43 protein-coding genes, 1 tRNA gene and 3 pseudogenes (1 of these 47 only partly in view) are annotated in these 57,671 nt (G+C 70.7%); 38 read left to right on the top strand and 9 right to left on the bottom strand.

The window, feature by feature from the left end:
* Positions 1-411 carry the start of a long-chain fatty acid--CoA ligase gene (locus KKZ08_RS00840; RefSeq protein WP_223772563.1) on the bottom strand. It extends 1,128 nt beyond the left edge of the window, so 411 of the gene's 1,539 nt are visible here — the first part of the coding sequence; the start codon lies at positions 409-411; its stop codon lies beyond the left edge, outside the window.
* Between the two features lie 351 nt (positions 412-762).
* Between KKZ08_RS00840 and KKZ08_RS00835 the strand changes: the two genes are divergently transcribed.
* The 10 genes from KKZ08_RS00835 (at position 763) to fabI (ending at position 11,200) form a co-directional block, all read left to right on the top strand.
* The gene (locus tag KKZ08_RS00835; RefSeq protein WP_223772562.1) at positions 763-2,592 is read left to right on the top strand and encodes an AMP-binding protein; all 1,830 of its coding nucleotides are present in this window, start codon (positions 763-765) and stop codon (positions 2,590-2,592) included.
* Positions 2,589-3,728 carry a beta-ketoacyl synthase N-terminal-like domain-containing protein gene (locus tag KKZ08_RS00830; RefSeq protein WP_223772561.1) on the top strand — a complete coding sequence of 380 codons (1,140 nt, stop codon included), beginning with the start codon at positions 2,589-2,591 and terminating at the stop codon, positions 3,726-3,728. The genes KKZ08_RS00835 and KKZ08_RS00830 overlap by 4 nt, the downstream gene beginning before the upstream one ends.
* Positions 3,725-4,684 carry a beta-ketoacyl synthase N-terminal-like domain-containing protein gene (locus tag KKZ08_RS00825; protein WP_223772560.1) on the top strand — a complete coding sequence of 320 codons (960 nt, stop codon included), beginning with the start codon at positions 3,725-3,727 and terminating at the stop codon, positions 4,682-4,684. Before KKZ08_RS00830 ends, KKZ08_RS00825 begins: the two co-directional genes overlap by 4 nt.
* A 68-nt stretch (positions 4,685-4,752) precedes the next feature.
* Positions 4,753-5,013: an acyl carrier protein gene (locus tag KKZ08_RS00820; RefSeq protein WP_223772559.1), complete on the top strand. Its 261-nt coding sequence runs from the start codon at positions 4,753-4,755 to the stop codon at positions 5,011-5,013.
* Positions 5,010-5,771, top strand: coding sequence for a 3-oxoacyl-[acyl-carrier-protein] reductase (gene fabG, locus KKZ08_RS00815; RefSeq protein ID WP_223772558.1), 762 nt, complete (start codon positions 5,010-5,012; stop codon positions 5,769-5,771). The genes KKZ08_RS00820 and fabG overlap by 4 nt, the downstream gene beginning before the upstream one ends.
* A gap of 50 nt (positions 5,772-5,821) precedes the next feature.
* Positions 5,822-7,000 carry a 3-deoxy-7-phosphoheptulonate synthase gene (locus tag KKZ08_RS00810; protein ID WP_223778864.1) on the top strand — a complete coding sequence of 393 codons (1,179 nt, stop codon included), beginning with the start codon at positions 5,822-5,824 and terminating at the stop codon, positions 6,998-7,000.
* A gap of 17 nt (positions 7,001-7,017) precedes the next feature.
* Positions 7,018-7,788, top strand: a complete 771-nt coding sequence (locus tag KKZ08_RS00805; RefSeq protein WP_223772557.1) for a 2,3-dihydro-2,3-dihydroxybenzoate dehydrogenase — start codon at positions 7,018-7,020, stop codon at positions 7,786-7,788.
* Positions 7,789-7,836: 48 nt separating this feature from the next.
* A complete protein-coding gene (locus tag KKZ08_RS00800; RefSeq protein ID WP_223772556.1) occupies positions 7,837-8,460 on the top strand; it encodes an isochorismatase family protein in 624 nt (207 codons plus the stop codon).
* Entirely contained in the window at positions 8,457-10,424 is a 1,968-nt protein-coding gene (locus tag KKZ08_RS00795; protein ID WP_223772555.1) for an anthranilate synthase family protein, read from the top strand. Before KKZ08_RS00800 ends, KKZ08_RS00795 begins: the two co-directional genes overlap by 4 nt.
* Complete coding sequence (gene fabI, locus KKZ08_RS00790; RefSeq protein ID WP_223772554.1) at positions 10,421-11,200, top strand: enoyl-ACP reductase FabI; 780 nt, start codon at positions 10,421-10,423, stop codon at positions 11,198-11,200. The genes KKZ08_RS00795 and fabI overlap by 4 nt, the downstream gene beginning before the upstream one ends.
* A 53-nt stretch (positions 11,201-11,253) precedes the next feature.
* Here the strand turns inward: fabI and KKZ08_RS00785 are convergent, their stop codons facing one another.
* Complete coding sequence (locus KKZ08_RS00785) at positions 11,254-12,441, bottom strand: PLP-dependent aminotransferase family protein (protein ID WP_223772553.1); 1,188 nt, start codon at positions 12,439-12,441, stop codon at positions 11,254-11,256.
* Positions 12,442-12,691: 250 nt separating this feature from the next.
* Between KKZ08_RS00785 and KKZ08_RS00780 the strand changes: the two genes are divergently transcribed.
* The 14 genes from KKZ08_RS00780 to KKZ08_RS00715 all read left to right on the top strand — a co-directional run bounded on the left by KKZ08_RS00780 (position 12,692) and on the right by KKZ08_RS00715 (position 34,574).
* Positions 12,692-19,021, top strand: a complete 6,330-nt coding sequence (locus KKZ08_RS00780) for a non-ribosomal peptide synthetase/type I polyketide synthase (protein ID WP_223772552.1) — start codon at positions 12,692-12,694, stop codon at positions 19,019-19,021.
* Positions 19,018-19,752 (top strand): alpha/beta fold hydrolase, encoded by a 735-nt coding sequence (locus KKZ08_RS00775; RefSeq protein ID WP_223772551.1) that lies wholly within the window; start codon positions 19,018-19,020, stop codon positions 19,750-19,752. Before KKZ08_RS00780 ends, KKZ08_RS00775 begins: the two co-directional genes overlap by 4 nt.
* On the top strand, positions 19,743-21,416 hold the full coding sequence (locus KKZ08_RS00770; RefSeq protein ID WP_223772550.1) for an acyl-CoA dehydrogenase family protein: 1,674 nt from the start codon (positions 19,743-19,745) through the stop codon (positions 21,414-21,416). The genes KKZ08_RS00775 and KKZ08_RS00770 overlap by 10 nt, the downstream gene beginning before the upstream one ends.
* A gap of 38 nt (positions 21,417-21,454) precedes the next feature.
* Positions 21,455-22,792: a crotonyl-CoA carboxylase/reductase gene (ccrA, locus tag KKZ08_RS00765; protein ID WP_223772549.1), complete on the top strand. Its 1,338-nt coding sequence runs from the start codon at positions 21,455-21,457 to the stop codon at positions 22,790-22,792.
* Entirely contained in the window at positions 22,792-24,150 is a 1,359-nt protein-coding gene (gene ccrA / locus KKZ08_RS00760) for a crotonyl-CoA carboxylase/reductase (RefSeq protein WP_223772548.1), read from the top strand. The genes ccrA (KKZ08_RS00765) and ccrA (KKZ08_RS00760) overlap by 1 nt, the downstream gene beginning before the upstream one ends.
* Complete coding sequence (locus KKZ08_RS00755) at positions 24,147-25,418, top strand: LeuA family protein (RefSeq protein ID WP_223772547.1); 1,272 nt, start codon at positions 24,147-24,149, stop codon at positions 25,416-25,418. Before ccrA (KKZ08_RS00760) ends, KKZ08_RS00755 begins: the two co-directional genes overlap by 4 nt.
* Positions 25,402-27,396, top strand: a complete 1,995-nt coding sequence (locus KKZ08_RS00750; RefSeq protein WP_223772546.1) for an aconitase family protein — start codon at positions 25,402-25,404, stop codon at positions 27,394-27,396. Before KKZ08_RS00755 ends, KKZ08_RS00750 begins: the two co-directional genes overlap by 17 nt.
* On the top strand, positions 27,393-28,415 hold the full coding sequence (locus tag KKZ08_RS00745) for an isocitrate/isopropylmalate family dehydrogenase (protein ID WP_223772545.1): 1,023 nt from the start codon (positions 27,393-27,395) through the stop codon (positions 28,413-28,415). The genes KKZ08_RS00750 and KKZ08_RS00745 overlap by 4 nt, the downstream gene beginning before the upstream one ends.
* A 3-nt stretch (positions 28,416-28,418) precedes the next feature.
* Positions 28,419-30,209, top strand: coding sequence for a fatty acyl-AMP ligase (locus tag KKZ08_RS00740; protein WP_223772544.1), 1,791 nt, complete (start codon positions 28,419-28,421; stop codon positions 30,207-30,209).
* Positions 30,206-31,207 (top strand): beta-ketoacyl-ACP synthase III, encoded by a 1,002-nt coding sequence (locus KKZ08_RS00735; protein WP_223772543.1) that lies wholly within the window; start codon positions 30,206-30,208, stop codon positions 31,205-31,207. Before KKZ08_RS00740 ends, KKZ08_RS00735 begins: the two co-directional genes overlap by 4 nt.
* An 82-nt stretch (positions 31,208-31,289) precedes the next feature.
* Positions 31,290-32,846 carry a sodium:solute symporter gene (locus KKZ08_RS00730; RefSeq protein WP_223772542.1) on the top strand — a complete coding sequence of 519 codons (1,557 nt, stop codon included), beginning with the start codon at positions 31,290-31,292 and terminating at the stop codon, positions 32,844-32,846.
* 59 nt (positions 32,847-32,905) lie between these two features.
* Positions 32,906-33,559 carry a SigE family RNA polymerase sigma factor gene (locus tag KKZ08_RS00725; protein WP_223772541.1) on the top strand — a complete coding sequence of 218 codons (654 nt, stop codon included), beginning with the start codon at positions 32,906-32,908 and terminating at the stop codon, positions 33,557-33,559.
* Positions 33,556-33,846, top strand: a complete 291-nt coding sequence (locus tag KKZ08_RS00720) for a hypothetical protein (RefSeq protein ID WP_223772540.1) — start codon at positions 33,556-33,558, stop codon at positions 33,844-33,846. Before KKZ08_RS00725 ends, KKZ08_RS00720 begins: the two co-directional genes overlap by 4 nt.
* A 227-nt stretch (positions 33,847-34,073) precedes the next feature.
* Positions 34,074-34,574 carry a metallophosphoesterase gene (locus KKZ08_RS00715; RefSeq protein ID WP_223778863.1) on the top strand — a complete coding sequence of 167 codons (501 nt, stop codon included), beginning with the start codon at positions 34,074-34,076 and terminating at the stop codon, positions 34,572-34,574.
* A gap of 966 nt (positions 34,575-35,540) precedes the next feature.
* On the opposite strand, the gene KKZ08_RS00710 is transcribed toward KKZ08_RS00715, so the two are convergent.
* On the bottom strand, positions 35,541-35,948 hold the full coding sequence (locus KKZ08_RS00710) for a helix-turn-helix domain-containing protein (RefSeq protein ID WP_223772539.1): 408 nt from the start codon (positions 35,946-35,948) through the stop codon (positions 35,541-35,543).
* Positions 35,949-36,045: 97 nt separating this feature from the next.
* Between KKZ08_RS00710 and KKZ08_RS00705 the strand changes: the two genes are divergently transcribed.
* The gene (locus KKZ08_RS00705; protein ID WP_223772538.1) at positions 36,046-36,969 is read left to right on the top strand and encodes an alpha/beta hydrolase; all 924 of its coding nucleotides are present in this window, start codon (positions 36,046-36,048) and stop codon (positions 36,967-36,969) included.
* A 284-nt stretch (positions 36,970-37,253) separates the two neighbouring features.
* Here the strand turns inward: KKZ08_RS00705 and KKZ08_RS00700 are convergent, their stop codons facing one another.
* Complete coding sequence (locus KKZ08_RS00700; protein ID WP_223778862.1) at positions 37,254-38,777, bottom strand: non-reducing end alpha-L-arabinofuranosidase family hydrolase; 1,524 nt, start codon at positions 38,775-38,777, stop codon at positions 37,254-37,256.
* Positions 38,778-39,669: 892 nt separating this feature from the next.
* Here KKZ08_RS00700 and KKZ08_RS00695 point away from each other — a divergent pair.
* Complete coding sequence (locus KKZ08_RS00695) at positions 39,670-42,468, top strand: hypothetical protein (protein WP_223772537.1); 2,799 nt, start codon at positions 39,670-39,672, stop codon at positions 42,466-42,468.
* A 134-nt stretch (positions 42,469-42,602) separates the two neighbouring features.
* Here the strand turns inward: KKZ08_RS00695 and KKZ08_RS00690 are convergent.
* A pseudogene (locus KKZ08_RS00690) lies at positions 42,603-42,744 on the bottom strand (IS630 family transposase); the annotation flags it as partial.
* A 279-nt stretch (positions 42,745-43,023) separates the two neighbouring features.
* Here KKZ08_RS00690 and KKZ08_RS00685 point away from each other — a divergent pair.
* The 3 genes from KKZ08_RS00685 (at position 43,024) to KKZ08_RS00675 (ending at position 45,999) form a co-directional block, all read left to right on the top strand.
* Positions 43,024-43,935 carry a hypothetical protein gene (locus KKZ08_RS00685; RefSeq protein ID WP_223772536.1) on the top strand — a complete coding sequence of 304 codons (912 nt, stop codon included), beginning with the start codon at positions 43,024-43,026 and terminating at the stop codon, positions 43,933-43,935.
* 27 nt (positions 43,936-43,962) lie between these two features.
* Entirely contained in the window at positions 43,963-44,253 is a 291-nt protein-coding gene (locus tag KKZ08_RS00680) for a hypothetical protein (protein ID WP_223772535.1), read from the top strand.
* 864 nt (positions 44,254-45,117) lie between these two features.
* The gene (locus KKZ08_RS00675; protein WP_223772534.1) at positions 45,118-45,999 is read left to right on the top strand and encodes an RICIN domain-containing protein; all 882 of its coding nucleotides are present in this window, start codon (positions 45,118-45,120) and stop codon (positions 45,997-45,999) included.
* A 401-nt stretch (positions 46,000-46,400) separates the two neighbouring features.
* Here the strand turns inward: KKZ08_RS00675 and KKZ08_RS00670 are convergent.
* Positions 46,401-47,282: pseudogene (locus tag KKZ08_RS00670) on the bottom strand (sigma-70 family RNA polymerase sigma factor).
* On the opposite strand from KKZ08_RS00670, the gene KKZ08_RS00665 reads away from it, so the two are divergent.
* The gene (locus KKZ08_RS00665) at positions 47,264-47,689 is read left to right on the top strand and encodes a carboxymuconolactone decarboxylase family protein (protein ID WP_223772533.1); all 426 of its coding nucleotides are present in this window, start codon (positions 47,264-47,266) and stop codon (positions 47,687-47,689) included. The pseudogene KKZ08_RS00670 and the gene KKZ08_RS00665 sit on opposite strands and share 19 nt — an antisense overlap.
* Before the next feature lie 91 nt (positions 47,690-47,780).
* Here the strand turns inward: KKZ08_RS00665 and KKZ08_RS00660 are convergent.
* Positions 47,781-47,854: transfer RNA gene (locus tag KKZ08_RS00660), tRNA-Trp, on the bottom strand.
* A gap of 443 nt (positions 47,855-48,297) precedes the next feature.
* Here KKZ08_RS00660 and KKZ08_RS00655 point away from each other — a divergent pair.
* Positions 48,298-49,173: pseudogene (locus tag KKZ08_RS00655) on the top strand (IS5 family transposase); the annotation flags it as partial.
* A 40-nt stretch (positions 49,174-49,213) separates the two neighbouring features.
* On the opposite strand, the gene KKZ08_RS00650 reads toward KKZ08_RS00655, so the two are convergent.
* Positions 49,214-50,101 (bottom strand): alpha/beta hydrolase, encoded by an 888-nt coding sequence (locus KKZ08_RS00650; protein ID WP_223772532.1) that lies wholly within the window; start codon positions 50,099-50,101, stop codon positions 49,214-49,216.
* 147 nt (positions 50,102-50,248) lie between these two features.
* Here KKZ08_RS00650 and KKZ08_RS00645 point away from each other — a divergent pair, with 147 nt between their 5' ends.
* The 3 genes from KKZ08_RS00645 (at position 50,249) to KKZ08_RS00635 (ending at position 53,628) form a co-directional block, all read left to right on the top strand.
* On the top strand, positions 50,249-51,112 hold the full coding sequence (locus KKZ08_RS00645; protein WP_223772531.1) for a helix-turn-helix domain-containing protein: 864 nt from the start codon (positions 50,249-50,251) through the stop codon (positions 51,110-51,112).
* An 862-nt stretch (positions 51,113-51,974) separates the two neighbouring features.
* Positions 51,975-52,859, top strand: coding sequence for a DUF2268 domain-containing putative Zn-dependent protease (locus tag KKZ08_RS00640; RefSeq protein ID WP_223772530.1), 885 nt, complete (start codon positions 51,975-51,977; stop codon positions 52,857-52,859).
* 10 nt (positions 52,860-52,869) lie between these two features.
* The gene (locus KKZ08_RS00635; protein ID WP_223772529.1) at positions 52,870-53,628 is read left to right on the top strand and encodes a MerR family transcriptional regulator; all 759 of its coding nucleotides are present in this window, start codon (positions 52,870-52,872) and stop codon (positions 53,626-53,628) included.
* Between the two features lie 820 nt (positions 53,629-54,448).
* Here the strand turns inward: KKZ08_RS00635 and KKZ08_RS00630 are convergent.
* A complete protein-coding gene (locus tag KKZ08_RS00630) occupies positions 54,449-55,387 on the bottom strand; it encodes a helix-turn-helix domain-containing protein (RefSeq protein ID WP_223772528.1) in 939 nt (312 codons plus the stop codon).
* 197 nt (positions 55,388-55,584) lie between these two features.
* On the opposite strand from KKZ08_RS00630, the gene KKZ08_RS00625 reads away from it, so the two are divergent.
* The 4 genes from KKZ08_RS00625 to KKZ08_RS00610 all read left to right on the top strand — a co-directional run bounded on the left by KKZ08_RS00625 (position 55,585) and on the right by KKZ08_RS00610 (position 57,609).
* Positions 55,585-56,274 (top strand): DJ-1/PfpI family protein, encoded by a 690-nt coding sequence (locus KKZ08_RS00625; RefSeq protein ID WP_223772527.1) that lies wholly within the window; start codon positions 55,585-55,587, stop codon positions 56,272-56,274.
* 63 nt (positions 56,275-56,337) lie between these two features.
* Positions 56,338-56,661 (top strand): hypothetical protein, encoded by a 324-nt coding sequence (locus KKZ08_RS00620; RefSeq protein ID WP_223772526.1) that lies wholly within the window; start codon positions 56,338-56,340, stop codon positions 56,659-56,661.
* On the top strand, positions 56,658-56,969 hold the full coding sequence (locus tag KKZ08_RS38885; protein WP_320592371.1) for a hypothetical protein: 312 nt from the start codon (positions 56,658-56,660) through the stop codon (positions 56,967-56,969). Before KKZ08_RS00620 ends, KKZ08_RS38885 begins: the two co-directional genes overlap by 4 nt.
* A gap of 178 nt (positions 56,970-57,147) precedes the next feature.
* A complete protein-coding gene (locus KKZ08_RS00610; RefSeq protein WP_223772525.1) occupies positions 57,148-57,609 on the top strand; it encodes a DUF6010 family protein in 462 nt (153 codons plus the stop codon).
* Positions 57,610-57,671: the final 62 nt, after the last annotated feature.

The raw sequence follows: 57,671 nt of genomic DNA, 5'->3' as shown, positions 1-57,671 counted from the left end.
GACCGGGTCGTCGTCGCCGTGCCGGTACCGCGCCCCCGAGGGCAGCGTCCTGCGGCCCAGGCCGCGCGCGTCGTCGCCGGTGACCGTCCAGCGCAGGCCCGCGAGCTTGCCGTGGCGCCCGTCGAGCAGGGCGAGATGGGCGGCGTCCGTGTACAGGCCGACGGGATCGGTGCGTGCCATCAGACCGAGGGCGAGCTCGGGGTCCATGCGGCCGTTGATGAGCAGGGGGATGGCGCCGAGCCGGGCCAGCGCCGCCAACTGGAGCTGGTCGTCGAAGGAGTCCTCGATGTAGACCGCGACCCGGTCACGGGGGCGCACCCCCCGGTCCCGGTAGAACGACGCCCAGGATTCGGCGAGTTCGTCGAGCTGGCGCACATTGAATTCCGACTGCGGAATCCCGTCGAGGTTCATGACGGGCCGGTCGGCCACCAAGCACGTCAGTTCCGGATGCGGGCTGAGTTCGAGAGCCTTTCGCCACGCGTTCCCACCGCCTACGGACGCGTCTTCGTATATGCGTTGGCGGGCGTCCTGGTCGAGCATGGATTGCGTCGTGAGCGGCATGTTCACCTGGCCTTGATGGGTGGCGGAGCAATGCGCGCCGAGCGGCACGCCACGTCTGTGACGAGGCTAGACGCTGTTCCGTGGGCACCGAAACTACTCGAACGAGTAGGTGAGTCGGCGGAGCGCCTACTTGTTCGTGCGAGGTGCGCGCCCAGGCCGACGGGCTAACTTTTCGGCCACCGGCAGAAAGGGAATCCACCAGTGACCACGCGAAGAGACCTCGCAGGCGAGAAGGTGCGCGAGATCGTGGCAACGGTTCTGGAATTGGAACCGTCCGAAGTGGGCGAAAGCGACCGGTGGGTGGATGAACTCGGTATGACCTCTCTTGAGAAGGTCGAGGCCATCACGCGGGTTCAGGAGAGCTTCCACACCGCGCTGTCGCCGCAGCAGGCCGCGATGATCGGGTCCGTGGCCGACGCGCTCGCCGCACTCACCGCCGCGGGCGGCAGCGCGGCGGCGGATCGCCATACGGACCACGGCACGGTCCCCGGTCCGGAGGCGGCACACGACCTCGTCGAGCGCCTGGTGCGCCACCGGCTCGCCACCGGAAACGGCGACGCGACGGCGTACGTCGACCCGGACGTGGGGCGTCTTTCGTACGCCGAGCTGTACGCCGCTGCCCGCGACTACGCCGGAGACCTGCGCGAGGCCGGCGTCCTGCCCGCCGAGCGCGGCGTGGTGGTGGCCGAGGACTCCGTCGCGACGGTGGTGGCCGTACTCGGCCACTGGTGGCACGGGTCCGTGCCCGTCGTGGTGAGCCCTCTCCTCGACCACCGCGACATCGTCTTCACGGTGGACGACTGCGCAGCCCGCGTGGTGCACGTCGACGGCTCCGACACCCTGCGGGACGCCCTCCACGCGGCCTTGGCGTCGCGGACCCGCTTCGACGGGCAGGACCTGCGCGGCAGACTGACGGCACGTCATGACGCGGCCGAGGAGCGACCCGGTGCCGCCCCGCCCCCCTTCCGGTGGCCCGCGGACGCCGAGGCCCTCGTCCAGTACACCTCGGGAAGTACCGGAAACCCCAAGGGCGTACGGCATTCCGCGGCCGGCCTGGTCGCCATGGTCGAGGGCTTCGGCGGTGAACTGGGCCTGCGCCCCGACGACCTGCTCCTGACCACGGCCCGGCTCTCCTTCGGCTACGGTTTCGGCAACGCGGTGCTGTGCGTTCTCGCGGCCGGGGCCGGCGCGGCCCTGATCCGCGGGGCGGTGGACCCCTACGTGGCGGCCGACGCCCTCAGCACGCACCGGCCCACCGTGTTCTGCTCCGTACCCCGCCTCTACGCGGCGCTGCTGGCGCTGCCCGGCCAGGAGAAGGACGCGTACGACACCGTGCGGCTGTGCACGACCGCGGGGGAGGACTGTCCGCCGCCGCTCACCGAGCGGATCCGGTCGGCGTTCGGTGCCCCGCTCGTGAACTGCTTCGGCGCCACCGAACTCATGCACGTCGCCCTCGTCACGCCGCGGGACCGCACGGTGGAGGGCACACTCGGCCTCCCCGTCCCGGGCGTACGCGCCCGTGTCCTGGACGACGACGGGGCCGAACTGCCCGTCGGGCAGGACGGACGGCTCCACATCGCCGGGGCCACGGTCGCCCTCGGATACGTCAACCGGGCCGACGCCGACCGCACGGCCTTCGCCGACGGCGGCGCCTACACCGGCGACCTGGTGCGGCGCGCCCCGGACGGGTCCTTCACGTACCTGTGCCGGGCGGACGACATCCTCAACATCGGTGGCTACAAAGTCGTACCCGCCGAGATCGAGAACGTGCTGCGCGCCGTCGAGGGCGTCGCGGCCTGCGCGGTCGTCGCCGGCCGGGACGCGGACGGCCTGGAGCAGGCGGTGGCCTGCGTGCAGCCAGCCGACGGCACCGACCCCACGGGGCTGCGCCGCCGGGTGGTCACCGCCGCGCGACGCCACCTGCCCGCCCACAAGCGGCCTTCCCGCGTGGAGCTGTTCAGCCGGCTGCCCACCACCGGCAGCGGCAAGATCGCGGTGCACGCCCTGCGGGGACAGGTGGCCGGCACATGACCTGGGACATCACCGGCCTTGGCGCCGTCAGCAGTGTCGGCGCGGACGCCCGCGCCACGTACGACGCGCTGTGCGCGGGGCGCGACGGCCGCGGGCGGGTCCGCTGCTTCGACCCGGCGGCGTACCGGGCGGGTCACGCGTACGAGATCGACGACCGGGGTGCCGACGGCGACCGGCCGCTGCGCGCCACCGGCTGGCTCCTCACGGCGGTCGAGCAGGCCGTCGCCGACGCCGGGCTCGGCGACGACCTCGGTGACATCCCGGTATTGGTCGGTACCACCTTGCGCGAACAGCGCAGCGTCGAGCTGTGGTGGCGCGGCGGACCCCCTGTGCCGGTCGACGAACTGCACTTCGGGACGGCTCTGCGGCGCCGCTTCGGCGCGACGACGAGTTACACCTTCGCCAACGCCTGCGCCGCGTCCCTGTACGCCCTCGGCATGGCCACCGACATGATCGCCCTGTCGCAGGCCGACACGGTCGTCGTGGCGGGCACCGACTCCATCGCGGAGTCGACCTTCGCCGCCATGGACCGCGCCCAGACACTGGTGCCCGACGCCGCACGGCCCTTCGACCGCGCGCACAAGGGCATGGTCATGGGAGAAGGCGCCGTCGCCGTGGTGCTGACGCGTGCCGGAGCGGGACGGGGGAGTGCCGCGGCGCGGTTGCGGGCGGTCGGCCTCAACTGCGACGCGGGCCACCCGACGGCTCCCGACCCGGCCGGTATCGCGGCAGGTGTCCGGGACGCCCACCGGCGGGCCGGGGTGAGCCCCGACGCCATCGACCTGGTGATGCTGCACGGCACGGGCACCGCCCGCAACGACGAGACCGAGGCGGCGGTCATGTCCGAGTTCTTCGCCGACGCGGACGCGGACAGACCAGGCCCCCTCATGACGGCGATCAAGTCGGGGGTGGGCCACACGCTCGGCGGCTCCGGGCTGCTGAGCCTGGTGATGGCCGTGCTGAGCATGCGGCACGGCACCGTGCCGCCGGTCATCGGACTGAGCGACCCGATCGACGAGGCGGCGGGGCTGCGCCTGGTGCACGGCGCCGGAGCGCCCGCACGGATCGACCTCGCCCAGGTCAACGCGTTCGGATTCGGCGGCATCAACGCCGTAGCGGTGGTGGAGAAGGCGTGAACAACGAACCGACGGCACAGCCGTCCGCCGTGGTGGTGACCGGAGCGGGACTCGCCGTGCCCGGCCTCACCGGCCCGGCAGACCTCCTGTACTCGACCGACGGCGGTGAGCCGTTCGACCCGGAGACCGCCCTCAAGGGCCGCGACCTGCGGCACAAGGACCGCGCGACCCGTCTCGCCCTGCGCGCGGTCGAACCGGCGCTGCGCGACGCCGGGTTGTACGGGCCCGACGGTCCGCGGTTCGACGGCGCGCGCACCGCCGTCGTCGTCAGCTCCAACACCGGCAACCTCGACAGCGTCTGCGCCTACGTCGACACGGCCGCGCGGCACACCTCGCGCGCGCTGAGCGCGACGGGCCTGCCGCAGACCTCCACCAGCGCCATCGCGGGGTGGATCGCCGGCGCCTTCGGCCTGCGCGGCCCCGCGGTGACCCTCAGCAACGGCACGACGAGCGGCCTCGACGCGCTTCAGTGGGGCCGCAACCTGATCGCCGCCGACCGCGCCGACACCGTCGTCGTCACGGGCGTCGAACCGCACAACGACGTGGTGCACAAGCTGTTGGGCGCCCGGGCCGTGGACGGCGCGGCCACCGTCGTACTGGAATCCGCCGCGCACGCGGCCGGGCGCCGCGGCCGGGCACGTGCCGTGTGGCGGGGCCACGACCGCGGCCGCCACCCCGCCGACGTCCTGCACACGGTGCTCGACCCCGGCGCCGGACCGGTCGGCCTGTGGCTGACCGGCTCACCGGAACCCGACCGGGCGCACCTGCCGCCGGACACGCCGGTCGTCGCGCTGCGGCAGACCTTGGGGGAGTGCGGCGGAGCGCTCGGCGTCCTGCAGTGCGCCGCCGCGGTCGCCCACTTCGACGGCGGGGGCGACGGCCTGGTGCTCGCCACCGCCCACGCGGCGGACGCGTCAGCCGCGGTGGCCTTCACGCCGCCCCGTACGGCCGCCTGACTCTCCCCGGCCGTCCCCCACCCCCTTCCCGTCCTTCTCCCGTTCTTTTGAGAGACAAGGAACCACACATGTCCCACAGCACCTCCACCCCCGTCGACCTGGAAGAACTGCGCGCGCTGATGGCCGTCACCTTCGAGCTCGCGCCCGAGGAGATCACGGACGACGCCCACTTCACGCGGGACCTGGGCATGGACTCCCTCATCACCCTGGAGATCGCCACCCGCCTGGAAGACCGCTACGGCGTCGACGTCACCGACGAGGAGCTCAAGAGCATCAGCACCCTGGGCGGCGTGCACGAGCTGGTCCGGCGCAAGCTCGCGGCCGCATGAGCGCGCCGTCCGCCCCCGCCACGGCCCGGCCCGTGGCCCTGGTCACCGGCGGCTCCCGCGGCATCGGACGAGCTGTCGTGGCACGACTCGCCAGGGAAGGCCACGACGTGGCGTTCTGCTACCGCTCGAACGAAGCCGCCGCGAAGGAAGCGGCCGACACGGCGGTCGCGGCCGGAGCCCGCGTGCACCTCGGCGCCGTCGACGTCACCGACCCCGTGCGGGCACGGGAGTTCGTCGCCGAGACGGAACGCGAACTCGGCCCGGTGCACACGGTGGTCAGCGGCGCGGGTATCACCCGGGACCGGCCCCTCGCTCTCATGGAGGACACCGAGTGGCGCGACGTGCTGTCCACCAACCTCGACGGCACCTACGCGATCTGCCGGGCCGCGATCTACCGCATGATGCGCCGGAAGACCGGCAGCGTCATCACGCTGTCCTCCGTCGCCGGCGTGTACGGCAACGCCACCCAGACCAACTACTCCGCGTCGAAGGCCGGAATCATCGGCTTCACCCGGGCCCTCGCCAAGGAGTGCGGCCCCTACGGCGTACGCGCCAACGTCGTCGCCCCCGGCTTCATCGACACCGACATGACCGCGGCGCTGGGGGACACGGCACGCGACCGGCTCAGGGAACGCATACCGCTGGCCCGGTTCGGCGCCCCCGACGACGTCGCCCACCTCGTCGCCTTTCTCGCCTCCGACCGCGCCGCGTACATCACCGGCCAGGTCCTCGGCGTCGACGGCGGACTGGTCGTGTGACCGGCCCTCCCGACCGTCGTACGCCATCAGCTCGCATGGGAGAGACATCAGTGGACAACGCCCTGCTCGACCTCCGGTACAAGGAGGCCCTGCAGCAGCCGCTCTGGGAGGACCCGGCCCAAGTGGCGCGGGTGCGCAGGGAACTCGCCGCGCGCCCCGCCCTCGTACGGGCCGAGGACGTGGCGGCCTTGCGGTCGCGCCTCGCCGAGGTCGCCGCCGGCGAGGCCCATGTGGTCCAGGCCGGTGACTGCGCCGAGGACCCTGACGACTGCACGGCCCGGCACGTCGCACGCAAGTGTGCCGTCCTGGACCTGCTGGCCGGAGCGCTCAAGCTGACCACGGGCCGTCCGGTGATCCGGGTGGGACGACTGGCGGGGCAGTTCGGCAAACCGCGCTCGCAGCCGACCGAGACGGTCGCCGGGCGTGAACTGCCCGTGTACCGGGGCCACATGGTCAACGGCCCCGAGCCCGACCCGGAGAGCCGCCGCCCGGACCCACTGCGGCTGCTCACGGGCTACATGGCCGCCGACGACATCATGGGCCACCTCGGATGGACCGGGACCCGGCGCGCCGCCGGGGCCGAGCCCCGGGTGTGGACCAGCCACGAGGCCCTGCTGCTCGACTACGAACTGCCCATGCTGCGCCGCACCGAGGACGGCGGCCTGCTGCTCGCCTCGACGCACTTCCCGTGGATCGGTGAGCGCACACGCGGCCTGGACGGCGCGCACGTGGCGCTGCTCGCCGAAGTGGTCAACCCGGTGGCCTGCAAAGTAGGCCCGGGCATGACCGCCGACGAGCTGGTCCGCCTGTGCGAGCGCCTCGACCCGCTGCGGGAGCCCGGTCGGCTGACCCTGATCGCCCGCACGGGCGCGGACCGGGCGGCCGACGTCCTGCCGCGCCTGGTCGCCGCCGTCCACGCCCAGGGGCACCCGGCGATCTGGCTCACCGATCCCCTGCACGGCAACACCGTCTCGGCCCCCGACGGGCGCAAGCGGCGCTACACGGACACCGTCCGGCAGGAGATCGAGGCGTTCCAGGCAGCCGTGCGCGCGGCGGGCGGCATCGCCGGTGGACTGCATCTGGAGACCACACCGGACGACGTCCTCGAATGCCTGCCGGGCGGCCCCGCCACGGCCGGCGGGGAGCCGACCGGCGCGTACACCAGCCTCTGCGACCCCCGGCTCAACCCCGCCCAGGCGACCGCCGTCGTGGCGGCGTGGCGGCCCTGAGACACGGAAGGAACACCATGCAGGACAAGACAGCCATCGTCACGGGAGCGGCGGGCGGGATCGGCGGCGCGGTCGCCGCGGCCCTCGCCGGGAGAGGCGTCAGGGTCGCCGCGGTCGACCGCGACGCGCACCGACTCCAGCAGCGGGCCGCCGAGGCGAACGCGGCCGGGCACGCGGTGACGGCGTTCCCCGCCGACGTCACGGACGCCGATGCCGTGCGGACCCTGGTCGACACCGTCGAGCGGACCCTCGGCCCCGTCGACTTCCTCGTCAACGCGGCCGGGGTGCTGCACCTCGGCACGGTCATCGGTTTCGGCGACGAGGAGTGGGCCCGCACGTTCGCGGTGAACACGACCGGCGTCTTCCACCTGTCCCGGGCCGTGGCGGAGCGGATGGTGCCCCGCCGTACGGGAGCGATCGTGACGGTGGCCTCCAACGCGGCCCGCACCCCGCGCGCCGAGATGGCCGCTTACGCCGCGTCCAAGGCGGCGGCCGCCCAGTTCACCAAGTCCCTCGGGGTCGAGCTCGCCCCGTACGGCATCCGCTGCAACGTCGTGGGGCCGGGATCGACCGATACCCCGATGCTCAGCTCGATGTGGCAGGACGCGTCCGGCCGCGAGGCCACCGTCCGGGGCCGCCCCGAGGTGTACCGCCTGGGCATTCCGCTGGGCCGGATCGCCCGGCCCGAGAACATCGCCGACGCCGTGGTGTTCCTGCTGTCCGACGCGGCGGCGCACATCACCCTGCACGACCTGACGGTCGACGGCGGAGCCACCCTCGGCGCCTAGAGCCGACGCGTGCGTGCCCCCGCTCCCGCCCCCTCCGAAAGGACCGCCATGCCTGGCATCCCGCCCATCGCGCCCTACCCGATGCCGACCAGCGGCGACCTGCCCGCCCGCATACCCCGTTGGACGGTCGACCCCGACCGGGCCGTGTTGCTCGTGCACGACATGCAGCGCTACTTCCTGCGGCCGCTGCCCGACGCCCTGCGCGCCGACCTCGTCCGCAACACCGCGGCGCTGCGCGAGCACTGCGCCCGCACCGGCATACCCGTCGCCTACACAGCACAGCCGGGCGGTATGACGCCCGAGGAGCGCGGACTGCTCAACGACTTCTGGGGTCCCGGCATGCACGTCGATCCCGCCGACCGCGAGGTGGTCGAGCCGCTGACCCCGGCCGACGGCGACTGGGTGTTCACCAAGTGGCGCTACAGCGCCTTCTTCAAGTCCGACCTGCTTGAGCGCATGCGTCGGCACGGCCGCGATCAGCTCATCGTGTGCGGCGTGTACGCGCATGTGGGGGTGCTGGCGAGCGCCGTGGAGGCCTACACCCACGACATCGAGACGTTCCTCGTGGCCGACGCCGTCGCCGACTTCGGCGCCGACGAGCACCGCATGGCCCTGGAGTACGCGGCGCGCACCTGCGCCGTCGTCACCACCGCGAAGGAGATCCTCGAATGAGCGGCGTCCCGTCCGCCGACCTGCTCGGGCACGTGCTGTCGGCCGTGCCCGGAGCCTTCGCCCTGCTGCACCGCCCCAAGACGGCGGGGCACGGCGTCGTGGACGTCCTGACGGGCGAGGTGTCCGCACACGCCACCCTGGACGCGCTGCCCCTGCCGCCGGCCGCGCGGAGGACCGGCACCGCTCACCACGAGGTGCTGGCCGTCGTGCCCTTCCGGCAGGTCGCGGAGCGCGGCTTCGACTGCGCCGACGACGGGACGCCGCTGCTCGCGCTGACGGTGCGCGACCAGGCGACGGTGCCGCTCGCGGACGTCCTGGCCCGCGTGCCGGACCACGGGATCCGGATGAGCGGCGGGCACTTCGACGTGTCCGACGACGACTACGCCGACATCGTGAGCCGCGTGATCGCGGACGAGATCGGCACCGGGCAGGGCGCGAACTTCGTCATCAAGCGTTCCTTCGTCGCCGAGATCGCCGACTACGGCGTACCCAGCGCGCTGGCCCTGTTCCGGCGGCTCCTGGCACGGGAGTCGGCGGCGTACTGGACCTTCGTGATCCACACCGGTGAGCGGACCTTCGTCGGCGCCTCGCCGGAGCGGCACGTGAGCCTGCGCGACGGCACCGCCGTGATGAACCCGATCAGCGGCACCTACCGCTATCCGGCCGGCGGCCCGACCCTCTCCGGCGTCCTGGACTTCCTCGCCGACCGCAAGGAGGCCGACGAGCTGTACATGGTCGTGGACGAGGAGCTCAAGATGATGAGCCGGGTCTGCTCCGACCACGTGCGCGTCGTGGGGCCCTACCTGAAGGAGATGTCCCGGCTCGCCCACACCGAGTACCTCATCGAGGGCCGCACGACCCGCGCGCCGCAGGACATCCTCCGCGAGACGCTGTTCGCCCCGACCGTCACCGGCAGCCCGCTGGAGAGCGCCTGCCGCGTCATCGCCAGGTACGAGCCGGTCGGCCGCGGCTACTACAGCGGCGTCGCCGCGCTCATCGGCAGGGACGAGCACGGCGCGCGGACCCTCGACTCGGCCATCCTGATCCGTACCGCCGACATCGACCGCGCCGGGCACCTCTCGATCGGCGTCGGCGCCACCCTCGTACGCCACTCCGATCCGGTGTCCGAAGCGGCCGAGACACGTGCCAAGGCGGCCGGTCTCGTCGCCGCGCTGCGGGACGAGGCACCGACCCGCTTCCAGGACGATCCGCGGGTCCGCTCGGCGCTGCGCCGGCGCAACGACCCGCTCGGCGGGTTCTGGCTGACGGGGCGGCGGGAGCAGGCGGCGCGCGGCGACCGGCTCGCCGGGCGGCGGGTCCTGGTCGTCGACGCCGAGGACACCTTCACGTCGATGATCGAGACGCAGTTGCGGTCGCTCGGCCTGACGGTGGCGGTACGGCGCTTCGACGAGCCGTACGCCTTCGGTGACCACGACCTCGTCGTCATGGGCCCGGGCCCCGGTGATCCGCGCGCGTCGGGTGACCCGAAGATCGCCCACCTGGACGGCGCGATCCGTGAACTCCTCGACACCGGACGGCCGTTCCTCGCGGTCTGCCTCAGCCACCAGGTGCTCAGCCGCGCGCTCGGCCTCGACCTGGTCCGCAGGGACGAGCCCAACCAGGGAGTCCAGCGGGAGATCGACCTCTTCGGCCGCCGCGAGCACGTCGGCTTCTACAACACCTACGCGGCGCGCAGCACGCGCGATGTCATCGACGGGCCGTACGGGGCCCGGGTCGAGGTCAGCCGCGACCGGCACACCGGCGAGGTGCACGCCCTGCGCTCACCGCGCTTCGCGTCGATGCAGTTCCACGCGGAATCCGTGCTCACCCGGCACGGCCCGCACATCGTCGCCACCCTGCTGTCCGGCCTCACGCCGTTCGCCGCGCCGGAGCGCGCCGCCGCCCCCGTACCCGTGACCGTCGCAGCGGGCGGCGGCACCGAGCAAGGATCTGTAAGGACATGAGCGGAATACTCAGCGGAAAGAACATCCTGGTCACCGGGGTGCTCACGGAGAAGTCGATCGCCTTCCACGCCGCGCGGCTCGCCCAGCGGGAGGGCGCGCGGGTCGTGCTGACCGCGTTCGGACGGCGCCGCCTCGTCGAACTCATCGCCGCACGGCTGCCCGAGCCCGCCCCCGTCGTCGACCTGGACGTGCAGAACACCCAGCACCTGGACACGCTCGCCGACCGGGTCGCCGAGCACCTCGGCGACGACGCGGCCCTCGACGGGGTCGTGCACTCCATCGCGTTCGCGCCGCAGGACGCCCTCGGCGGCAACTTCCTGCACACCGGCTGGGGATCGGTCGCCACGTCCCTCGAAGTGTCCGCGTACTCGCTGAAAGCGCTGACCGTCGCCGTGCTGCCGCTGCTGGAACGGCGCGGGGGAGCGGTCGTCGCGATGGACTTCGACGCCCAGCAGGCCTGGCCCCACTACGACTGGATGGGCGTCAGCAAGGCGGCTCTTGAGGCCACCAACCGCTACCTGGCACGGTACCTGGGGGACCGGGGCATCCGCTGCAACCTCGTCTCGGCGGGCCCGATCCGGTCCATGGCAGCCAAGTCCATCCCGGGCTTCAGGGAGTTGGCCGACGCCAGCACCTCGCGCGCGGCGCTGGGCTGGGACCTGGAGGACCCCGAACCCGCGGCCCGCGGTGTGGTGGCCCTCCTGTCGGACTGGTTCCCCAAGACCACCGGCGAGATCGTCCACGTGGACGGCGGTACGCACATGGTGGGGGCATGAGACCCGAGGTCCGGCGCCGCACGCGCCGGACCTGCGTGGGGGAGGGAGCGGGCTCAGCCGAGCAGCGGGGCCAGCCGCTCCACCCCCTTGGCGATCACCACGGGGTCGTGGGCGGCGAAGGACATGCGCAGGGTCGCCCGGTCGCCCTCGCCCGCGAAGAACGGCGCTCCCGGTACGAACGCCACGTCGTGCTCCACCGCCCGCTGCAGCAGTTCCACCGCGTCGTACCCGTCCGGCAGCCGCACCCAGACGAACATCCCGCCGTCGGGGCGGCTGCACGAACTCCCTGCCGGCAGCACCGCGTCCAGCGCGTCGAGGAGCGCGGCGCAGCGCTCCGCGTACGCCGTCCGGCAGCGGGCGAGATGCGCGTCCAGGTCGCGGACGGCCAGGTAGCGGGCGGCGGCCGCCTGGTCGACGGCCGACGTGTGCAGGTCCAGGGACTGCTTAACCACGGCACAGGCGCGACGCACCTCGGCCGGGGCGTGCAGCCAGCCCAGGCGCATGCCGGGGGCGAGGATCTTGGAGAAGCTGCCGAGCAGCACGGTGCGGTCGGCGGCGTCCGGCAACTGCGCGATCCACGGCAGGTGTTCGCCCCGAAAGCGCAGCTCGCCGTACGGATCGTCCTCGACGATCCACAACCCGTGCCGCGCCGCGAGCCGGGCCAGAGCCGCGCGGCGGTCTGCCGGGAGCGTGTGTCCGGTGGGGTTCTGGAAGGTGGGTACCAGGTAGATCGCCTTGGGGCGGTGCTCGGCCACGAGCCGCGGCAGCGCGTCCACGTCGATGCCGTCGGCGTCCGTCGGCACCGGCACGGCCCTGACTCCCGCTCGCAGGAAGCACTGGAGGGCCGCCAGGTAGGTGGGGTCCTCCACCAGGACCGTGTCACCAGGGCCCAGAAGGACGCTCGTCAGCAGGGACAGCGCCTGCTGGGATCCTGTGGTGACGAGCAGGCGGTCCGGGGCGGTCGTGAGTCCGCCGCGGGCCAGGCGGGCGGCGACGGCCTCCCGCAACCCCGGGTCGCCCTCGGTGAGGGAGTACTGCAGTGCCCGATGGGGGCTGTGGGACAGGACGTGGTCATAGGCCGCGCGTATCCCGTCCGTATCGATGAGCTCCGAGGCCGGCAGGCCACCGGCGAACGAGATCACCTCGGGGCGGGCCGTCAGCGCCAGTGCCTCGCGGATGACCGAACTCCCGGCCGCGGCGCCGCGGAGGGCCAGGGCGGGGGGCGGGACCGTGTCGCTCATGAGAATTCTGCTCCGTAATCGATGAGTGGAATGCGCGAACCCTTGGATAATCCCTTGGATGACCCTTGGACAAGCGCGGCAGAGGTAAAAGTAGGACTTGACCTCCGAAAGAGTCAACGGGTAATTTGAAAAAGCCGGTTCGGTCGCCCTTGGCTCAGTTCGGGAATGTTGTGGACCACGGCCTTCAGCTCTGATCGCAGAGCGTTCTCACCTTTTCCAGTCGAGTACTGGTAATCCGATGGAGATTTCTGTGCAACCCAGTGAAGTGCGCCCTGACGCGCCCCGTACCGTGCGGGAGTGCCTGCTGGAGGTATGGCGAGACGTGCTCGGGTTCGACAGGATCGACGAGCGTGACAGCTTCTTCGACCTGGGTGGGGATTCACTTCTCGCGACCCGCATATGCGGGCGGATGCGGGAACTCACCGGTATTTCGGTGGCGGCGCGCGAGATATTCCTCAACCCTACGTTCGGTGAACTCGTCGAAGCGGTGGAGTCAGGAAAGCACGCCGTCGAGGCAAGCGGTGACGAACAGGTGCGGGAAAGCGGCGACGCCCATGTCCTTTCCGCAAACGAGGAACAGATGTGGTTCCTGCACCGGCTGACCCCTGAGGACCCCGTCTACAACGGCTACCGGACCATACGGGTCCAGGGCCCCCTCGACCTCGACGCGCTGGAGGCGGCGCTCACCGACGTCCACGCCCGGCACGACATCCTGCGCACCACCTACCTCGACCGGGGCGGCCGCCCGACGCCCGTCGTCCACGACGCGAACGCGGTCCGCGTCCGCCGCGTCGACCTGTCCGGCCTGCCGGCGACAGAGCGGGAACGCGCACTCGACCGCCGCGTGCGGCAGGAGGCGGCCCGCCCGTTCACGCTCGCCGAACTCCCGCTGGAGCGCTGGAGCGCCTACACGCTCGGCCCCGAGGAACACGTGCTCGCGGTCGTCGCCCACCACATCATCCACGACAGCCTGTCGTTCTCCGTGGTCGTCCGCGAGACCGAGGAGCTGTACAACGCCCGCGTGGAGAACCGGCCCGCGCGCCTGGCCCCTCCGCCGCTCCAGTACCGCGACTACGCCCGCGCCCAGCAGCGGCGAGCCCTCTCCCCGCAGGCGCGCGCCGAACTCGACTACTGGCAGCGGCAGTTGTCCGGAACACCGGGCATCCTCAACCTGCCCACCGACCGGCTCCGCCCCCCGGTGCACAGCACCCGCGGCGGCCGAGTGATCCGGGACCTGTCACCGGAACTCCTCGACCAATGCGCCCGCCTGGGACGTGACGCGTCCGTCTCCACCTTCATGGTGCTGTACGCCGCCCTCGCCGCGACCCTGCACCGCTACAGCGGCGACACCGACATCTGCGTCGGCACGCCCATGGCGAACCGCTCGGGCCGCGGCGAGGAGGGTCTGGTCGGCATGGTGATGAACACCGTGGCGCTGCGGGCGACGCTCGACGCCGACACCCCCTTCGCCACGCTGCTGCGCCAGGCCAGGGAGTGCGTCCTGGACGCCGCCGCGCACCAGGGATGCCCGCTGCCGACCGTCGTCGACGCGCTCGACGTGCCTCGTACCCCGGCCCATCCGCCGCTGTTCCAAAGCATGATCACCGTGCACGACCACGCCGAGCAGGGCGCCCGGTTCGGCACGGCGGTGGCCACCGTCGCGGAGCCCTACAACGGCACGGCGAAGACCGACCTGAGCCTGATCCTCGTACCGCCCGCCAGGGACGGGGCGCGGACCGCCACCGCATCCCTCGTCTGGGAGTACAACGCCGACCTGTTCGAGGCGAGCACCGTCGACGGCATCGCCACGTCCTTCGAGGAACTGCTCACCCACGCGCTCCAGGCCCCGGACACGCCGGTCGGCGCGCTGCGCCTGGCCGACGACGCGCACGTCGCCGAGCTGTTGCGCGCCCTCGACGGCGGCGCCTCGCGCGACGCCGCCCCGGTGCACCGGCGCGTCATGGACCAGGCCCGCCGTACGCCCGACCGGGTCGCCCTCGTGGACCGCGCCCGTCGCCTCACCTATGGCGAACTCGCGGAAGCCGCCGCCGGGTTGGCTCGGGTCCTGCGTGACCGCGGGGCCGGTCGCGGGGAGGTGGTCGCGGTCTGCCTGCCCACCGGCATCGACCTCGTCGTCGCCGAACTCGCGGTCCTGCTGGCCGGCTCCGCGTTCCTCCCCATCGACCCGGAGCACCCCGCGGTCAGGGCGAGCGCGATGGCCGAGGACGCCGGAGCCCTCGCGGTGATCACCACCGAGGAACCGCGCGGCCGCTTCGACGGGCTGCCGTGTGTGTCACCCGACGCCACCACGGCCGCTGCCGGTACGGCGGAGGGGCAGGACATCGGCGCCGACGACCTCGCGTACATCATGTACACCTCGGGCTCGACCGGCCTGCCCAAGGGCGTGCGCGTGCCGCACCGGGCGCTCGGCAACCTCGTGTCCTGGTACGTGGACACCTACGGCCTCACCCCCGACGACCGCGCGAGCTGCGTCTTCTCACCGGGCTTCGACGCCACCCAGCTGGAGATCTGGCCGACCCTCGTGGCCGGCGGCGCCCTGCACTTCCCGGACCGCGCCACACTGCTGCTCCCGGCCGACTACCAACGGTGGCTCGCCGAGCACGAGATGACGCTCACCACGCTCCCGGTCGCCCTGGCCACCCCGCTGCTCGGCCTCCCGTGGAGCGGTGACACCACGCTCCGGCTGATGGTCACCGGCGGCGAGCGCCTGACCGTACGCCCGCGGCCGGGCCTTCCCTTCCGGCTCCTCAACGTCTACGGCCCGACCGAGACCACCGTGCTCGCCACCATCGGCACGGTGGCCCCGCAGGGCACGGCCCACGGTGCCCCGACCATCGGACGCCCCGCCGCAGGAGTCCGCGTCCAGCTGCTCGACGCCGCGCTGCGCCCGGTGCCCGTCGGCTGCGTGGCGGAGCTGTACATCGGCGGCGCGGGTGTGGCCGACGGCTACCTCGGCCTGCCCGAGGCGACCGAGGAACGCTTCCTGCCCGACCCGTTCACGGACAGACCCGGTGCGCGCATGTACCGCACGGGCGACCTGGCTCGCCTCCGCCCCGACGGGGAGATCGAGTTCATCGGCCGCGTGGACGAACAGGTGAAACTGCGCGGCCACCGCATCGAGCCCGGCGAGATCGCGGCCGCCCTGCGCCGTCACGAGCAGATCCGCGACGCCCACGTCCTGGTGCGCCAGGCGGCGTCGGGACCCCAGCTCGTCGCCCGTCCACGACACCCGCGTACATGGTGCCGAGCTCCGTCGTCCCGCTGGCCGAACTGCCCCTCACCCTCAACGGCAAGGTCGACGTCCGCGGGCTGCCCGGGAACGCGCGCCCATGGCCCGCCCGACATCGCCGCCATCTGGTGCGACGTGCTCGGCCTCGCGCACGTCGACCCGCACGACACCTTCTTCGACCTGGGCGGCCACTCGCTGCTGCTCACCCAGGTGCACCACCGCCTGGCGGCCGACCTCGGCATCGACGTACCGCTGATGACGCTCTTCGAGTTCACCACGGTCTCCTCGCTCGCCGCGCACCTGGGCGCACCCCCGCCCGCGCCGCGGGAGCGGCAGCCCGACCCGGAGCGCACCCGGGCCGCGGCCGACGAACCCATCGCCGTCGTCGGCATGGCGGGCCGCTTCCCCGGCGCCCCCGACATCGCCACGTTCTGGCGGAACCTGCGCGACGGCGTCGAGTCCATCACGCAGCTCGGGCCGGTGGAGGAGGGCGGCGAAGGCCTCACCGCCTTCGGGCTGCTGGAGGGCGCCGCCGAGTTCGACGCCGCGTTCTTCGGCTACTCCCCGCGGGAGGCCCTCCTGATCGACCCGCAGCAGCGCGTCTTCCTGGAGGTGGCGCACACCGCCCTGGAGGACGCCGGGCACGTGCCGAGCCCGGACGGGCCGAGCGTCGGCGTCTTCGCGGGCGGCAGCATGACCACGTACTACTCCGTGCTGCAGTCGCAGCGGGACCGGCTCCCCTTCGCCGACGACTGGGAGTTCCGGCTGGCCGCGGGCGCCGATCACCTCACCACCCGTGCCGCCCACAAGCTGGGCCTGTCGGGGCCCGCGGTCACCGTGGCGACGGCCTGCTCCACCTCGCTGACCGCCATTCACCTGGCGGCGCAGGCCCTGAAGAACGGGGACTGCGACGTGGCCCTGGCCGGGGGAGCGGGCATCCGGCTGCCGCTGCTGCCCGTCCGGTACACCGAAGGCGGCCCGTTCGCCCGGGAGGGGCACGTGCGGTCGTTCGACGCCGACGCGTCCGGCATCGTGGGCGGCAGCGCCGCCGCCGTCGTCGTACTCAAGCGGCTCTCCGACGCCGTCGCCGCCGGCGACCACATCCACGCCGTGCTGCGCGGCTCCGCCGTCAACAACGACGCGGGCGCGAAGGTCGGCTTCACCGCACCGAGCATCGAGGGCCAGGCCAAGGTCATCCGGGCCGCCCACAAAGCCGCCGACGTCGACCCCTCGTCGATCGGCTACGTGGAGACCCACGGCACCGGCACCCCGCTCGGCGACCCCATCGAAGTCGCCGCCCTCAACCGGGCGTTCGGCACCGGCCGGACCCAGAGCCCCTGCTACATCGGCTCGGTCAAGACGAACATCGGACACACCGACGCGGCCGCGGGCGTGGTCGGCTTCATCAAGGCCGTCCTCACCGTGGAACACGGAGAGATCGCACCCAGCCTGAACTACGAACGCCCCAACCCCCAGATCGACTTCGCCGGCGGCCCCTTCGAGGTCAACACCCGGCTGCGTCCCTGGCACCGTACCGAAGGACCGCGCCGCGCCGCTGTCACCGCTCTCGGCATCGGCGGCACGAACGCGCACGCCGTCCTGGAGCAACCGCCCGCCCGCGGCACCGCGCCGAGTGCCCGTACACCGCACCTGATCCCGCTGTCCGCCAAGTCCGAGCGGGACCTCGACGAACTCACCCGAGCCACCGCCCACCGGCTCGCCGAAACCCCGGACGTGCGCCTCGACGACATCGCGCTCACTTTGCAGCAGGGCCGCAGGGAACACCCGTACCGTCGCTTCCTCGTGGCCGAGGACACCCTCGACGCGGCACGCACCCTGGCGGACACCACCGCGCGACGCCTGGTGACCTCCACCGGCACCCCCGCCGAGCGTCCGGTCGCGTTCATGTTCCCCGGCCAGGGCGGCCAGCACGTCGGCATGGCCCGCGACCTGTACCGGCAGCAGCCCGCGTTCAGGCACCACCTGGACGAGGCGTGCGACGCCGCTCTCGACGGCCTCGGGCTCGACCTGCGCGCTCTGCTCTTTCCCCGTGAGGACGACGCGCGGGCGCTCGCCGAGGCACGGCGCCGGATCAACACCATCACGGTCGCCCAGCCGGTCGTGTTCGCGGTCGAGTACGCCCTGGCACGCCTGTGGCGGCACTGGGGGATCGAACCCTCCGCCGTGGTCGGACACAGCCTCGGCGCCTACGCCGCCGCCTGCGTCGCGGGGGTCTTCCCGCTCGCCGACGGCATACGGCTGGTCGCCAGGCGCGGCCAGTTGCTCCAGACCGTGGAGGCGGGCGCGATGCTCGCCGTCAAGCGGCCCGAGGAGGAGGTGGCGCCGCTGCTGCCCGACTCGGTGACCGTCGGCGCGGTCAACGGCCCCGGCCAGGTGACCGTCTCCGGGCCGGAGGCAGACATCGACCTGCTGGCCACCCAACTGGCCGACAAGCAGATCGACTTCCGCAAGCTGCGGATCTCCGGTGCCGGGCACTCCCCGCTCGTCGAACCGATCCTGGAGGAGTTCCACCGGACCGTCGCCTCCGTCGAGCTGCGCGACCCCGAGATACCGTTCGTCTCGGACACGACCGGCACCTGGGTGCGGCCCGGAGAGCTGACCGACCCCGCCTACTGGACCGCACACATGCGCCGGGCCGTCCGCTTCGGCGACGCCCTGTCCACGCTCCTCGCCGAGCCGGACCGGATCCTGGTCGAGACCGGCCCCGGCATGACCCTCACCACGCTGACCCGCCAGCACCCCGACCTCACGCGGCGGCACCTCGTCACCCAGTCGCAGCCGCACCCCACCGACCCCACGTCGAGCCACGCCGTCGCTCTCGACGCCCTGGGCAGGCTCTGGCTGGCGGGCGCCCGCGTCGACTGGAGCGCGGTCCAGGCGCGGCGTCCCGGACGCCGCAGGGCCAAGCTCCCCGGGCACCCGCTGCACCGGCAGCACTACCTGGTCGAACCGGTGCGGGAAGCCGGCCGCGGAGCGGGACTGCCGATGCCGCCCGAGTGGATGGGGCGCGGCGGCGCCACGGAAGCCGGCCCCGCGGCCCCGAGGACGGCCGCCGCCTCGTCACCGACCGAGCAGGACATCGCGGGCGTCTTCCGGGACCTCCTGGGAGTCGACGAAGCCGACCCCACCGACAACCTGTTCGACCTCGGTGGTGACTCAATCGTCGCGGCCAGGCTCGCCGCCTGGCTCCGGGACACGTATGCCGTCCCGCTGGAGACCAAGGAGATCTTCACCAACGCGACCGTGGCCGCCCTGGCCGCGTTGGTCGACGAGCGCACGACAACAGCACCACAGGAGAACCCCCGATGAACCTCACCACCTCACCCTGGCTGGTGCGCCGCCGCAAACGGCCCGAAGCGCCACTGCGCCTGTACTGCTTCCCGCACAGCGGCGGCTCGCCCGGCGAATACGTGCGCTGGTCCGACGCGCTGGACGACGTGGAGGTCTGGGGCATCCAGGCACCCGGCCGCGGGTCCCGCGTCACCGAGCAACCGGCCACCTCCGTCCAGGAGTTCGTCGACGGGCTCTTGGACACGACCGAGTTCACGGCCCCGTTCGTCTTCTTCGGGCACAGCCTCGGCGGACTCACCGCGTTCGAGACGGCCCGCGCCCTGCGCGCCGCGGGCAGGCCGATGCCCGAGCACCTCGTCCTGTCCGCCTACCCCGCACCCCACCTCGACCACCCGCGCACCCCGCTGCACACCCTCGGGGACGACGAACTCCTCGACGCCGTCGACCGGCGCTACGGAGGACTGCCCGAGGCCCTGCGGGACGACCCCGAACTCGTACGCCTGGTACTGCCCGCCTACCGCGCAGACTTCACGATCTTCGAGACGTACCGGCACGAGACCCAGCGGCCCCTCGACGTCCCGATCACCGTGCTCGGCGGGAGCGACGACATCGCCACGCCCCTGCTGCCCGAGTGGCGAAGGCACACCACCGCACGGTTCGAGCTGCGGCTCCTGCCCGGTGGTCACTTCTACCTCCGTGACCGGCCGGAGGAGTTCATGCACGAACTACGGAGAACGATATGCCCCTGAACATCCTGCGGGACATGATCCACGGCACGCTTCCCTGGGACCGGCTGTGCGCCCTGCCCGAGGCGTCCGACGCGGACCGGCGCTCGGCCGACCAGGCGGTGGCCGCACTCCAGGAGATCCTCGACGAGCACGTGGACCCGCGCGCCGTCGACGCGGGCCGCCCCCTGGACGACGCTCTGGTGCGCGCCCTCGCCGACGCCGGATTCCTGGCCATGCTCCTGCCCCGCGAGGACGGCGGCCTCGGCCTGTCCGAGTACGGCGCGTTCCGGGTCTACGAGACGGCCGCCGCCCACAGCCCGGCGGTGAGCATGATGCTGGCGGGCCACAACTCGCTGGGCCCCAGCACCTATCTGCCCACGCTGCCCGAGGGGCCCCTGCGGGACCTGCTGGCCCGGCACCTCGCCGAGGGCTCGCTGTCCGCCATCGCCAGCACGGAGCCGGAGGGTGCCGCCAACACCGGCCGCACCGCGGTCGCCCGCCGCAGCGCGGACGGCACCGGCCATCTGCTCAGCGGCGACAAGGTGTTCATCACCAACGGCTCACGGGCCCGGCTGCTCGCCGTCACCGCCACCATCGAGGAGAACGGGCAGGTCGGCCTGTTCTTCGTCGAGGCGCCCGCGCCCGGCTTCGAGGTGGTCGCCGAGCACGAGTTCATGGGGCTGCACGGCGCGCCCACCGCCCACATTCGGATGACCGACGTCTTCGTGCCGGACGGCCACATGGTCTCGGCGCACGAACAGTGGCGCACCGCCTCGCCCTTCGCCGAACTGCACACGCTCGCCCGCGTCTACCTGATCAGCGCACCGTCCATGGCCCTCGCCCGGCGCAGCCTCGCCTGGGCCCGCGACTGGGTCGCCACGCGCCGCGTCGACGGCAAGGAACTCGGATCCTACGAAGCCGTGCAGTGCATGATCGCCGCATCGACTGCCGACGTGTACGCGATGGACAGCGCGGTGCGCTGGGCGCTCGCCCGGCAGGGCACCGAGGCCCCGCTGTGGGAACGTGACGCGCTGAAGAACATCACGTCGATGGGGGCCTGGCGGGTCACCGACCGCACGGTCTCCCTGCTCGGCGCGCAGGGCTACGAGAGCGCCCGCGGCAAGGCGGCCCGCGGCGTGCCGGACCTGCCCGCCGAACAGGCCCAGCGCGACGTGCGCGGCCTGCGCATCGGCGGCGGCGTCGACTTCAACCTCGACCGGGTCCTGGCGGCCCGGCTGCTCGCCACGTACTACCGCGGCGAGCAGCCGGGCGCGACCGGGCCCGTCACGCCCGTCACGCCCGGCGCCACGGCCCTGTCGGCCGCCAACCAGGGCCACCTCGCACAGGTCGAGCGCGACGTGCGCCGCCTCGCCGACGCCTGCCGTGCCCTCACCGCCACACTGCCGCCCGCCGAGCTCCTCGCCCGCCAAGAGACGCTGATCACCGTCAACCGGATCGTCACCGAGCTGTTCAGCCAGGCGGTCGTGCTGGCCCGCACCGCGCACACCGCGTCGGCCGACACGGCGGCACCGCTGGCCCAGGACCTCGCCGACGTCCACTGCGACGCCTCCCAGGAGCGCCTGGCAGGGCTGTGGGACCGGCTCGCACGCGACGTACCGGCCGCATATCCGCGCCTGGCGCAGGCCTGGATGGACGGCGAGAGCGCCGGCCTGCTCCACATCTGACGCCTCCCTCTCCACACACGAAGGACGACAGGAACACCATGACGACCCTCACCGAGACGGTGCAGGCCGCGGGCACGGGCGACGACCTGGAGCGGTGCCCGCTCCCCGACACCTACCGCGCCGCGCACATCCGCGCGCAGGACACCGAGATGTTCACCGGCGTGCAGGACAAGGACGTCCGCAAGTCGCTGCACGTCGGTTCGGTGCCGATGCCCGAGATCGCCCCGGACGAGGTGCTGATCGCGGTCATGGCCAGCGCCATCAACTACAACACCGTCTGGTCGGCCATGTTCGAGCCGCTGCCGACCTTCGGTTTCCTCAAGCACCTCGCCGCGCAGGGCGGATGGCACGCCCGGCACGACCAGCCGCACCACGTCCTCGGCTCCGACGCGTCCGGCGTCGTCGTACGCGTCGGCTCCGCCGTGCAGCACTGGAAGCCCGGCGACCACGTGGTCGTGGCCACCGCCCACATCAACGACCAGGAACCGGCCAGCCACGCCGACGGCATGATGGGCGAGGACCAGCGCGCCTGGGGCTTCGAGACCAACTTCGGCGGGCTCGCCGACTACGCGGTGGCCCGCGCCAGCCAACTCCTGCCCAAGCCCGCCCACTTGTCGTGGGAGGAGGCGGCCTGCAACCCGCTGTGCGCGGGCACCGCCTACCGCATGCTCGTCAGTGACCGCGGCGCCCGCATGAAGCAGGGCGACACCGTGCTGATCTGGGGCGCGAGCGGCGGCCTCGGCAGCTACGCCCTGCAGTTCGTACGCAACGGAGGCGGCACCGCCATCGGTGTCGTCAGCTCCCCGGAGAAGGCGGCGACCGTCCGCGAGCTGGGCTGCGACGTCGTCATCGACCGCACCGAGATCGAGCAGGGCGATCCGGGCAGCCTCCAGCGGCCCGACGGCTGGAAGCGCCTGGGCAAGGCCATCCGCAAGGCCGTGGGCGAGGACCCTCACATCGTCTTCGAACACGTCGGCAAGGCCACCTTCGCGGCGTCCGTGTTCCTCGCCCGGCGCGGCGGCACCGTGGTCACCTGCGGGTCGAGCACCGGCTACCAGCACCAGTTCGACAACCGCTACCTGTGGATGAAGCTCAAGCGCATCATCGGCAGCCACGGTGCCAACCTCCAGGAACAGTGGGAGACCAACCGCCTCATCTCCAACGGCCGCATCGTGCCCGCCCTGTCGGCCGTGTACAGCCTGGACGACGCCGCCGAGGCGGCACGCAGCGTCCAGACCAACCAGCACATCGGCAAGGTCGGCGTGCTCTGCCTGGCTCCCCGGCCCGGCCTCGGCATCACGGACCCGGCGGCCCGTGAACGCATCGGCGCCGACCGCATCGAGCTGTTCCGCAACGCCGCCGGAGGTGGCCGCTGATGCACGCGATCCGCGAGGCGATCCTCGCGTCCGGGGGGAGGGGCCCGCTGACCCCGCGGGAAGCGGCACGCCTTCCGCTGCCGGAGTCGTACCGCGCCGCGGTGCTGCGCCGTGAAGACACCGAGATGTTCGCGGGGATGCCCAGCGCGGAGAAGGACCCGCGCAAGTCCGTGCACATCCAGGACGTGCCGCTCCCCGAACTGGGCCCCGGCGAGGCCCTGGTGGCTGTCATGGCGTCCTCGGTGAACTACAACACCGTATGGTCGTCGATCTTCGAGCCGCTGCCGACGTTCGCGTTCCTGGAGCGCTACGGCCGGCTCAGCGAGCTGAGCAAGCGCCATGACCTGCCGTACCACATCATCGGTTCCGACCTCGCGGGCGTCGTGCTGCGCACCGGCGCCGGCGTGAACTCCTGGAAGCCCGGCGACGAGGTCGTCGCGCACTGCCTGAGCGTCGAGCTGGAGTCCTCCGACGGCCACAACGACACGATGCTCGACCCCGAGCAGCGCATCTGGGGTTTTGAGACCAACTTCGGCGGCCTGGCGGAGATCGCACTCGTCAAGTCCAACCAGCTGATGCCGAAGCCCGACCACCTGAGCTGGGAGGAGGCCGCCTCGCCGGGCCTGGTGAACTCCACCGCCTACCGCCAGCTCGTCTCGCGCAACGGCGCCGGCATGAAGCAGGGCGACAACGTCCTGATCTGGGGCGCCAGCGGCGGACTCGGCAGTTATGCCACGCAGTTCGCGCTCGCCGGCGGGGCCAACCCCATCTGCGTGGTCTCCAGCCCGCAGAAGGCGGAGATCTGCCGCGCCATGGGCGCCGAGGCGATCATCGACCGCAACGCCGAGGGCTACAAGTTCTGGAAGGACGAGCGCACCCAGGACCCCAAGGAGTGGAAGCGCTTCGGCAAGCGCATCCGCGAGCTGACCGGCGGCGAGGACATCGACATCGTCTTCGAGCACCCCGGCCGCGAGACGTTCGGCGCGAGCGTGTACGTCACCCGCAAGGGCGGCACCATCACCACCTGCGCCTCGACCTCGGGCTACATGCACGAGTACGACAACCGCTACCTGTGGATGTCGCTGAAGCGCATCATCGGTTCCCACTTCGCCAACTACCGCGAGGCCTGGGAGGCCAACCGCCTCATCGCCAAGGGCAAGATCCACCCGACGCTCTCGAAGGTGTACTCCCTGGAGGACACCGGCCAGGCCGCCTACGACGTCCACCGCAACCTCCACCAGGGCAAGGTCGGTGTCCTCGCCCTCGCCCCCCAGGAGGGCCTCGGCGTCCGCGACCCGGAGAAGCGCGCCCGGCACATCGACGCCATCAACCGCTTCCGTATCGGAGGGGACCAGTGAACTCAGCCACGCCCGCGGACACATCGGTCACGCCCGACGTCTGGTTCTCCTGGAACGACGTCGACGTCGAAGCCGACCCCGCCGATGAGGCGGCTCTCGCGCCCACGGGCCTGCTCTTCGACGAGACGCTGCGCGACGGGCTCCAGGCCCCGAACGTCACCAACCCCCAACTCGCGCAGAAACTGCGGATCGTCGACCACATGGTCCGCTGCGGGATCCGCGCCGCCGACCTGGGCTTCCCCGGATCCGACCCGGCCGCCGCCAGGGAGTGCCTGGAGATCGCCCGACACGTCGCCGGCCGGCGCCACCCGCTGGCCATCGGATACGCGGGCCGCACGCACCCCGCGGACATCCACGCCATCTGCGAGATCGCCCAGCAGGCCCAACTGCCTGTGGATGCCTATGTGTTCATCGGCGTCAGCCCCATCCGGCAGTACGTCGAGGAATGGGACGTCACCTCCATCGAGCGGACGATCCGCGCGGCGGTGCGCTCCTGCGACCGCGAGGGTGTCACCTTCGTCCTCGTCCTGGAGGACACGGTCCGGTGCACGCCCGAGGTGCTGAGCCGCGTCTACGACGTGGCGATCGACACCGGGGTGGGGCGGCTGTGCCTGTGCGACACCGTGGGCGCCGCGCTGCCCGGCGGCACCGCGGCCCTGATCCGCTGGACCCGCCGCTACTTCGCCGGGCGCGGACACGCCGTGGCCCTCGAATGGCACGGGCACAACGACCGGGGCCTGGCGCTCGCCAACTCGCTGACCGCGCTCTCCCTCGGCTGCGCCCGCGTGCACGGCACGATCCTGGGCGTCGGTGAGCGCACCGGGAACGCGTCCCTGGACCAGCTCGTCCTCAACAGCGCCCTCGACGGCGCCTCGGGGTACGACCTCATGGCGCTGCGCGAGTACGCCGAGTACGCCGAGGAGGTGCTCGGCGTGCCGATCCCGCAGAACCATCCGGCGCTGGGCGCGGACGTCTTCAAGACCAGCGCCGGCGTGCACGCCTCCGCGATCCTCAAGGCCCACGAGAAGGGCGACACGCTGCTCAAGGACGCCGTGTACTCCAGCGTGCCCGCCGCCCTGTTCGGACGCGAGCAGGACGTCCTCGTCGACGAGGCGTCCGGCGCCAACAACGTCCGGTACTGGCTGACCACCCACGGCTTTGACAGCGGCGACGACGCGGTGGTCAAAGCCGTACTCGAAAAGGCCAAGGCCGGACGCGGCCCGCTCACCGACGCACAGATAAGGCAGATCATTGCGACAGCACCTTGAGACGACGGGCGCCGGGCGCGGGCGCACCATCGCGCCGCACGGCAACGTCCTCGTCCTGACCGAGGACCCCGGTACGGTCGCCGCCCAGCTGACCGGTGCCTGCGAGCGCACCCCGGCCCAGCTCCTCGGGGAGCCGCTGCGCGCCAACATCTCGACCGACGAGATCATCCCGGGCTGGTGCTGCTACTGGTACGACGAGAAACTCGGCGACTACGCGTACCTCGGGCTCAGGGACAGGCAGTTCGGCGAGGGCGCGGTGAAGGAGTTCGCGCCGCGGATCATCGTCAGTGGTGAGGCGAAGGGCTGCGGGTCCTCCCGTGAGCACGCCGTCTACGCCGAGAAGTACGCGGGCGTCGAACTCGTCTTCGCCCGCTCCTTCGAGCGCATCTACCAGCAGAACTGCCGCAACGTAGGCATCCTCACCTGCGACGACTTCACCCTCCTTGACGCCTTGCTGGCCGGTGAGGAACTGCAGCTCGAAGCCTTCACGCGGCGTGCCACCGCCGTGGAGCGGTCGATCATCGACCTGGGCGGCCTGTTCGGCTTCAACCGCGCTTCACGGGACGGGACGGGCACCCGGGTCGAGGCCGCCTTCGACGGCGCGCGCCCCCGCAACATCGTGGAGAAGACCATCGAGAGCCGGCTCGCCCCGCGCAACGCGCTGCCCGAGGGCGCGAGCGTGCGCGTGGGGGAGTCCTACTTCCTGACCGCCGACGTGCGGTTCTCCCACGAGTACGTGACCCCCATGGCCGCGGGCATGTTCCGGCAGCAGTTCGGCCCCGAAGCGGGCCTCGACGACCCCGACAGCTGCTACTTCTTCCAGGACCACCTCTCCCTGGCCTCCCAGGTCCTCGGACAGCGGCCGAAGGGTCCCGAGCTGATCGAGCGCGTGGAGAACCTGGGCCGCCGGCAGGAGGCGTTCGCCGCGCTGAACGGCGGACACTTCATCGGCCCCGCCGACACCGGCGGCAGCCGGGCCATCTGCCACAACTACATCGTCGAGAACGTCGCTGAACCCGGTCAGGTCGTCATCGGCACCGACAGCCACACCTGCACGGCCGGTGCCGTGGGCGCTCTCGCGTTCGGCGTCGGCGCCACCGACATCGCCAACTCCTGGTACAACCGCGAGATCCTGGTGAAGGTCCCGGACGTCATCCGGGTCGACCTCCGCGGCGACCTGCGGCCCGGAGTGTGTGCCAAGGACGTCATGCTCGCCCTCCTCGCCCACCCGCGCATCGAGGGCAGCCGGACGCTGGGCAAGGTGCTGCTGTTCGACGGCCCCGGCGCGCGCTCCCTGAACATGGACGAGCGGGCGACCCTGTGCAACATGGCCGTCGAAGCGGGCGCCATGACCGCGCTGTTCGAACCGGACGAGACCACGGACGCGCATCTCGCGCGACGGGGCGGCGGCAGCGGGCCGGAGCACCCGCGGTCGGACGAGGACGCCGGCTGCGCGGCCACGCTCGCGCTCGCCCTGGACACGATCGAGCCGATGGTGGCCCTGCCCGGTGACCCGCGCAACGCCGTGCCCCTGGCCTCGGTCCGCGAACACATCAGGGTCGACAAGGTGTACGGCGGCTCGTGCACCGGAGGCAAGGCCTACGACATGGACATGTACGCCGGCGTCTTCGAGCGGGCCCGCGAGCGCGGCGTCCGCGTGCCGGAAGGCGTGCAGGCGTTCATCCAGGTCGGCAGCGAGAGCGTCATGGACTACGCCCGCGAGCGGGGCTACGTCGAGCTCTTCGAGGAGGTCGGCGTGCGGGTCCTGCCACCGTCCTGCGGCGCCTGCATCAACGCGGGCCCCGGAGTCTCCGTGCGCCCGGACGAGGTCACCGTCAGCGCGCAGAACCGCAACTTCCCCGGCCGCTCAGGACCGGGCCAGGTGTACCTGGCCTCCCCGTACGTCGTGGCGGCCACCGCCGTCGCCGGCCGTCTCACCTCGGTCGAGGACATGTTCACGGCACGGGAGAGCGCATGAGGATCGCGATCGTTCCCGGCGACGGCATCGGCAAGGAAGTCGTCCCCGCCACGCTGCCCGCCCTCACCTGGCTCAGCGACGCCTTCGGGCTCGGTCTCACCTACGACGTCCTGGACTGGGGCGCCGACCGCTGGCTGGCCGAGGGCACCGGCCTGCCCGACGGCGCCATCGACCTCCTGAGGAAGGAGTACGCGGCCGTGCTCCTGGGCGCCCTCGGCGACCCGCGGATCCCGGACATGGCGCACGGCCGGGAGATCCTCCTCGGCCTGCGCACCGGCCTCGACCTGTACGTCAACCACCGCCCGCTGGACCTCGGCCACGGCACCGTCGACCTCTACCGCGAGAACACCCAGGGCCTGTACAGCCAGGTCGGCGGTGCTGTCAGCGGCCAAGGACGGATCACGGTCGCCATGGACGAGTGCGTCTACACCCGGGACACGGTCGAGCGTTTCGTACGCAACTGCCTGCTCCACCTGCGGGCGGCGGGGCGGCGCAAGGTGACGCTCGTCCACAAGGCGAACGCCGTGCCGCACACCGGGCGACTGTGGCAGGAGGTGTTCCGTGCCGAACTCGCCCGCGTCCCGGAGCTGACCGGGTCCGAGGAGTACGTCGACGCGTTCTGCTACCACCTGGTGCGCGATGCCTCCGCCTACGAGGGTGTCCTCGCCCCGAACATGTTCGGCGACATCATCAGCGACATCGGCGCCGCCCTGATGGGCGGACTGGGCCTTGCCTGCAGCGCCAGCGTCTGCCCGGAGACGGGCTTCGCGCTGTTCGAGCCGGTGCACGGCAGCGCGCCCGACATCGCGGGCCAAGGCATCGCGAACCCGTATGCCACCGCGATGTGCCTGGCCATGCTCCTCGGCCACCTCGGCCACGCCGACGCGGCCACGCTGCTGCGCGACTGTGTCCTGGAGGCCGGGCACACCGACGCGGCGACCCCCGACCTCGGAGGCACGGGCACCACGGACGGCTTCATGTCCGCGGTGCTCGCCCTCATGGACAAGCGACAGGACTGACCCATGACCACTGACGTCGATCACGTCCGCACGGGCGACGAGGCACTGCCTCTGCCCGAACTGCTGCGGCTGCGCGCCCGGCTGCGACCCGACGACACCACCTATGTGTTCCTGCACAACGGCGAGGACCCCAAGGACCGCCTGACCTACGCGGAGCTCGACGCCGCGGCGGACGTGCGGGCCGGGCTCCTCACCGCCCGGGGGCTCGGCGGGCGGCGCGCGGTGCTCATGTACCCCTCGGGCCTGGAATTCGTCCGTACGCTCCTGGGATGCATGCGGGCCAAGGTCGCGGCGGCGCCCGTCCAGGCACCGCGCCGGCTGAAGGACGTGGAGCGCATCCGCCGCGTCGCCCGCGACGCGGGCACCACGACCGTGCTCACCGAGACGTCGGTCCTGCGCGAGCTGGAGGATCGGTTCGGGGACCTGGAGGACCTGCTCGGCCTCACCGTTCTCGACACGGACGCGCTCGCGGTGGCGGAAGCCGGGGCGGCCGCGGCCGCGGTGCCGGATTGCGCACCCGGCCTGGACGACATAGCGCTGCTCCAGTACACGTCGGGCTCCACCGGCGACCCCAAGGGCGTCATCGTCACCCACGCCAACTTTCTCGCCAACGCCGCCGAGACCGACGCCCTGTGGCCGTGCGCGCCCGAGGGCACCGTCGTGAACTGGCTCCCCCTCTTCCACGACATGGGCATGCTGTTCGGGGTGGTGATGCCGCTGTGGGCGGGCATCCCCTCGTATCTGATGACGCCCGCCGCCTTCATCCGCCGGCCCGCCCGCTGGCTGGAGGCGATCGCCCGGTTCCGCGGCACTCACGCCGCGGCGCCCAGCTTCGCGTACGAACTCTGTGCGCGGGAGGCGGTCGAGGGCAGGACCGGCCAGGTCGGCGACCTCTCTTCGTGGCGCGTCGCGGCCAACGGCGCGGAACCCGTGCGCTGGCACGTGATCCGGGAGTTCACCGAGGCGTTCGCCCCGCACGGTTTCGCGCCCCGGGCCATGTGCCCGGGCTACGGGCTCGCCGAGAACACGCTCAAGGCCACCGGCGGCGACCAGGAGCGCGAGCCGACCTCGGTGTGGCTGTCCGGGGCGGCGCTGCGCGAAGGGCGCGTGGAGACCGTCGGCGTGCGGGAGCCCGGAGCGGTCCCCATCACCAGCAGCGGCCGCACCGTGCCCGGCACCGAGGTGCGGATCGTCGACCCCGGCACGTCGCGCGCCTGCGCCCCGGACACCGTCGGCGAGATCTGGATCAGCGGGCCCTGTGTGGCCGCGGGCTACTGGGGGCGCCCCGAGGCCACCGAGGAAACCTTCCGCGCCCGGGTGAGGAACGCGGACGGGAGCCTCGAGGACGAGCGGACCTACCTGCGCACCGGGGACATCGGCTTCCTGCACGCGGGCGAACTGCACGTCGCCGGCCGGCTCAAGGACCTCATCATCCACCAGGGCCGCAACTACTACCCCCAGGACATCGAACTCACCGCCGAGGGGTCGGCGGAGGGCCTGCACCCCAACTGCGCCGCCGCGTTCGCCGTCGAGGACCTCGGCAAGGAGCGGCTCGTGATCGTCGTCGAGGCCGACGGCCGGGCCGTGCGCGCCCACGGCACACAGGGGCTGCGCGAACGTATCGCCCGTGCGATCCACGGACACCACCGGCTGAGATTCGACGCGGTCGTCCTGGTGCGCAGGGGAGCGATACCGAAGACCTCCAGCGGCAAGGTGCAGCGCCGCGCCTGCCGCACGCTCTACGAGAACGGTGACCTGCCCGACCTCGCCGCACCGTCGGCGGTCCGCCCATGAGCGGCCTCGGCACGCACACCGGTACGGCGGGCTCGCGCATCCTGGGGCTCGGTGCCTACCGTCCCGCCCGCGTCGTGGACAACGACGAGGTGTGCGCCCGCCTCGACTCCGACGACGCCTGGATCCGCCGCCGCTCCGGCATCGTCACCCGGCGGTTCGCGGGGCCGCAGGAGACGGTCATCTCCATGGGGGCGGCGGCCGCCGCCAAGGCCCTGGCGGACGCGGGGACTTCTCCCGCGGAGGTCGACCTCGTCCTCCTGGCCACCATGTCCCACCTGGAGCAGTCGCCCCCGGCCGCTCCCCGGATCGCGCACGCGGTGGACGCCGAGGGGGCGGCGGCCGTGGACATCGGCGCGGCCTGCGCCGGGTTCTGTCACGCCTTGGGCCTGGCCGACGCCGCCGTACGCTCCGGCACGGCCCGCCGGGTCGTGGTGATCGGCTCCGAGCGGATGAGCGACCTCATCGACCCGACCGACCGGTCCACGGCGTTCCTCTTCGGGGACGGGGCGGGAGCGGTCGTCGTCGGCCCGGGCGCCGAGCCGGAGATCGGGCCGACGGTCTGGGGCGCCGACGGAAGGGGGGACCGGCTCATCGCGCACGAGCACAGCTGGCTGAACGCCCGGCCGGAAGCCGGGTCGTGGCCCGTGATGCGGATGGCGGGACCCGAGGTCTTCCGCTGGGCCACGCGCGTGGTGCCGGACATCGGCCGAAAGGCCCTGGCGGCGGCGGGAGTCGGGCCGGCCGACCTCGGCGCGTTCGTCCCGCACCAGGCGAACGCCCGCATCGTGGACTCGGCGGCCAGAGCCCTGGGCGTCGGGGAACGCACCGCCGTGGCAAGGGACATCGTGGAGATGGGCAACACCTCGGCCGCCTCCGTCCCGCTCGCCATGGAAGCGCTGCGCGCCCGGGGGGAGGCGAGGCCGGGGGACACCGCGCTCCTGGTCGGTTTCGGGGCGGGCCTCTCTTATGCGGCGCAGGTGGTCAGGATTCCCTCATGAGAAGTTCAAGATTCCGTAATGTGGAAAAGTGATTCCGAAAACGCTTGCGTCTCGCGCGCGAGGAGGCATAGCGTGCGGCGTCATGTTGTCTCCCAGTGGCGGTTCGTTCCCCTTCTTCTGCCTGGTGGTGACGGGAGTTGCGGTCGCGGCCTGGGCACTGTCCAGGCTGCGGGACCCCGGCGAACTGCCGCACCCGGCCGGCTGGACCCTGGCCCGGCGCGACGTCGGCCTCGGTGGGACGGCCGTGCTGCTCGGCGGCACCGTGTACACGGCCTACACCGTCATCGCCGTACCCGGACTGACCTACGCCACCGGCGGGTTCGGGCTCTACGCCCTCACCTACACCCTGCTCCTCACACCCGCGGCACTGATCGTGCTGCCGCGCCTGCACAAGGCGGCGCGGCGGCACGGCCTCGTGACGGCCGCCGACCTCGCCCTCGCCCGACACGGCTCGCACGCCCTGTCCCTCGCCGTGGTCATCTCCGGGCTGCTGGCCACCATGCCCTACCTGGCGCTCCAAGTCCTCGGCCTCGGCGCCGCGTTGAGAGGCATGGGCATCGACCCCACCAGCCCCCGCGTGATCCCCGGCATCCTGCTCGTCTTCACCCTGCTGACCGCGGGCTTCCTGCCGCGCGGCCTGCGGGTGTGCGTACGCGTCGCCGCGTTCAAGGCGGTCCTCATGGCCACTTTGCTGACGGTCGCCCTGATCCTGCTCCTGCGCCAGGGCACCGGCGGCGGCTGGGTGTTCGACGAGGCGGGGCAGCGCCTGGCCGCGCGGGGCATGAGCCTGGCACCGCCCGCGGGCACCGGCACCGCCTACATCACCCTCGCGCTCGGCAGCGTCCTCGCCCAGCTGATGTACCCCCAGGTCCTCACCGTCGCCCTGGCCGCCCGCTGCACGGACACGCTCAGACGGGCCACCCTCGCCCTGCCGCTGTGGACGATCGCCCTGGGCGTCTTCGCCTACCTCGGCTTCGCCGCGCTCGCGTACGGCATCGAGACCCCGGCGGGCCACGCCGAACTGGCCGCCCCCGCGCTGCTGCGCCGACTGGCCGCCCCCTGGCTCGCCGGCCTGCTCCTGGGCGGCCTCGCCGTCGCCGCCCTGCTGCCCGCCGCGGTCATGGCCATCGGCATGGCCACGCTGGTGGCCCGCAACCTCTACACCGAGTACTTCAACCCGACGGCCACCCCCAAGCACGAGGTCCGCATCGCCCGCTTCGCCGCCCCCGTCATCATCTCCGGCGCCCTCGTCTTCTCCTTTCTCCTGCAGCCCCAGGACGCGGTCAACCTCCACCTCCTGGGCGGCGTATGGATCATCCAGACGGTCCCCGCGGTCGGCTGCGCGCTGTACACGCGCTGGTTCCACCACCGCGCACTGCTCGTGGGCTGGGCCATCGGCATGAGCACCGGCACGGCACTGACCGTCGCCCACGGCTTCGACTCCGTCGTCACCCTGGAGTTCGGACACACACAGCTGTCGTTCTACGTCGCCTTCGTCGCGCTCGTCCTCAACCTCATCGCGGCCGCGCTGCTCACCCCGCTGCTCGACCGCGCCGGGGTCATGCGTGGCCCCGACACGTTCGCGGCACGCGGCGGCCTGCCCCGGCGGGGCTCTCGCTTCGCCTTCCGCGTCGACTGAACGCACCGGCCCCCGTGGCCTTCCCGCCGATCCGAGCCGTACTGAACAGGAGTTGCAGGATGAAGCCCTTCAGCAGTCCGAGCCATGCCGGGCGCGGCGGGCGCGGCGGGCGCGACGGAGAAGGGGAGGGCGATGAGCGGCCCGCCGACACCACGGACGTGCCGCGGAACACGTACACACCAGGACACGGCCTCAGCCCCGTCATGGACATGCGCAACGCAGACCGGGACGCCGCGGTGGCAGCCCTCTTCGAGGCCCATCACACCGGCCTGCTGCGCCTGGCAGTCCTGCTGGGCGCCGGAGCCGACGCCGAGGACATCGTGGCGGAGGCGTTCTACCAACTCCAGCGCCGCTGGGGAAAGGTACGCGACAAAGGGGCCGCGCTCGGCTACCTCCGCGGCGTGATCCTCAACCTGGCCCGCATGCGCCTGCGCCATCTCCGCGTGGTCCGCCGCCACGCCCGGTGGAACCTGGAGGCCACCGAGGACTCGGCCGAACAGCACGCACTGCTGCGCGAGGAGCACCGGCACGTGGTGCGAGCGCTGCGCACGCTGCCCGCCCGGCAGCACCAGGTACTGGTCCTGCGATACTGGCTGGACCTCAGTGAGGCGGAGATCGCCCGGACCATGGGCATCTCCCAAGGAGCCGTGAAATCCCACGCGTCGAGGGGCATGGCGAAACTCAGCCGCATCTTGAAGGGAGCCGACGGATGAGCGGGGGCACCGAAGAACAGCTGCGATCCGCCCTCGCCGGGCTCGCCGACACGGTCCACGACGCGCCGGACGCCTACCAACGGGCCCAGCGGCAGTGGCGCCGCAGGGACATGAAGCGCCGCGCGATCACGGTAGCGATCGTCCTGGCCGTGGTTGTCATCGCCTGCGGCATCGGCATCTGGGCCCTCTCCGGAGCCTCACCCGGGCAGCACGTCATCTTCAACGGCGACGGCGACGGCGGGGGCGCGGAGGGAGATACGAGCGTCTACCCGCCGGGAGCCCCTTGAGGCACTGCCCAGGGCACTGTCTCGGCTGAGCAGCGCTGGTCGAACAACCGGCGGGTGCCACGCGACTGACTACACCAGGTCCGCATGTGGACGGCGTGGTGCGAGACGGGCGGACGGCACCTTGAGGCTTACGCTGGTGCGGGCGCCGACCGTGCCCCCGGGTGCTCCCTCGCGCGAGGAGAGGTCAGGCGATGGACGAGGACACGTACGGGGCGGCGGCCCGCCGGGTGCGGCTGCTGCTCATGTCGGATACGCATGTGCCGCTGCGGGCCAGGCGACTCCCCGACGAACTGCTGCGCGCGGCAGACGAGGCCGATGTCGTCATCCACGCCGGGGACTGGGTCGATGTCGCGACCCTGGACCTCCTGGAGGGACGCGCACGGCGCCTGGTCGGCGTGTTCGGCAACAACGACGGCGCCGAACTGCGTGCGAGGCTGCCGGAGACGGCCCGTGTCGAGCTGGGCGGCCTACGGTTCGGTGTCGTCCATGAGACGGGGGCGGCCCGCGGCCGGGAGGCGCGCTGCGCCGCGCGCTACCCGGACCTCGACGTCCTGGTCTTCGGCCACAGTCACATCCCCTGGGACACCGAGGCGCCCGGCGGACTGCGCCTGCTGAACCCGGGATCACCGACGGACCGCAGGCGACAGCCGTACCGCACGTACATGACGTGTGTGGTGACGGACGGGTCCCTCGCCGAGGTCGTGCTGCACCGCCTATCGATGCGCTGACCGCCCACATCCAGCGCCCTGCACGTGAACGACGGCCACGGCACGATAGCCGAAGCCCGAAGTCATCCTCCGCAAGGTCGTACGCCACGTGCCTCAGCAGCTCATGCGCTCGGTGGCCCCGACGACGAGCGCGGTCTCCGTCGGGTGGCGGACGTGAGTACTCCTCGGGGCGGACGTGTGAGGCCGCGCGATGCCCAAGGCTGGGGATTTCGCCGAGGAGGGGACATCCGGTGGAACGCTGGCACCGGGTCGGCCGGTGTTCGGCATACGGGGCGGCTCTGTCCCTGGCGCCCTACCTGCTGATCAGCGGGGCATGGGGATGGGACTGGGGCTTGCCCTCGCACTGCCCGCCTACCTTCGGCGACGCTGGTCGGAGGCGTTCACTGGACGGGCCCGGAACAGGGCCGGTGCCGGTGTGCCGTGGGCGGCTGTCATCGCTGTCGTCGTCGGCCTGGTCCGGCTGTACCGGGCAGGAGAACCCAGCCGCCGCCGCAGTGCTGCACCTCGCCGCCGTCGCAGCGGGGGCCGGCATGCTGAGAGCACTTGTCCAGCGTATCCGTCCGAGCTCCTGCACGGTCCAGGCTCTGGCCGGGTCCTGATGCATGCTGTGCAGTACGGCGGCGATGGCGGGGTCTGCCAGCGCGGCCGGCCAGCCGCGCTGCCTGGGGCCGCCCGCTTCGTCGGCGGCGTACGCGCGAAGGATGTAGACGAGCAGCAGGTCGAGCAGCCAGCAGAGGGTGCGTCCGTTCCTGGCCGAGGCGGTACGCGCCGCACAGCAAGTCCACCGGAGTGTCCACTGCCCCGGCGTCCGGTGCCGCCGAGCCGAACTGCGTCTCTGCGTGGGGAACGGAAACGGAACGCATAGGCAAGTGCCACGCGCCGAAGGGTTCTTGGGTGGGCAGCCGACAATCGGGCGCTTGTCCTGCCGGCTCACTTCCGCAGCACCCGAGGCCGAGCACGACCCGGTCAGCTGTCGGTTGTGCGTTCGTCGCTGCGCTGATTGGCGCGGTCCACCTCGGCCATGTGCTCCTCGGCCCATTCCCGGATCCTGGCCAGTGGTTCTTCGAGTGTCAGGCCGAGCGGGGTGAGCCGGTAGTACACACGGGGTGGCACTGACGCTTCCACCCGACGGTCGACCAGGCCGTCGCGGGTCAGACCCCGAAGGGTGACCGAGAGCATCTTCTGTGAGACGCCAGGCATCCTGCGCTGCAGTTGCGCGAAGCGCACCTCCTCGGTGGATGCCTCCGCCAACACCTTGATGACCATGGACGTCCACTTGGTGCCGATCCGGTCGAGCAGACGGCGGGTGGGGCACTGCGGATCGAACAGATCGCCGCGGTGTCCCCGCGTGGAGCGCTGTGTCGGGGAGGTCACCTGGAGCTCACCACCTGTGGCAGAAGTGCGGTCTTGGGCCTCGCAGCGTAGTTGCCTATCGTTTGGTTGTCACCTTTCGTAACCGCAAGGAGCTGCCGTGCCCGACGCCCCCCGCGTGTTCAGCCATCCCCCCTCCGGTGTCCAGCTCCGGCGGGTCTCGGTCAACGGCGTTCGCCTCAACGTCGCTGTCGCCGGCGAAGGACCGGCGGTGCTGCTGCTACACGGATTCCCGCACACGTGGCGAGTGTGGACCGACGTCCTGGACAGCCTCGCGGCGCGGCATCGGGTGATCGCTCCGGACCTGAGAGGAACGGGCGCGAGCACGCGTGCATCGGAGGGTTACGACGCGGGCACGCTCGCCACCGACGCAGAAGGGCTCCTCGACGCGCTGGGGGAGACCTCGGCGGCTGTGGTCGGCATCGACGCCGGTACCCCGGCGGCCTTCCTTCTGGCTATGCGTCGTCCCGGCCTCGTACGGCAACTCGTGCTCATGGAGTCGCTTCTGGGCAGACTGCCGGGGGCGGAGGAGTTCCTTCGCCAGGGGGCGCCATGGTGGTTCGGCTTCCACTCGGTGCCCGGCCTCGCGGAGACCGTCCTGACCGGGCATGAGGACCGCTACATCGGTTGGTTCCTCGACGCGGGCACTCTGGGAGAGGGAGTGGATCCCGGTATCAGAAACGCGTTTGTCCGCGCGTACACCGGGGCCGAGGCCCTGCGCTGCGCCTGCGCCTTCTACCGCGCACTGCCCACGAGCGCCGAACAGATCGCGCAGGCCGCCGCCAACGGGCGGTTGACCATGCCCACCATGGCCATCGGTGCCCACCCCGTCGGCAGAACCCTTGAACAACAGCTGCGCGCGATCACTGATGATCTCGTCGGCCACCTCATCGAGGACTGCGGCCACATCATCCCGCTGCACCGCCCTCGAGAGCTGCTCGGTCTGCTCAAACCGTTCCTCGCCTCGGCAGGGACAGCCATCGAGCCTCACGCGACCACCTGTGACACCTTCCAGGGGCGGTGAAGGGAGCAGCAGCCGCGGTCACGCGATGACGTGTTGTCGTCATTCGCGCCGATGCGGGGCCCGTGTCGCCTTACGCGCAGAGTCGATCACCTGAATGACCTGTCCACCGTCGTGCCGTCGATGACAGGACATCCACCCGTCGTACCTGCATCGGCCCCGCGGCCAGGACGGCCGGCCGCTCCCTGCCTCGGCCACTCCCTGCCTCGGCCACTCCCTGCCTCGGCGGCTCCGACGGGAGGCGGGAGACAGGGAGGCCGGCGGGGCCGGGCAGTGGGTTCAGGTGGTCAGCAGGTGGAGTTGGTCTGGGTGAGCAGGCCCATCCGCCAGGGCAGGCGGAGGTAATCCCCTCCGGCGGCTGGGTCCATGCCCTGGTAGACGTACTGCAATCGGCACGGATCGATGGTGAGGGTCTGGTCGTTGCCCGCGCGGATCAGCTCGCCGTGACTGATGTCCTGTGTCCACGCGCCGCCGGGGAAGGTGACGTTGGCGCGGCCGGCGAAGGGTTCGTTCTCCGTGGCGGCGAGTGGCTTCCAGCTGCCGGTGAGACCGGTGGAGGTGAAGGAGCGGAAGTAGCGCCGGCCGGTGGAACCGATGGCCTCCTGGAGGAGCAGGTACTGGTTCTGGCCCGCGACCTTGTAGACGTTGGTCGCCTCGAAGAGGTTGAACTTGGTGTCCGACAGCACGATTTGCGTGTTCCCGAAGCCGTTTGGGAAGTCGGCCAGGCTGGTCTGGGCGCGGTAGATATGGCCGTTGTCGTCGCTGAAGAACAGGTGGCAGTCGGCCGTGTCGCAGATGACCCAGAAGTCGATCCAGGTGCCGTCGCCCTTGTTCTGGGTGACGATGGGCGGCTCCTGCGAGATGAAGGTGCGCGGCGCGGACCACGAGCGCGGGTTGGCCGGGTCGGTGCTGGTGGAGTAGGTGGGCGGACCTGTCTGGTAGACCATGTACCAGAGCTTCTGCGGTGCGAAGTAGAACACCTGGGGCGCGGCCCGGTAGCCGGGTCCCATGGGCGAGCTGTCGAGGTAGGTGTGTGGCGCGGAGGCCGCCTTGGACCAGTCGTCGAAGTTGAACTGCACCAGACCCCAGCCGGCGGGGCTGGCGGTCGTCGCGTAGGTCAGCCACTGGTTGTTGTGGCGGACGACGGAGAAGTCCTTGATCGCCAGTGCCTGCGGGTGCTGGACGTCCGGCTTGGGACCGGCCAGGACACCACTGGAGGACCACCGGAACGTCGACGGCAGCGCGCCGCCCGAACCGGAACCGACCCGGACCAGTCGCCACTGCTGGTTGGTTCCGCCCCAGTCGGTGTACTGGACGACCTTGGCGCCGTCCGTGGTGGACGCGCCCTGCACCTCGACGGCCTTGCCGCTGTTGCGGTTGATCAACCGGACGTGGCCGTCCGGTGAGTCTGCCAGCCGGAACTGCTGGTTGGCGCCGTTGAGGTCACTCCACTGCACGATGCCGGCGCCGTCGGCGGTGGAGTGGTTGAGGACGTCCAGCGCCTTGCCCGAGTGCTGCGCCCGCAGCCGGTAGTGGCCGCCGCCCGAGTCCACGAACTGGAAGCGCTGGTTGGTGCTGTCGGTGCGGGTCCACTGCTGGAGCGGCGCGCCGTTTCCGGTGTCCGCGCCGGAGACGTCGAGGGCCTTGCCACTGGCCCGGTTGACCAGCGCGTACCACGCGTTGGGATCCACGGTGGCCGCCTGCGCCGGTCCCGCGGTACCGATGTCGGTCAGGAGCACCGCCAGTAAGGCGGTCACCACGGCGAGCAGTGTTGCCCGTCTGCCGCGCCTTCGCCTGCGCTTATGTGTCATGGGTGTGCCAGCCATCTGCTGTCCGTCCTCTACTGGATGTCGTCCGGGTGAGAGGGAGCGCTCCCATTGTTCGAAATATGGAACAACGGTCGGTGGGTCGGAGGTCTGAAGGGGCACGGTATTGACGCCCACGACTGCCGTCAACGGGTCCGGAGGGCATGGGTGTTCATGGAAGTCGTCGGATACTGCCCGCGCATCAACAACCGGCAGGAGTGGCCGAGTCGTGAGCGCCTCCTCCGCTGAGTGAGACACGGCTTGAGACACGGCCCGCTGGACTTACAGGCCCGTGCGCCCGTCTCGCCGGACATCGGCGCCCTGCCGGCGACCCGCACCGCCGTCGAACCGCAGGCCACCAGAGTGCGCCGGGCAGCGGCGGCACGTGCGTGCGCTCGCCCCGATGTGGTCCCCAATGCGTCCTCGTCCCGGTGTCGGACAAGGCGTACCAGTTCGACGACAGGACATACGCCGGGCCCGTGCGCCATCGGTGCCGTCGGCTTCTGGTACGACAAGGCGCTGTTCGCCGATGCGGGCATCGACGCGCCGCACACCACCTTCTGGCGCGGATCGTTGTGCCGCCGAGCGGAACGGGCACGTTCTTCTCGCTGCTGCCGTCGACCGGGCACATGGTGCCGAGCGCGTTGACCACTTCCGCCGGCCGCACCACGTCTTGAACGACTTCTCCTCTGACAAGGCCATCTGTCCAGCAGGACAGCACTGCCCTGGGGTGCAGGCGTGACGCCTTGTACTCGTTGTACTCGGCAAGGATGTCGCAGGTCACTTGGCAAGGCGGCGTCACACGGTTACGCCCACGGCCAGGTGGCCGATCCGGCGCAGGGGAGTGCTAGCGTGCCGCACGACCGCAACACGGCCTTGTTCAGGAGGTGTTGACCGCGTGCCGCTTCCTGGGACGGAAGAGGCCACGGGCGCGGAGGATGGCACGCAGCGCCCGGGACTGGGGCGCCTTCGCCGTACCTACCGCCCGCAGCGCAGCAAGTTCTCCGCGTACGTGCTGCTCCTGCTGGCCCTGACCCCCTTCTCGGCCCTGACTTACCTCCTGACGATCCTCCTCGGCGCGTCCTTCGGCTGGGACGGAGCCGTCGCGGCCGGTGTGGTCGGCGGGCTGACGCTGCTGGTGCTGTTCTCCGTGAGAGTGCTGTGGTGGTGGCGGCACACAAAAGTGGCGTTCCTTCTCTACGAGAAGGGCTTGGTCGCCGTCGCGGCCGACGGGACGGAGGCGGTTTACCCCTGGGGGGCGACTGCCGTCTTCACGGACGGGTTCGACCGCTACAAACTGTCCAACTCCGAGGGAACGGTGGTCACACTCGGGGCCGCGCCCCGTGGCCCCGCACTCGGTGGGGAGAAGATTCGGGGCCTGCGCACCCATACGGTGATCCGAGGCGCCCAGCTCCCCCAGGAGGAGGAGTGGGGAACGGCGATCCGGCAGGGTGTACTCGGTGCGCAGCTGGCCCCGGCCGCCGAAGCGGCTCTGAACGGCGGTGAAGTGGCGTTCGGGGACCTTGTGTTGAGCCAGGACGGGCTGACCGTACGGCGCCGACGCGGCCGGAATGACTTCACTGCCTGGCAGGACGTCGACTCGCTCACCGGCACGGCTGAGGGTGGCCTCTTGGTCACCTCGCGTGGCAGCGACTTCCCCACCTATTTCGCAAGATCCGGGTATCAGGTGCCCAACCTGGAGATCTTCCTCGATGTAGCCTGCCGGCTGCGCGAACGCGGGTCACGATCCACTCCAGCCACACCGCCTCCGGCCGCCGCCCCCGCCACGATCACGCCCTCCTCGCCGCCCCCGCACCGGGCTCCGGCGGAACCCGCGTCTCCGGCCTCGGCCCCAGCCCCGGCAGACCACGGGAGGGCCGTCCGCGATGACGAGGAGTCACCGACCGACGTACCGCAGCTCCTGGCCCTCTACGTCACCTTCGGAGTGGCCGCTTGGGCGGCCTGGCGTCTCGGCACCCGGCAAGAGGTCGACGGAGTGGGTTCCGTGCTGCTCGCCGCTGCCGGGGCTGCCCTCGGCGGGATCTTCGGGGCGGTGTTCGGTCTCGGCCTCGCGGCAGTCTGCATGGCCGCGCCGAAAACGGTGGGCGGGCTGCTGGTCGAACCCCTGATCCGCTGGTTCCGGCATCGCCGATACGTCGCTACGGCCGCCCTCGCCCTGTGCACGTTCGTCCCGCCGGTAGCGCTGCTCATTCTCGCATTCCGCGCGATCCCTTCTCGTCTGGTCCCCTGCGTGGTGCTGCTCTTCTTCGGCGGCTGGACGTTGCTGCTGGCGGTGAAGCGGTGCGAGGCGTCCGAGCGCCTGGTGGTGCGGCACCTCCCGGATGCCCCCGGTGTGCTGCTAATCGTCGCCGCCGTCGAGCAACTCGTCTCCGGCGACGTACTGACCCTCACACCGGCAGCCGGGCTCTTCTTCCCGCTCGCCGTCTGGCTCTCCTGGCGCGGCTGGCGAAAGCTGAAGGACTTCGGGCGGCCGATGGTGCAGGCGCTGGCCGACATCGTCCTGTCCGTGGAACTCGGCCTGGTGATGAGCGTGTTCATGGTGTGGCTGGCCAACGTACTGTCGTTCACCCCGCCCCAGGTCGCTGTGGTGCGCGGCATGGTGGAAAAGGTACAAGCACTGACCGAGGTGCACTGGTCGTACTGGCTCGCGGTCTACGCGGTGCTGGCCGCCGGCAGTTACGCCGTACTGCGCTGGCCGGAGCGCGCGGCGCGGGCCAGGGGGTGGCTGCGCCCGGCGCGGTTCAGCGAACCCCGGCTGCCGTTCGGCCTCACCGCGAACTTCGCACAGCGGTCCCTGTCAGGGATCAACATCGGCATCATGGTCGCCCTGTTGTTCCTCGTCGTCATGGCTCCGGTGTCCGAGGGTGCGTGGAAGCGGCCGGTGGCCGAGAGGTACGCGCTCGAGGTGCAGCGCCGGCAGTACGCCGAGGGTGCTGCGGCCGCGTACAAGGAGATACACCAGCAGGTCTCGGCGCATCCTCTGGACGCTGCCCGCCTGAGGGCCGTGGTTCTCGCCGTGCACCGGGCCGCCCCGTCGCCACCCGGGGAGCCCGTGAACCGGACGGCGCTGGACATCGCCCGGCAGGTCGGCCGCTTCCAAGCCGCTGCGCTCGCGCTCGACGACCCGGCGCCGCAGCCCGCCCAGACACCGGAGGCCGACGGCCTCGACGATCGGCTCGATCAGCTCGACGAGGCCCAACAGCGCACCGCCGAGCGGGAGCGGCAAACCGACCGGTTCGCTGAACTCGCCTCCCTGGCCGTCACTCGCACCTTCGATGCCCTGGACCTGGGTGAGAACCAGGCCGTACAGCTCGTCAAGGAGTATCTGGGCGGACTGGTGGAGGACGGCCCGGTGAAGAAGATCTTCCACCGGTGGGGCGAAGGAATCGGTGGACCCCCACCGGAGGGCGGCCGGCTCGTACGCATCGACGTCCGCCGTCTGACGACGGTGGCCTACGAGCGTACCCACGCGGCAGTCGAACGCGCCGACGCCGGTCTGCTCGCCTTCTACGGCCGGTTCGGCATCGGCATCCCCACCGAGAACGCGTCGGTGAGGCCCGCTATCGATCTGGCGAACCAACACCGGTATCTACGGCAGGGCACAGGACCCTGCACCGGTTGCGTCACTTCCACAACCGGCGGCTCCAGCACGGGCGGAGGCGGCGGCCGCCGCTGAACCGAGGCCGCCCGGGCCCGGGTGCCACCGATCCGGGTCGCTTTCTGCCAGCGGGGCGCGGGCAGTGAACGGCGCGCGTTCGTGGGCATCCTGGTGCACCACCGGCTGGGACCGGTGCGGCGCCAGGGCGAGCGCCGCCAGATCCGCGAGATGGCCGACCGCGACATTCCCTTGGCCACGGCCATCGACCTCGTCGACCAGTGGGTGGCGGCCGGGGTCGTCGCATAGGCCGTCCAGGCCCCGTTCGAGGAAACGCCGCCGCCAGGTGCGGACCGTGTCCGGAGCGATCCGCCTAAGTGCATGTCGGTGGCAGGGGCAGAAAGTGAAGTTGTCCGGGCGTTGGGACCAAAGACCCGGTAGCAGGACTTTGGTCCCTTTTCTTATCTAAATCCTATGTAGCCCTTTCGCGACAGCTACGGCATATGCCACAGTTCTTCAAGATCATTCTGGGGTGGGGGCTTCCGTTCAGTTTCCTGCGCCGCCGCATTTTGCATGTCCTACTGGAGGGGCTTCATGAATCACCGTCAGCGCACCGCGACCGGTCTGGTCGCCGCAGTGACCGCCACCTCACTCGTCCTTGCGATCGCCCCGTCGGCCTCTGCCGACGTACGAGACCAGCGCAGCCAGAAAGCAGCCGCGGGCATCGAACGGATCACCGGCACTCAGGACTTGGCCCCCTCGTCCGCGGCACCGGGCGCGGCCGCACAGAGCGTCACGCAGACCGAGAGCGGCACTGTGACGGTGCGAGCCCCCGAAGACGCCACCGGAAACGTGAAGGCCACGGCTCCTGACGGCACGGCATTCGGGCTCGGCCTGCCGCAGGCGAAGAGCGTCGAGGGCGTAAAGGCGGGCTCCGGGACGATCGTGTACCCCGACGCCGCGGACTCCACCGACCTCGCTGTCCAGCCCACCAAGGACGGCGGCGCCCGCACACTGGTGACCCTCAAGGACAAGGACGCTCCCACCGAGCAGCGCTTCGACCTCCAAATACCGGCCGGTGCACACCTGGCCGCGAACGACAGCGGCGGCTACGACATCTTCCAGGACACCGGAAAGGGCTTCACCACCCTCAAGGGCACCATCTCGGCGCCGTGGGCCAAGGACGCCAATGGCAAGGGCGTTGCCACCAGCTACAAGCTGGAAGGCAGCACGCTGGTGCAGAGCATCGACACCAACAGCACCACAGCCTTCCCCGTGGTGGCCGACCCTCACTACACCTGGGGCATCGTCAGCGGGACGGTCTACTTCAACAAGAGCGAAACCCGGAAGATCGCTCTTGGGGGCGGTCTCGCTGCCACCATCATCGCGTCGATACCCGCAGGCTTCACCACCGCTGCCGGCATCACTGTTGCCGCGATCACCACGATGGCGAACATTGCTCAGTCCCACAAGAAGTGCCTGAAGATCAAGAGCTATGGGAAGCCCGGTGAGTACTCGGGTAAGCAGGGCGATGGATACTGCCGCTGACATTCCTGCGGAGAAAGGTGCATTTCGATGACCATCGTCTGGCTCGCGCTCATCGTCGTTTTCGTCCTGGTCGAGATCTGGCTGACGAAGCGGTCCCACCGCCGGTCCGCGTGGCGCACGCTTGACGGAGACCGTGTCGCCTTGGCCGTCGGTGTGGCGTGGTGCGCTATCGCTGTCGCCACCGCGTGGGCCGATGACGGCGACCCCATCGGCGGCCTGCTCTTCGGCGGACTCACAGGCGTTGTCGTCGCCTGCGTCGTCGCCACAGCGCGACGCAAGATCGCGTATATGCGAGGCAAGAACAGCGCCTCCTGCTGATCACTTCGAATGCCGGGTGGGCGGGCCGGGGGTGGGAGTCTCTCCTTGGCCCGCCCCCCTGGTGCGAAGGCACCTGGTCTGCCGCTCAGTGCCTTCGTCGCCTGCGCACCCGGCCGCACGGTCTCCGGGCCTCGGCGGCACGGCACTGGTGACGGCGAGTATCCCCTCGTGTACGTCGTCCGGCAGCGCCTCCACCACGATGTTGACCTGAATCGTCAGCTCCACCTTGTACGCAAACGCCGCGTGAGGTCCGCAAGGGCGTCACAGTAGGGCGAGGTTGTGGCGATGGGCGCCAGGCTGATGTCTCGGGGCGCTCGGTGAGGGGCACCGGAAGGCTCCGGTGGCGCAGCCGTGCCCCGCTTGTCGTGGACAGTTCCTCGTGGAGAGCGGGGCGGGCGACCACCGCTCGTGCGGTGTCAGCACTGCGGCCCCGGCCGTGGAAACACCGCAGTGTCTTACTGATGGCAGGTCAGAAGGCTGTGGCGCACCGGCTGGTGATCTCTGCTCAAAGCGCGACCGTGGAGAACGGTGGTGGGCAGAACACCGCCAGACAAGAACCACGCTCGTATAGCCGGTCCGTAACCCCAGGCGGAAACAGTGCATCCCGTGCAGAGACCCGACCCGACACCGCGCCCGGCGAGCAACGCCGGGCAGTCTCGGCGGCCGGGCGCGAAAGCCGGCCGCCGTCGCCACCCATGCGCCTCCTGCAGCACTTTGAGTCGGAAGCGATCCCCCCAACTGCGCGCCGCCATAGCGAACTTGGGTTGGTCGAGCTGAGGGCGCAGCCACATCACCGGGTGCTCTAATGCTCCAGCCTGATCCAAAAGGCGTTGTAGTCGGCGGCGGCGAGCTTCGGAGGTTCTGATGGCGGCGATGGCGGTGGGCAGACCATTACGGAGGTTCCTGCGGGAGCTGACGTTCCTCACCGCATGGGTGGTGGCATCAGGTGCAATGGTGGTGTTTCCCACGGGCCAGGCGGAAGCAGCCGCCGCTTCGACGATCAACATCATCGCGGCGCACAGCGGCAAGTGTGTGGCAGTGGATGGCTCGTCCCAGCTTCCAGGCGCTCCGTTCATCCAGGCGGAATGCGCAGGACAGGCCGGTGCGGTATGGACGTTGCGGCCGTCCGCATCCGGCCGGGACACGGTGAACATCATCGACGTGCACAGCAACCAGTGCCTGGAAATCGCTGGCCCCTCCGGGACTCCACGGGCACGGCAGGCCGAATGCAGCGGACAGAAAGAGGCGGACCTTCTCTTCACCGGCCGGGAGACCTTCGCGTGGATCCAGTCATCGGCCACCGCCCCGTCGCAGTGCCTCCAAGTTGTCGACGGTTCACACACTCACGGCGCGCCGATCGGGCTCACGGACTGCCACGGGCAGACGGGCACCGCGTTCCGACAGCGTGCGCCGAAAACGGGCAACGATCCGGCAGCGCCTCCGGGGATGCCGATGGTGACGGCCGCCGACCTCGAGAACGACGGAAAGGCTGATATCGCCGTCCTGCGCGCCGAAGGCGTCATTACCGGTTACAGGAACGTGGACGGCCGCTTCGATGGCGGCATTGTCTGGAGCAAGGGCTGGGCCAACTACCTGGCTATGCCCGGACAGGGAAGCATCAGTTTCGCCAACGTTTCAGGCGATGGCAGAGCCGACCTCGTCGTCCACGGCACCGACGGCCAGATCGGCGGCTGCGTGAACCTGGGCGACCGCTTCGACGCTGCGGTCCCGATGGGCAGGATTTGATGCGAGTACTGGACTGACCCTACGCAGGTTCGCTCGGGCGACCAGAAGAAGACGCCGACGGTGCCCGGTCCCTTCGCCGCGATGACGGCGGTCGAAGTCGCCGTCCGGAACGCCTCGGGCCTGCTCGCCGACGCCGACGCCGGAGCCGGCAGCGGTGAGCAGGAAGCCGCCGCCGCGCTGTTCGCCGGTGCCATGGGTGCGTACAAGAATCCCGCCAGCCACCGCACCGTCGCGTCGACTTCGACGACCTCATCGAGGCAGGGACACTCCCCGTCGATCGGTGTGGGCACTCACGGCAATTCCAGACCCCCGCGAGCTCCGCCCACCAGGTGGCTACGCCGACCGCCTCTGCGGGGTCCGGCATGGACCACATCGAGGACGACCGGCCATCCGGTAGACAGTCACACCGGGTCCGGCAGGTCCATGAGCGCGAGTTCGACCGGGTCGACCACGGCGGTGATCTCGGTGATGCGGCCGTCCGCGACGGTGAAGACGAGCAGGGACAGCGGGGTGCCGGCCTCGTTCCAGGCGACGACGCCAAGCCGCCCGTTGACGGTCGCCGCTCGTCCGTGTGCCGCGCCGCCGGCCACCCGGGCGCGGCCGGCGACCTCGGTGGCCCCGATCGTGACGAACCGTCCGCCAGGGGTATGGACGGTGAACTCCACCTCGGGGTGGTGCACGTCCAGCAGCCGCTCGAACCGGCCCTCGCGGGCCGCGGCCAAGAACGCCCCGACGAGCTCGCGTTGCCGCTGTCGGTCGCTTGTCGACTGCCGCGCGGCCTGTACCGTCCTGCGGACGCGGGCTGATGAGCATCTTGGTCGCGCCGGTGGACCTGCCGAGGATGGTGCCGATCTCCCCGTGGGGCACGGCGAACACGTCGTGCAGCACGAACGCCAGGCGCTCGTCGGGGCGCAGCGACTCCAGGACCGTTGACAGCGCCAGGTCCACCGAGTCGCCCAGTGCCACAAGCTCGGCCGGATCCGTACCGTCGCCGAGCGTCACGGTGAGTTCGGGTAGCTGGTCGTCGAGGAGACTGTCGGGCGCGTTCGGCCCGAGCGTAGGAGATCGAGGCTGACGCGGCCGACAACGGTGGTCAGCCAGCCGCCGAGATTGTCGATGGCGTCGGCGTCCTGGCGGGACAGACGTAGCCGCGCCTCCTGGGCCGCGTCGTCCGCGTAGGCGTGCGAGCCGAGCACACGGTAGGCAACGGCTCTGAGCCGGTCTCGGTGCACCTCGAAGGCTTCGGCGATCGGATCGGCAGGATGTGCAGGGCGGTCGGACACCTGCAGAAGACGATCGCCAGCGGGGCGTCGACCAGAAGCTGCTCGCGCTGGTACATCTGCGCGCCAGCCAGATCAACAATTGCTCGGCGTGCGGCTACGCAAGTGTCGCCGGGGGCAAGAAGGCCGGAGACACCGACGAACGGCTGCACAACGTAGCGGCGTGGCGCAAGGCGCCGTTCTACACCGCGTTCTACACCGATGCGGAACGCGCGGCACTGGCGCTGACCGAGGCAGCCACCCGGCTACAGGACGGTGCGGAGGGAGTCACCGACGAGATCTGGGACGAGGTCAACGCCCATTTCAGTGAGGAGCAGATTGGCGCGATCAACCTGGAGATCGCGTTGACCGACTTTTTCAACCGGATCAACCGCACCATCAAGGAACCGGCCGGCCAGACCTGGGGCTGAGTCCGGCGTGGCTCTTACCCACTGATCGCGCAGTGGTGACTGAGCTCGTGGTCACAGGACTGTTCCTGGGCCTCAACATCAGGGGCTTGGATGGTGGGTGACCGGAATCGAACCGGCGTCCTCGCGGTTTTGGAGACCGCGCGCGTCGACCGCTGCGCTACACCCGCCGACCGCATCCTACCCATTTCGCTGGTTGCCGTTATGACGTCGCCTCAGGCCGCCTTGTACGGCTCGTTGTCCCGACGCCGGTACTCCGGCATCGATCCCACCTGCTCCGTCGCCCGTCGGGCGCCGTCCTGCCACCCGCAGAGGGTGGGAGCCAGCAGACTCGCTCCCCAGGCTGCCCGAGGAATGAACGTCAGGTCGACAGACCTGCTGGCCCGGGTGCCCCGACTCGGCGGGCATCGCCAGGCGGCACACCGCCACCGCCCGGAGCGGGGCGGCCTGCTCGGGAGGGCACGAGGAGAACGGTGAGCGACGGCAGCGCCATTGAGTGGGCCGAGGCGACCCGGACCCCGACGCCCGGCTGCGATCGCGTCTCCTCAGGCTGTGACTACTGCTAGGCCGTGTGTCGAAGGTGGATCTTGGGTTGTGAATGATCACGGTTTATGGGGCGGGGAGATCTCACGGACGAGCAGTGGGCGGTGCTGGAGCCGTTGTTGCCGAAGGGCGCGAAGGCGGGCCGGCCGCCCGTCTGGCCCCGTCGGCGGTTGATCAACGGCATACGGTTTCGGGTCCGGACTGGTGTGCCGTGGCGGGATGTGCCCGTCGAGTACGGGCCGTGGGGCCGGGTCTATGACCTGTTCCGTCGGTGGCAGCGGAACGGCACCTGGTACCGGATCCTGACCCGACTGCAGTCCCTGGCCGACAAGAAGGGGGCGATCACGTGGGATCTGAGCGTCGACTCCACGGTGTGCCGCGCCCATCAGCACGCGGCCGGGGCCCGCAAGCACGGTGACCTGCAAAAGGAACCGCCGGGCGGTGTGTTCGCCGAGCCTGATGATCACGGGCTGGGACGCTCACGCGGCGGGTTCACCACCAAGTTCCACCTGGCCGTCGAGCAAGGTCAGAAACCCATGTCGATCGTGATCCCGGCCGGGCAGCGCGGCGACTCGCCGCAGTTCGAACCGGTGCTGGAGAAGGTCCGCGTGCCCCGCATCGGGCCGGGCCGGCCACGCGTCCGCCCTAACGGCGTGCGGGCCGACAGGGCGTACGCCTCCCGCAAGAACCGCGCCTACCTGCGGCGCCGAGGAATCCGATGCACCATCCCCGACAAGGCTGACCAGGCACGCAACCGGCAGAAGCGCGGCTCCCGCGGCGGCCGGCCTCCGCGTTTCGACCCGGCCGACTACCGCGAGCGCCATGCGGTCGAGTGCGGGATCAACCGTCTCAAGCGACATCGCGCGGTCGCCACGAGATACGACAAGCTGGCCGTCCGCTATGAGGCCTCCGTGCTGGTCGCGGCCATCGGAGAGTGGCTGCGACCAGCACCCTCCCGCCCCTTGCCCACACAGGCTCACCGACTCAGGCGAGGTGCTTGCCGAAGAACTCGACCAGCTTGGCGACGGCAGGAGTCACGTGCTCGTCGCGGTCGTACAGGTCGACGTGGGTGGCGCCGTCGACAAGGAACAGCTCGGCGTTGCCGGGGCTGTCGGCGACGGCCTTCTCGGAGAACCTACGGGTCACCGCCTCGGTGCCGGCGATCATGAGCAGCGGGCGAGGCGCGATCTTGGCGACGTCTGCGAAGGAGTCGAACTGGTCGAGGAGGTCCGCGCTGCGCACGACCATGTCTCCGGTGGAGCGCGTGTGCATGCCGCGGGGCGTCTTGTAGTAGTCGACGAACTCGGCCGTCGGGGCGGGGGTGTCGGCATCTGCCGTCTCCGGCAGCACGGCGAAGGTCGCCGCGGGCTCGCCGGCGGCCTCGGCGCTGCGGAGGTTTCCGGAGTTTGCCACCATCTGCTGCCAGCCCTCGGGGTCGGCGCCGCGCAAGAAGCTGGGAACGTCCGTCCCGGACACACCGGCCACGGCCTTCATCCGGTAGTCGGTCTGGGCGGCGTAGGGCACGTAGGCTCCGGAGCCGCACACGCCCATCACACCGATGCGGTCGGGGTCGATCTCGGGGCGGGTGGTGAGGTAGGAGACCGCCGCACGGAAGTCCTCGGCACGCTGGAAGGGGTCCTCCAGACCGCGGGGCAGGCCCTCGGATTCGCCCTGGAAGGCGGCGTCGAAGGTCAGGACGGCGAATCCCTCCTTGACCAGGCGGGTCGCGTACGCCGTCGGCGCCTGCTCCTTGACGCCGGTCGTGGGGTGGCCGACGACGATCGCGGCGAGCGGGCCGTCTACGCCGTCGGGAAGGTAGAGGTGGCCGGCGAGCTGCAGGCCGTTGGTCGGGAAGCGGACGTCAGTCCTCATTTTCTGCTCCTGCGGGATCGTGGGTGGCCGGCGATCTGCGGGCCTGTATCCACTGTCCGGCCGATAGACGGGCGCAGGAAGGTCGCGTTGCTTCCTAGGAAGGATCCTTCCCAGGCAGAGGCTTCTCCCCGGTGCCATGCTGAAGGAATGACTGGTTCCGCGCATCTTCGTGAGCTCGGTGAGTTCCTCAAGCACCGCCGTGGCGAGCTCACACCCGCGCAGGTGGGGCTCCCCGAGCGCGCGCACACCCAGCGCCGAGTGCAAGGACTGCGCCGCGAGGAGGTGGCCGAGCTCGCCGCGATCAGCACCGACTACTACGTACGCATCGAACAGGGCCGACTGGCACCGTCACCGCCGGTGCTCGAATCCCTCGCGCGGGAGCTGCGGCTGGACGGCGACCAGAGGACGTACGCGGAAGGACTGGTCGCCCAGGCCGCGCGGTCCGGACACCGCAAGACGCCGCGCCGGTCCGCCCGCCCCAAAGCGCACCCGCACCTGACCCGGCTACTCGCCCAGCTCACCGGCACACCCGCCATCGTCTTCGGGCCGCGACTCGACATCCTCGCGTGGAACCCGTTGGTGGCGGAGCTGTTGTGCGACTTCGCAGCCGTGCCCGAGCCCGAGCGCAACTACGTCCGCATGGTCTTCACCGACCCGGTGATGCGCGACATCTACCCGGATTGGGAGGACGTGGCCCGCACCTGCGTCGAGGTCTTGCGCATGGAGGCCGGAACGAACCCGACCGACCCGGCCCTCACCGCCCTCGTGGGCGAACTGGCCGTCGCCGACCCGCACTTCCGGGCCTGGTGGGCCGAGCACCGCGTCGCACATCAGGACTTCGGCAGCAAACGCATCAACCATCCTACCGTCGGCGAACTCACCCTCGACTGGGACACCTTCCGCTACGCCGGTGCCCCAGAACAGCAGCTCGTGCTCTGGTCAGCCAATCCTGGCACTCCAGACGCGGAACGACTGGCCGCTCTGGCCCGCAGCACGGCCCAGAGCCCGTGACCTTCCTGTACATCACTGCAACTGAAACGTTCGAGGAGCAGTGGACCATCACCACTTACCAAACAGGCCCTAAAGGCTGTTGCGCAACGACCGAACGATCTTTCGTGACCGTTTCACGGTGTCACCCAGACCGGCGAAAACGGGAGTAGAATCGGGCAGTTGACCTTGCGATTGGTGGCCGGATCCGAACGTGATCGCCGTTGTGCAACACCCTTTAGGCCTCGACCCTGGCCAAGCGTCTGACAGCCATGGGAGCCGCGAAACACCGGGCCGCTAGGCGCCGCGCTTCTTGGCCGTCGGCCTTGGCCCCGGACTCCCAGCTCTCCCTCAGGGGAAAAGTAACCAACAGGGGGAAAGAAGCTGACGGAAGAAGACCGGCGCGGGCTGACAGCGCCGCTGTTCTGGTCCAACACCAACCCATACGGAACCTTCCGGCTGGAGATGGACATCCGCCTCGACCTCACTCCGCACAGCGGTCCATGGAGGAGGGGGTGATCGGCCGCGAGCGGCGGAAGTCGACGCACGCGAAGTGAAGTGCGGCCGGTGCGGGCACCGCCGTCGGCCCCACGATGCGCCGAGGCCAGCCACTTCCCGCCGCAGGCATGCCACGTGAGGCGGCGCTGCCTCCGCATCCTGTTCGCCCCGTGGATATGCGGCCGGGCGGCTGCCTGGACTGAGCGGCATCCGCGCCCGTACGCCGGCCCGTACCGCACGGGTTCAGCGGGCTGACCAAGTTGCGTGAGCCCATCGCGCGGCGCACCGCCGGTCATGACGGGTCTGGGTGACGACATGCCGGCCGTGCCTCGGCGAAGAGCGCCGGTCGTTTGACCTTGACGCTGCGTCAACTTCTAGCATCGGGGCCATGTCGATCACTGTTCTTGACACCTACTCCGCCATGAGGCGGATCCTGCTGTCCCCGGTCGCGGACCGCGTTGACCTGCTGCGTTCGATGCTGGAGCCCGCCAGGGGCATGTACCGCTACTACCCCGGCGAGGTCGACCTGGTGGCCATGCACCTCGAAGCGTCCGGGTTCTCCATCGACCGTGACGAGGAGCGTTGCCTCAACGCGCTCGAAACCCTGGCGTCGGCCGGAGCCTGGGAGCGGATGCAACGCGCCCTCGACGACGCTCTCACCGTACTGCTGGAGGCGACGCCGGGGCTGGGGTCCCCGGACATCACCGTGCTGTTCGTGCTCGGCGATCCGGGTGACCAGCACTTTATGGGTCCTAGCCGAGGAGTAACCGGGTTCGGCGGCATCTCGGGCCACATCGTGATCACGCTCTGGCCCTTCCCCGAGAACGTGGAACGGCTGGAGGCCACCGCTGTGCACGAACTCCACCACAACCTGCGGTTCGGCCCGGGCGGGGTCGTGTGGGAGCCGATGACCGTCACGGTCGGCGATCACATCGTCTCCGAAGGCCTGGCCGACGCCTTCGCCCGACAGCTCTACGGTGACGAGCTCGGCCCCACCCGCATCGGCGTGCCGCACCTGCACGACGACGAGATCTTCGGCAAAGTGCTCACCGGGCTCGACGTGACAGGCATGCAGAACTTCACTGCCTGGGTGCACGGCGACCCCAGCGCCGAGCGCTTCGGCCTCCCCCCGGTGGGACTGCCGATGGGCGCCGGGTACGCCGCGGGCAACAGGCTGGTCGACACCTACCTGGCAGCGACCGGGCAGACGGCGGCGCAGGCCCTGCACGCCGACAGCTCGGCGATCATCGCCGCCACGCTCCGCCGCGGGTAACACTGGGACGATGGAGTGGACGATCCAGGAACTCGCGACGAGGGCCGGCATCACCAGCCGCACCCTGCGTCACTACGACCGCGTCGGGCTCTTGGCCCCGTCTCGGGTCGGTGCGAACGGGTACCGCTACTACGACCCGGGCGCGGTAGCCCGGCTCCAGCGGATCCTGCTCATGCGCCGGCTCGGCATGGGCTTGCCGGCCATCGCCGAGGTCCTGGCCGACGAGGTGGACACGTGCGACGGGCTCCGCGCCCACATCGCCGCACTGGAAGAGGAACGGGACCGCATCGAACGGCAGCTCCGGTCCGTGCGTCACACGCTCGAGGCCCTGCAGGCGGGGGCGGAACCACGGATGGACGTCATGTTGGCGGGCTTCAACGACCGCTACAAGGACGAGGTCATCTCACGCTGGGGCGAGCGCGCGTTCCAAGTGAGCAACGACTGGTGGCACGGCAAGACCCTTGACCAACAGCAGGCCTGGAAGCAGGACACCGAAGACCTCGTCGCCGCATGGGTCACCGCGGTGAAGGCCGGGGTTTCTCCGACTTCGGAACACGCTCAGTCACTGGCTGCCCGGCACGTCCAGTGGCTGAGTCGGATCCCGGGTACCCCCACGGCCGAGGGCGACCGGGAGCGCTCGATCGAGATGGTGAAAGGCCTGGGGGACATGTACGTAGACGACCCTCGCTTCGCCGGCATGTACGAGGATGCCGCGGGGGCGACGTTCGTCCGCGACGCGCTGCAAGCGTACGCGCGGACCCGGATGTAGCTCGGGTGGTTCACAGAAATGACTAGTCCCGTGAGACGGCGGGACCCCTACCGGACCATGTCCGGTTTGCCCATGCATTTCGTTCTCGCAACCTCTCGCAAAGCAGCTTTCACACAAAGCCCCACGCGATAGGTGCTGCGGCAGTTGCGCGTCGAGAACGACGATGGGGGCCAAGGTCAGAACTGCTCGGCGTTCGCTGCGAGAGGCCAACAGCCGTGGCGCCGCTCACCTGTCGGCGTCAAGAAGCGGTGGCAGCCGCAGACCCGCGCGAAGGCGAGGAAGAAGACGGTGACCACGGACAGCCTGGCCGTCTTCACCCGCGTCCGCTTCGGATTCACCGCCGCTGTGGGGGACGGCCGATGGATGATGCCCGGATTCGCGACATCACCCAGGCGCTGCTGCCCGCCTACGCGGATCAGCTGTTCACCGCTCGGGAGCAAGGAGCCGACGAGCAGCAGCTCCAGCCGATCGCGGCCGACGCCCTCGACCAGATGTACTTCCGCGCAACAACAGCCGCGCGCACGGGCCGGGCGTGGAGTTCACCGACGCCGAACGGCTCGACAATGCGCGGTAGGGCTTGGCCGCGCGCACAGGTGCCTCGTTCCCACGAGGCGATCCCCCTGGTGGTCGACCGGATCGAGGAGGGCATGCCCATCGGGGGCCGCATCAGGCGATACCGGGGAGGGCGTCGGCAGGACGCGGTCGCCGGTCCGGTCGGTATCCCCCGCAGGCCAGGCCCGCTCACTCGTTCGGCATGGAGAGAAACGCGACAGCCATTGGCGCTATGCCATCGGATCGACGGCGGCTCTGACCTACCGGTTCAGCTGAACGTGCGCCGATAGGCCTGCGGGCTGACACCGGTGGTGCGTTTGAAGCGGTCACGGAAGGTGGTGGGTGAGCCGAAACCGACCTGGCAGCCGATGCGCTCCACGGAGTGCTGAGTGGTTTCCAGCAAGTGCTGTGCCTGACGGATGCGGGCTCGGTGGAGCCACTGGAGCGGGGTGGTGCCGGTCTGGTCGCGGAAGCGCCGGATCAGGGTTCGGGTGCTGGTCCCGGCCCGCTCGGCGATGTCGGCGAGGGTGAGGTCGCGGGCCAGGTTTTCCTGTAGCCAGGTGAGCAGCACCTCAAGCTCGGAGCCCTGCGGTGTGGGGGCGTGGTCGTAGACGATGAACTGCGCCTGCCCGCCCTCCCGTTCGAGAGGCATCACTGACAGGCGGGCGGCGTCGGCGGCGACGGCCGAGCCGTAGTCACGGCGGATCATGTGCAGACACAGGTCCATACCCGCGGCAGCGCCGGCCGAGGTGAGCAACTGGCCGTTGTCGACGTAGAGGACGTCCGCGTCGACGTCGATGTCCGGGTGGGTGGCGGCCAGAAGCCCGGCCGCGCGCCAGTGGGTCGTGACGCGCAGCCCGTCGAGGAGCCCGGTGGCAGCCAGGGGGAAGGCGCCCACGCAGATGGAAGCGATCCGGGTGCCGTCGCCAGCGGCCGACCGCAGCGCGTCGTGCACGGCGGGAGGGAGCGAGGCAGCGAGATCGGCGACGCCCGGCACGATGATCGTGTCCGCGCCCTGAAGGCCCTCCAGCCCCCAGGGGGCGCGCAGGGTGAAGGCCCCGGCGTCGACCTCGTCGCGTTCGGCGCACACCCGGACCTGGTAGCCGGGCCGCCCGTCGGGCAGGCGGGTCCGGGAGAAGACCTCGATCGGGGTGGACAGGTCGAACGGGATCACCTGATCCAACGCGAGAACGGCAACCGTATGCATGGCCAGAACTTACCTCCCCATCAGCTTCACGGATTCAGCCGACCAAGCCGGAAGCTCCTTGTCGTACCAGCTCACGCCCTTCGTGAAGGTGTTGGCATTATCCCGTTGAAACCTGTCACTAGTGCCACTAGGAGGGCATACGGAAAGCCGGTTGACTTCGGAGCGTCCCGTTGGAAAGCGACACCGAAGGAACACCCATGCACATCCAGGTCGTCCTGTTCGATGGCTTCGACCCACTCGATGCCATTGCCCCCTACGAGGTGCTGTACGCCGGCGGCGCGGTGACGAACGGCGCGGTGACCGTCGAGCTGGTCACCGCAGAGGGCCCTCGTGAGGTCGTCAGCGGCACCGGAGGACTGACGCTGCGCGCCACCGGCGCCCTCGACCTGGAGCGCGCCGACATGCTTCTGGTGCCCGGAGCCTCCGGCCGCCTGGGCGAACCCCGCGAGGCCCCGGAAGAAGAGGCGGGCGCCGACGAGTGGAAGCAGGACGAGTTCATCCCGGTGCTGCTGGGCCGCACTCTGACCACCGAACTCCCCGCGCTCCTCAAGCAGGCAATGGACGCCCCCGACATCACCGTCGCCACCGTCTGCGGCGGCTCGCTTGTCCTGGCCATGGCCGGCCTGCTGGAGGGACGTCACGCCACCACTCACCACATGTGCCTCGACATGCTGGATGCCGGCGGCGCCCACGCGGTCCGCGCCCGCATCGTGGACGACGGCGACCTGATCACCGGCGCCGGCGTGACCTCCGGTCTCGATCTGGGCCTGTACCTACTGGAGCGCGAGGTGGGCCCCCGCGTCGCGCACGCCGTCGAAGAACTCTTCTCCCACGAGCGGCGCGGCACCGTCTGGCGCGCGCAGGGCCCGACGCCCACCCCCCTCTGAACACCCGGCCCTTCGCGGATCAGTCGCTCACCGGCCCCCTGCACGGTCAGGAAGAACATCAGCATGTCCGTCGAAGGCGCCTGGGACCTGGCCATCCCCACCCGCAACGGCAAGATCAAGGCCGGGGTCGAACTCCGTGAGCGGGTCGGTACCCTGACCGGCGTCGCCCACGGATCCGGCGAGGAAGTATCACTCGCCGACGTCACCCTCGCCGGTGACCGGGACCGGCTCACCTGGAAACAGGCCATCACCAAGCCCATGCGGCTGAACATGACATTCGACGTGACAGTGCACGGCGACACCCTGCCGGGCACCTCCAAGGCCGGCCGCCCTCCGTCTTCGGAGGCCACGGGCACACACCAGACCACCCTGAAGCATCCGGCGTGACCAAGCTTCTTCTGCCCGTGCACGTCCTGGGCGCCCGCATCACCGTCGGCCCGGTCACCGCCGCCGCGAGCATGTTTTGCGCAACGCTGCGCCGCGCCCTCGGCGATGTCTGGCTGAGGGCCTCGAGTCTGCTGACCGCGACGGCCGCCGGCGTACTGGCACTCGTGATTCAGCCCGCCCAGGACCGTGCTCTGGCCAAGCCGCCGGTTCCGCTTCGCAGTTGCCGACTCGCCTGGCGCCGGGCCGCCTCGCCATGGCCACCGGCATCCTCAACCTGCTTCGGGCCACCGGCCCTTCGCCCCATCTGACGCATCGCGGCTCACACCGAGCTGATCTCCCTGACCGTGATGCTGACCAACGTGTTCACCATCCGCCTCAAGCTCAAGCCCATCTCACATCCTCGATGGGCCCCACCCACGGCTGTGCCTACCTGTTCGCCGTCATCACGACCTGGCGCCTCAGGCAGCAGGAAGAAGTCATCCCCTCATGAACCTTGTGTCTCCGGTGATCGTCGGCATCATCTACTGCCTGCTCATGTCCCTGATCAAAGAACCACACCGACGCCACTTCAACGCGATCATGGTGGGCGGAGCCGGCGCCGCCTATCTGAGCGGGGGTGGATTCGGCCCGTGGGAGCTCCCATTGGTCGCGCTCGTGGCCTACGTCGCCTATCGCGGCCTGGGCTCCTGGACCTTCATCGGCGTCGGCTGGTTGCTCCACACGGCCTGGGACATGGCCCACCACCTCAAGGGCAATCCGATCCTGCCCTTCTACCACGACTCGTCCCTGGCCTGCGCCATCTGTGATCCGGTCATCGCCTTGTGGTGCTTCCGCGGAGGACCTTCCCTGATCACGCTCGCCCGCCGCGGGTTCAGGCCCGGCCGGACAACAGAACACGCGCACGATCACGCCTCTGCCCCCTCCGGACCAGACCGCACCGGCACCTGACGGTCAGGCTGGGAGCCGGAAGATCCGATCAGGTCCGGACGCTGCTCGAAGACGCCGACGAT

Origin of the sequence: Streptomyces sp. 135 (genome assembly GCF_020026305.1) — a bacterium.
GTDB lineage: Bacteria > Actinomycetota > Actinomycetes > Streptomycetales > Streptomycetaceae > Streptomyces.
This window is presented reverse-complemented; position numbering and strand designations above follow the sequence as displayed.

Bases quoted from the DNA above. Each gene is read 5' to 3' on its own strand.
- KKZ08_RS00635 (WP_223772529.1), top strand. From the start codon at position 52,870: ATGGAGTGGACGATCCAGGAACTCGCGACGAGGGCCGGCATCACCAGC.
- KKZ08_RS00785 (WP_223772553.1), bottom strand. From the start codon at position 12,441: ATGAGCGACACGGTCCCGCCCCCCGCCCTGGCCCTCCGCGGCGCCGCG.
- KKZ08_RS00800 (WP_223772556.1), top strand. From the start codon at position 7,837: ATGCCTGGCATCCCGCCCATCGCGCCCTACCCGATGCCGACCAGCGGC.
- KKZ08_RS00735 (WP_223772543.1), top strand. From the start codon at position 30,206: ATGAGCGGCCTCGGCACGCACACCGGTACGGCGGGCTCGCGCATCCTG.
- KKZ08_RS00620 (WP_223772526.1), top strand. From the start codon at position 56,338: ATGTCCGTCGAAGGCGCCTGGGACCTGGCCATCCCCACCCGCAACGGC.
- KKZ08_RS00680 (WP_223772535.1), top strand. From the start codon at position 43,963: ATGACCATCGTCTGGCTCGCGCTCATCGTCGTTTTCGTCCTGGTCGAG.
- KKZ08_RS00700 (WP_223778862.1), bottom strand. From the start codon at position 38,777: ATGACACATAAGCGCAGGCGAAGGCGCGGCAGACGGGCAACACTGCTC.
- ccrA (WP_223772549.1), top strand. From the start codon at position 21,455: ATGACGACCCTCACCGAGACGGTGCAGGCCGCGGGCACGGGCGACGAC.
- KKZ08_RS00745 (WP_223772545.1), top strand. From the start codon at position 27,393: ATGAGGATCGCGATCGTTCCCGGCGACGGCATCGGCAAGGAAGTCGTC.
- KKZ08_RS00730 (WP_223772542.1), top strand. From the start codon at position 31,290: ATGTTGTCTCCCAGTGGCGGTTCGTTCCCCTTCTTCTGCCTGGTGGTG.
- KKZ08_RS00720 (WP_223772540.1), top strand. From the start codon at position 33,556: ATGAGCGGGGGCACCGAAGAACAGCTGCGATCCGCCCTCGCCGGGCTC.
- KKZ08_RS00625 (WP_223772527.1), top strand. From the start codon at position 55,585: ATGCACATCCAGGTCGTCCTGTTCGATGGCTTCGACCCACTCGATGCC.
- KKZ08_RS00645 (WP_223772531.1), top strand. From the start codon at position 50,249: ATGACTGGTTCCGCGCATCTTCGTGAGCTCGGTGAGTTCCTCAAGCAC.
- KKZ08_RS00805 (WP_223772557.1), top strand. From the start codon at position 7,018: ATGCAGGACAAGACAGCCATCGTCACGGGAGCGGCGGGCGGGATCGGC.
- KKZ08_RS00675 (WP_223772534.1), top strand. From the start codon at position 45,118: ATGGCGGCGATGGCGGTGGGCAGACCATTACGGAGGTTCCTGCGGGAG.
- fabI (WP_223772554.1), top strand. From the start codon at position 10,421: ATGAGCGGAATACTCAGCGGAAAGAACATCCTGGTCACCGGGGTGCTC.
- KKZ08_RS00640 (WP_223772530.1), top strand. From the start codon at position 51,975: ATGTCGATCACTGTTCTTGACACCTACTCCGCCATGAGGCGGATCCTG.
- KKZ08_RS00610 (WP_223772525.1), top strand. From the start codon at position 57,148: ATGAACCTTGTGTCTCCGGTGATCGTCGGCATCATCTACTGCCTGCTC.
- KKZ08_RS00820 (WP_223772559.1), top strand. From the start codon at position 4,753: ATGTCCCACAGCACCTCCACCCCCGTCGACCTGGAAGAACTGCGCGCG.
- KKZ08_RS00630 (WP_223772528.1), bottom strand. From the start codon at position 55,387: ATGCATACGGTTGCCGTTCTCGCGTTGGATCAGGTGATCCCGTTCGAC.
- KKZ08_RS00725 (WP_223772541.1), top strand. From the start codon at position 32,906: ATGAAGCCCTTCAGCAGTCCGAGCCATGCCGGGCGCGGCGGGCGCGGC.
- KKZ08_RS00770 (WP_223772550.1), top strand. From the start codon at position 19,743: ATGCCCCTGAACATCCTGCGGGACATGATCCACGGCACGCTTCCCTGG.
- ccrA (WP_223772548.1), top strand. From the start codon at position 22,792: ATGCACGCGATCCGCGAGGCGATCCTCGCGTCCGGGGGGAGGGGCCCG.
- KKZ08_RS00650 (WP_223772532.1), bottom strand. From the start codon at position 50,101: ATGAGGACTGACGTCCGCTTCCCGACCAACGGCCTGCAGCTCGCCGGC.
- KKZ08_RS00775 (WP_223772551.1), top strand. From the start codon at position 19,018: ATGAACCTCACCACCTCACCCTGGCTGGTGCGCCGCCGCAAACGGCCC.
- KKZ08_RS00830 (WP_223772561.1), top strand. From the start codon at position 2,589: ATGACCTGGGACATCACCGGCCTTGGCGCCGTCAGCAGTGTCGGCGCG.
- KKZ08_RS00795 (WP_223772555.1), top strand. From the start codon at position 8,457: ATGAGCGGCGTCCCGTCCGCCGACCTGCTCGGGCACGTGCTGTCGGCC.
- KKZ08_RS00740 (WP_223772544.1), top strand. From the start codon at position 28,419: ATGACCACTGACGTCGATCACGTCCGCACGGGCGACGAGGCACTGCCT.
- fabG (WP_223772558.1), top strand. From the start codon at position 5,010: ATGAGCGCGCCGTCCGCCCCCGCCACGGCCCGGCCCGTGGCCCTGGTC.